Genomic DNA, 43,216 nt, shown 5'->3' with positions numbered 1-43,216 from the left:
ATCGGCGCCGCGCCGCGGCAGCCAGCGGCCCTCGGCCTCGGGCTGCAGCTCGAAGCTGGCCCCCCATTGCTGGGCCATCAGCCGCCCGCCCTGCAGGCTCAGCTCGAAGAGCTGGCCCTGCTCGGCGTTCAGCCATGTGCCGAGCAGGGCCGCTGCGGCATCCGGGCGGGGCGCCGGCGCCGGCCGGTCCAGCACCAGCCGGGCGATGTCGCGGGCGATCTTGTAGGGGTTCTGCGCCCCGTCATTGCTGATCACGACCACGGCCAGCTGCGCCTCGGGCAGCAGCAGGAACTCGGTGCGGTAGCCGGGCCACAGGCCGCCATGGCCCAGCGCCGCGAACTCGTCCAGGCGGCTGTGCTCCAGGCCATAGGCATAGGGCGAGTCCGCGCCCTGGTTCAGCGGCACCCGCGCGCCCAGCGCCTCGGCCAGATCGGCCACGCCCGGCGTCGGCTGCAGCAGATGGGCCGCCCACAGCAGCAGGTCCGGCACGCTGGAGACCAGACCGCCTTCGCCGCCATGCTCGAAGCCGTGCTGGGCGCGCCGCCAGCCGCCTTGACCATCCGGCAGATAGGGCGAGGCCAGGCCCGGCAGCGGCACATCGCTTTCGACCAGCATCGCGGTCGAGCCCATGCCCAGCGGGCCGAAGAACTCGGCCTGCAGCAAGGCATCCAGACTCTGGCCGGAGACCCGCTCGACAATCAGGCCCAGCAGCGCGAAGCCGCTATTGCAATAGAGAAAGCGGCTGCCGGGCGCGAAGTTCAGATGGCTGTTGCGCGCCATCGCGGCCAGCAGGCCGGCCCGGTCGACCCGCTGGTCCAGATTGACGCCGCCCAGGCGCAGCAGCTCCAGCACATCCGGCAGGCCGCTGGTGTTGCGCATCAGATGGCCTATCGTCACGCGCTCGGGCAGGGCCGCCAGCTCGGGCACATGGCTGCGCACATCGTCGTCCTGGCTCAGCAGGCCGCGCCGCTCCAGCAGCAGGGCTGCGGCCACGGTGAACTGCTTGGACACCGAGGCGATGCGAAAGCGCGTGTCGCCGCGGATCGGCGTGAGCTGGCTCAGGCTGGCCAGGCCGTAGCCCTGGTTCAGCAGCACCTCGCCCTTGCGCAGCACGCCGACGGCAAGACCTGGCACCGCACGACCGGCCAGGTCGGCAAACAGGGCATCGACTTTGCTGTGCAGATCGGTCTTCATCGCGGGCATCTCCTGTGTCGAGCCAGTGTCGCATGCGGTTCGGGCAGCGCCGTGCGAGCGCCGCACCGCTCATCCCTCACCTCGCTTCGAGCGTATGTGCGCATGCGCCGCCCGCCCGCGCGCCTTCCACTCACTGAGCCGGGCGCGCCGTTCCAGCGGCCCCATGCTGTCGCGGCCGGCCTCGCGCTGCAGCTTCTGATAGCTCTTCAGCCGCGCCGGCGGCAGCGCGGCACGCACCGCGCAGCCGGGCTCGTCGCCATGCGTGCAGTTGCGGAAGCGGCATTCGCGGGCCAGGCCGAGCACATCGTCGAAGGCCTGATCCAGCTCGGCCGCGCTGGCATCGATCTGCAGGCCGCGCAGGCCCGGCGTGTCGATGATGCAGGCGCCGTCGGCCGTGCGGTGCAGGCTGCGCACCGTGGTCGTGTGGCGGCCGCGGCTGTCGTCCTGGCGCACGCCGCCGGTGTCCTGCAGCGCCACCTCGCACAGCGTGTTGGTCAGGGTCGACTTGCCGGCGCCGCTGGAGCCCAGCAGCACCAGGGTCTGGCCCAGGCCCAGCCAGGGTGCCAGTTGCGCGCGCGTGCCGGCCTGCGTGCCGTCTACCGCCAGCACGTCCATCACCGCATTGCGGCTCAGCGCCAGATGCTCGCGCAGCTCGGCCACCCGGGCCGCCACATCGCGGCACAGATCGGCCTTGCTGAGCACGACGACGGCCGGCACGCCCGAGCCGCGCACCAGCACCAGATAGCGGTCCAGCCGGGCCAGGTTGAAGTCATGGTCCAGCCCCATGAGCAGCAGCGCGGTGTCGACATTGCTGACCAGGGCCTGGCGCTGGCCGTTCGGGTCGCGGCGGCTCAGGCTGTTGAGCGGCGGCAGCAACTCGTGCACCCAGGTCTCGCCCAGCGCGTTGCGGCGCGCCAGCACCCAGTCGCCGACGGCCAGCTGGCGCGAGTCGGCGAACAAGGCCTGTTGCAGCGCCGGCAGTGCGCGGGCGCGGCAGGCGCCCTGTTCGGATTGCAGGCCCAGCTGGTCGCGCTGGACTTCGGTGATGCGCCACAGCGTGGCGTCCTGGCGCCAGTCAAGCTGGGCGAGTTGAGGAAGCAGGGACAGGTTCAGGCCCAGCGGACGCAGGGCCTCGATAAGGGTGGTGGTGAGCATGGTGATGGAATGACAAACAGGCGAACGAAGGAAACCCTGGCCGATGCACGCAGCATCGGGCGGGAAGGTCGTCGTGTTGTCGGCCGCTCACCAGCGGCGGGGCGCTCGCAAACTCAGGCGTTCGCGCAGCCCAGAGCCAGCAGGATGTCGGCCGACAGCGGCAGGGCAAGATCATGTGCAGCCATAGCGGACTCCTGTGTGGGTGGATGAAGGAGCGCAGTGTGCGGCGCTCGGACGGGCAGCGTCAAGCATCGGCGTGGGTCTGTCGCCACAGCCCCATAAGCAAAGGGCCACCACCTTGCGGTGTGGCCCTCGTGGCTTCCGGACATGCCACCGATGTGGCAAGACGGTGTTACTGAGTGACGCTGGTGACGGGTTCCAGAGCTCTGCCCAATCTGCAGCCGGTTTTGTTTGTCTCAGTGCTTCGCATTGTGCACGCGCTTTGTGACGGTGATTTGACGAGAAGCAAGGGAATGGCGATCCAGTCTTGGTCCGCAGTTCTTTACACAGGCTTCAAGGGACCGGTACATGGCTCTGCCATCATGGCCCTGTCTTCACAAAGGCGATGCCCATGCGCTTGTTCTCCCCCCGATGGCTGCTGCCGGCCCTGGTTTCGCTGGCCGGCTGTGCCGATCTGGCCCCGCCCTATGCAAGACCCGACCCCGCCGTGCCTTATGCAGACCAGGCCGCTCAACCGGCGGCGAGTGAGGCTGCCGAGCTGGGTTGGCGCGCCTTCTTCAGCGATCCGCGCCTGCGCGCGGTGGTGGGCTTGGCCCTGACCCATAACCGCGATCTGCGCGTCGCGGCGCTGAATGTCGAGCGGGCCCGCGCCCAGTCCCGTATCAGCGATGCGGCCCGCTTGCCCAGTGTCAATCTCGGCGCCGGCGCCAGCCGCTCCGACAACGGAACAAGCCTGTCGGCCAGCGTTGGCCTGGCCGGCTTCGAGCTGGACCTGTTCGGCCGTGTCAAGAACCTCGGCGAGGCGGCGCTGCAGAGCTATCTGGCCACGGACGAATCACGCCGCAGCGTGCAGATCAGCCTGGTGGCCGAGACGGCCAATGCCTGGCTGAGCCTGGCGGCCGATCTGGAGCGGCAGCGCCTGGCTCAGCAGACCCTGGACACACGCCAGCGCAGCTATGCGCTGACCCAGCGCATGCACGAGCTCGGTGCGATCACCGGGCTGGCGCTGGCCCAGGCGCAGAGCTCGGTCGATGCGGCCCGGGTCGAGATCGCCAACTACGCGACGCTGATCGCGCAGGACCGCAACGCGCTGGAACTGCTGCTCGGCGCGGCCGTGCCGGCCGAGCTGCTGCCGCGCGCCGACGAGGCCCTAGGCGCCGTCAGCGCCCTGGTCGAGCTGCCTGCCGGTGTGCCGTCCAGCCTGCTGCAGCGCCGCCCCGATGTGCTGGCGGCCGAGCACGCATTGCGCGCCAGCCTGGCCGATATCGGTGTGGCCCGCGCCGAGCGTTTTCCGCGCATCTCGCTGACCGCCTCGGCCGGCAGCGCCAGCCGAGAGCTGTCGGGCCTGTTCAAGTCGGGCAGCGGCAGCTGGAGCTTCGGCCCCTCGCTGTCCCTGCCTATCTTCGATGGCGGTGCCAGCCGCGCCCAGGTGCAGGTGGCCGAGCTGAACCGCGAGATCGCGCTGGCCGGCTATGACAAGGCGGTGCAGACCGCCTTCCGCGAGGTGGCCGATGCGCTGGCCCAGCGCGCCACCCTGGCCGAGCGCCTGGCCGCCCAGCGCTCGCTCAACGAAGCCATCGAGCGCCAGCTGCGCCTGGCCGAAGCGCAGTTCCGCGCCGGCAGCACGACCCGGCTGGAGGTGCTCGACGCACAGCGCTCGCTCTACGCCTCGCAGCAGGCGCTGATCGCGCTGCGTCTGACCGAACAAAGCAACCGCATCACGCTCTACAAGGTGCTGGGCGGTGGCTGGAATGATGATGAGAGACGTTGATATGCCGCTGAAGAACCTGATGAAGTCCTGGGGCTGGCTGATCCTGCTCGCCGTGCTGCTGGCCGCCGGCTTCGCGGTCAAACATTTCTGGTTCACGCCGCCGCCCGCGCCCCAGGTGGCCACCGCCGCCGTGGCCCTGGGCGATATCGAGGACAGCGTGCTGGCCACCGGCACCATCGGCGCCTACAAGCTGGTCAGCGTCGGCGCGCAGGTGACCGGCGAGGTCAAGCGTCTGCATGTGGCTCTGGGCGATACCGTCAAGCAGGGCCAGCTGATCGCCGAGATCGACGCGCTGACCCAGCAGAACAATCTGCGCAATGCCCAGGCCGCGCTGCAAAGCGCCCAGGCCCAGCTGGCCGCACGCCAGGCCGCGCTGAAGCAGGCCACGCTGGCGGCCGCGCGGCTGCGCGAGCTGGTGGCCATCGATGCCGGCACCCGCGCCGACCTCGAGGCGGCCGAGGCCACGCTGAGCACCACGACGGCCGAGATCGCCGCCCAGCAGGCCCAGATCGCCCAGGCCCGCGTCGCCGAGGACACGGCCAAGGTCAATCTGGGCTACACCCGGGTGACCGCGCCTATGGACGGCGTGGTCGTGGCCGTGGTCACCGAGCAGGGTCAGACGGTCAATGCCAACCAGTCGGCCCCCACCATCATCAAGCTGGCGAGGCTGGACACCATGACGGTCAAGGCCCAGATCTCCGAGGCCGATGTGCCCAAGGTCAAGCCCGGCATGCCGGTCTACTTCAGCCTGCTGGGCGAGCCGGACCGGCGCATCGAGGTCAAGCTGCGAGCGGTCGAGCCGGGGCCGACGACCCTGGCCAGCGAGACCAGCGCCACCAGTTCGGCCTCTACCAGCACCACGAGCGCGATCTACTACAACGGCATCTTCGACGTGCCCAACGCCGAGGGCAAGCTGCGCATCAATATGACGGCCCAGACCACCATCGTGCTGGCCCGGGCCCAGCAAGTCCTGACCCTGCCCAGCGCAGCGCGGGGCCAACGCGCGCGTGACGGCAGCTACCGCGTGAAGGTGCTGGAGGGTGAGGGCAAGATCGTCGAGAAGACCGTGCGCATCGGTCTGAACAACCGTGTGCAGGCCCAGGTGCTGGACGGGCTGAAGGCCGGTGAGCAGGTCATCACCAGCGAGGCGGGTGCGGCTGGCGCCTCGGCGATGCCGCGCTCGCGCGGCGTGCGGATGTTCTGAGCATGAGCACAGCGCTTCTGGAGGTGCGCGGCCTGACGCGCGAGTTCCCGGCCGGCGAGGGCGTCGTCGCGGTGCTGCGCAATGTCGATCTAGAGATCCAGGCCGGCGAGATGGTGGCCATCATGGGGCCCTCGGGCTCGGGCAAGTCCACCTTGATGAATATCCTCGGCTGCCTGGACCGGCCGACCCGCGGCAGCTACAAGGTGGCCGGCCAGGAGACCGGCGAAATGGCGCCCGACGCGCTGGCGCGGCTGCGCCGCGAGCATTTCGGCTTCATCTTCCAGCGCTACCAGCTGCTGGGCGATCTCAGCGCGGTCGGCAATGTCGAGATCCCGTCCATCTATGCCGGCACCGCCGCAGCCCAGCGCCACGAGCGCGCCCAGCGCCTGCTGGCCCGGCTGGGCCTGGCCGAGCGCACCCAGCACCGACCCGGCCAGCTCTCGGGCGGCCAGCAGCAGCGGGTCTCGATCGCGCGGGCGCTGATGAATGGCGGCGATGTGATCCTGGCCGACGAGCCCACCGGTGCGCTGGACCGGGCCAGCGGCCAGGAGGTCATGAAGATCCTCGAGGAGCTGCATGCCGACGGCCACACCATCATCCTGGTGACCCACGACGCCCAGGTCGCCGCCCATGCACAGCGCGTCATCGAGATCAGCGACGGCGAGATCGTCGCCGACCGGCGCAAATCAGACGCGCCAGCGCCGGCGCGCTTGCAGCGCGAGGCGCTGGCCAAGCCGGGCAGCGCCCTGGGCGCCCTGGTCGGCCGCATCGGCGAGGCCACGCGCATGGCCTTGCGTGCGATGGTCAACCACCGGCTGCGCACCCTCCTGACGATGCTGGGCATCATCATCGGCATCGCCTCGGTGGTGTCGGTGGTGGCACTGGGCGAGGGCTCGCGCCAGCGCATCCTGTCCGACATCAGCGCGATGGGCACCAACACCATAGACATCATGCCCGGCAGCGGCTTCGGCGACCGGCGCGCCGGCGCGATCCGCACGCTGCGCTCGGGCGACGCGCAGGCGCTGGCCCAGCTCGGCTATGTGGACAGCGTGACGCCGACCGTCAGCGTCAACGCTGGCCTGCGCTACCGCAATGTCGATGTCTCGGCCAGCATCAGCGGGGTCGGCGAGCAGTTCTTCCGCGTGCGCGGCTACAGCTTCGCGGCCGGCCAGGCCTTCGACGCGGACGCGGTGCGCCTGCAGGCCCAGGAGGCGGTGATCGACGACAACACGCGCAAGACCTTGTTCCCCAATGGCGAGCCTGCACTGGGCGAGGTGATCCTGCTGGGCAGCGTGCCGCTGCGCATCGTCGGCGTGACCGAGAAGAAGAGCAGCGCCTTCGGCAACGCCGACGCGCTCAATGTCTGGCTGCCCTACACCACCGCGATGAGCCGCATGACCGGCCAGGACTATCTGCGCAGCATCACGGTGCGGGTCAGCGACGCGGTGGCCAGCACGGTGGCCGAGCAGGGCATCACCCGGCTGCTCGCTCAGCGCCATGGCAAGGAAGACTTCTTCCTGATGAATACCGACAGCATCCGCCAGACCATCGAGCAGACCACGCAGACCATCACGCTGCTGATCTCGTCGATTGCCTTGATCTCGCTGCTGGTGGGCGGCATCGGCGTGATGAACATCATGCTGGTCTCGGTGACCGAGCGCACCCAGGAGATCGGTGTGCGCATGGCGGTGGGCGCACGCCAGGGCGACATCCTGCGCCAGTTCCTGATCGAGGCGGTGCTGGTCTGCGTGCTCGGCGGCGCGATGGGCGTGGCGCTGGCGCTGGGCACCGGCGCGCTGTTCGATCACTTCGTCAAGGATTTCCGCATGGTGTTCTCCAGCAGCGCCATCATCGGCGCCTTCGCGGTCTCGACCCTGATCGGCGTGGTCTTCGGCTTCCTGCCAGCGCGCAGCGCGGCAAGACTTGACCCTGTGGAAGCGCTGGCCCGGCCCTGAGGCTTGCAGAAGCAAGGGCCTGCGAGCCGCTGCCGCTGTCCCCTGTCGGGTGGAGGTGGCGGCCCTTGCTGGCCGGCCGTGGTCTTGCTTGCCTATACTCGACCGGCCTTTTCAGCCTATGCCATGGAGAACGTCATGAACAAGCTGTCGCTGTCGCTGCTGGCCCTGATCCCCGCCCTGGTCGGCGCGCAACCGCGCCCCACCATCGATGCCAAGGTGGTGCAGGTGGTGCCCATCCTGTCGCAGGAGATGCGGCCGCGCAATGTGGAACAGTGTCGCGATGTCGAGGTCGTGACCCACCATCGCGACACGCTGGGCCCCTCGGTGGCCGGCGCCATCATCGGCGGCCTGATCGGCAGCGGCTTCGGTCATGGCCACGGCCGGGCCGCCGCCACCGGCATCGGGGCGGCGGTGGGCATGGGGGTGGCACAGAACGCCGCCCAGGCGCGCGACCATGTGGTGGTCAAGGAGCGCTGCGACCCGGTGGTCCATTACGAGCAGGTCGAGGTGCAGCGCTACCAGGTCACCTATGAGCTGGACGGTCAGCGCTTTGTCACGACGCTGGATCGCCAGCCCGGCGCGACGATCACGGTGCGTCTGGCGCCTTGATGAGCAGGCCGCAGCGATGATGCACAAGAAAATAGCACTGATGCTGCTGGCCTTGCTGCCCTCATGGGGCTGGGCCCAGAGCAACGAGGCTTTCGCCGTCGCTGGCACCAGCGAGCCCGAGGTGCGGCAGCTGTTGTCGGCGTTGCAGAGCGCTGTACAGCGCGACGCGCGTCCCGCCGTCGCGGCGCTGTTCGCCTGCCCCTGCCGGGTCTGGGACGGCAAGAAGGTCTTGCGATTGAAGAAGGCCGAGGAGCTGCTGCCCCATTACGAGGCGGTGTTCGGGCCCGAGCTGAAGAAGACCATTGCCGAGGCTCGCGTCGACGGCCTGTTCTCGAACTGGCAGGGCGTGATGCTGGGCGACGGCCGGGTCTGGTTCACCGCAGCGGGCAAGCCCCCGAAACTCGCGATCAGCACGATCAACGCGCCGCCCTGAGCGGGCGGCCTGTTCAGGGCTGGTAGAAGTAGTAGCAGCCCAGCAGTGTCGGCTGGCGGCTGTCGCCTTGCAGCGGCGCGATCAGCATCGCGGTCTTCTTCTCGCCGAGCTTGAGCTCGCAGGCCATCGCGCCCTCGCTGCGCTCGCACTGCATGGCCCGGCCCAGCTGCTGCTCCATCGCCTGGCGCGCCTCGGCAAAGCCGGCGCGCACGCTCAGCGAGAAGCCCAGGCCCATGCCGACGCTGCCCGGGAAGGCCTGCAGCACCGGCAGCCCCAGCACCGTCAGCGGCGCCTTCGGGTCGAAGGCCGGCTCCTTGGGCACCTGGGTGAAGCGCGCCTGGAAGGCCTGGGCGAATCCGCGCATGCGCTGCGGCTCCTGTTGATTCCATTCGTACCAGGAGTCGGCGCAAACGGCCAGCCGGGCCAGCTGTGCGTCATCGGCCTTGATCTCGGCGGCGGCTGCACTTGCCAGTCCGGCGAGCGTGGCGGCCAGCGCGAGGGCGCATCGTGAAGTGAAGGAGGGCATCGGAGGTCTCGGAGTTTGGCGGTGAACCGAACTCTGAGCTGATGCGGTATCAGCGCGGCTTCGCCTGTGGCGACGCTGTGGTTTCAGTTGTTGCGCGGCGCTCCTTGCCGAGTTCAGCGGCCAGCTTCTCGATATGGGTCTTCGCCAGCGCGCTGCGTCCTCGGGACAGCCATTTGATGCAATCGACCAGTTCCCAGATCAGCCCGTCGTCGCCGTACTCGTAGGCGGCGAAGTCTTCGGGGCGAATCGGCTCGCCGTCGGCAACGTAGGCCGCCAGCAGGTTCTGCGGATCCCAGACCGACAGATAGGGGCGCTTCAGCCGGAATGTCGTGCCGGGCTCGAAGACATGGCACTCGACGCTGGAGAAGTCCAGATAGACCAGCTTGTGAAACGCGCCGCCGCCGGCATGCCTGCCGCCGAACTGGTTCAGGACTTCCGAGCGGCCGAGCCACTGATGGGCGGCCTGGAGCACCGCGGCGCCTTGCCCCGGGGCGGCTATGGCCACCAGGTCCAGGTCCGACACCCGGTCGCCACAGCCTTTGGCATAGGAGCCGACCAGGACGATGGCCAGCCAACGGGAGTCACCCTCGGCCAGGGCGGTCAGGCCGTACAGGCGCTCGATGTGCGACCGCGGCGCGCCCTGCGCCTGCAGCCTGCTCAGCACGGATTCGGAGATCGGCATGCCCGGGCTCCCGGTTTCAGGCTTTGCCCGGCTCTTCCTGCCGCGCCCGCCAGGCCCGCATGGCCTGCCGGTACTGGTCCATCGCCAGGTCATGCAGGTCGAAGATGCAGGGCTCGCAGCCATTGCCGCAGCAGGCATCGAGGTCGGGCGGCACCGGCGGCTGGGGCATGGGGTCGGGATCGGTGGCGGCGGGGGACGTCATGGGCGGGATTGTCGCTGCTGCGGCTAGCGATCAGCCCGCGCCTGCACCGTGCGGCCGCATTGGTCGCGTTTTCTGGATAGTCCATCCAGCGGGGCTGGGCTGATCTTCGCGGCAGCGCTGCCTAGACTGCGCTGTCCTTCGACGCCACCACCCAGGAGATCCTCATGGCAGACCATTCCATCAAGGGCAAGACCGTTCTCATCGCCGGCGGCGCCAAGAATCTTGGCGGCCTGATTGCGCGCGACCTCGCCGGCCACGGCGCGAAGGCGGTCGCGATCCATTACAACAGCGCCGCCAGCCAGGCCGAGGCCGAGCAGACCGTGGCGGCCGTCGAGGCGCTGGGCGCCAGGGCCGTGGCTTTCCAGGCCGACCTGACCCGCGCCCAGGCGGTGGAGCAGCTCTTCGCCGATGCGAGCGCGGCGCTGGGTCGCCCCGACATCGCGATCAACACGGTCGGCAAGGTGCTGAAGAAGGCCATGGCCGAGGTGTCCGAGGCCGAGTACGACGAGATGAGCGCCGTCAACGCCAAGACGGCCTTTTTCTTCCTGAAGGAGGCCGGCCGGCAACTGAATGACAACGGCAAGGTCTGCACCATCGTCACCTCGCTGCTGGGCGCCTACACCCCGTTCTACTCGGCTTATGAAGGCCTGAAGGCGCCGGTCGAGCATTTCACCCGTGCGGCCTCCAAGGAGTTCGGCGAGCGCGGCATTTCGGTGACGGCCGTCGGCCCCGGCCCGATGGACACGCCCTTCTTCTATCCGGCCGAAGGTGCGGATGCGGTCGCCTATCACAAGACCGCCGCGGCCCTCTCCAAGTTCTCCAAGACCGGCCTGACCGATATCGAGGATGTCGTGCCCTTCATCCGTTTCCTGGTGTCCGAGGGCTGGTGGATCACCGGCCAGACCCTGCTGATCAACGGCGGCTACACGACCAAGTAGCGAAGGGAGGGGGCCCCGGCCGGCTTCTCAGGGTCAAATGCGGGCATGGACAAGCTCGATCAGTACCGCGTCTTTGTGCAGGTGGCCGAGATGGGCAGCTTCATCAAGGCGGCCCATGCGCTCGATCTGCCCCGCGCCACCGTGTCGGCCGCCGTCCAGCAGTTGGAGGAGAAGGTCGGTGCCCGCCTGCTGAACCGCACGACGCGGCAGGTCCACCTGACGACCGACGGCACGCAGCTGCTCGAACGCCTGCGTCCCTTGCTGGCCGAGGCCGAGGAGGTCGAGCAGCTTTTCCAGAGCAGCCAGCGCCAGGTCGGCGGCCTGCTGCGGATCGATGTGCCCAGCCGCATCGCCCGGCGCCTGATCGCCCCGGCGCTGCCGGGTCTGCTGCGGCGCTATCCCCGGCTGCAGCTGATGCTGGGCTCCACCGACCGCGCCATCGACCTGGTCCAGGAGGGCGTGGACTGTGCCGTGCGTGTCGGGGCGCTGCATGACAGCAGCCTGGTGGCGCGGCCGCTGGGCCGTGTTGCCTTGGTCAACTGTGCCAGCGCGGCCTATCTGCGCGAACACGGCCAGCCGCAGACGCCTGAAGACCTGATGACGGGCGGGCACTGGGCGGTGGGCTATGCCTCGCCGACCAGCGGCCGGGAGCTGCCCTGGGAGGTTCTGGACGCTGCACAGGGCCTGCAGCTGCTGGCGCCGCCCAGCCGTGTCATCGTCAACAATGCCGAGAGCTATATCGCCGCCTGCCGGGCCGGCATGGGGCTGATACAGATCCCGCGTTTTGATGTGCCGCAGCTGCTCGACCGGGGCGAGCTGGTCGAGCTGCTGCCGGCGCATCGGGCGCCGGCCATGCCGGTCTCCTTGCTCTACCCGCACCGGCGCCAGCGCTCGCGCCGCCTGCTCGCCTTCGTCGAGTGGTTTTCCGCCTTGATGGCGCCACATCTGGAAGGGGGATGAGACAGAATCGGGGCCTGACCCACCGAGTCATGACCGTCAGGAGCTTGCCGTGGAGCGCCGCCAATTCCTGTCCTCGGCCCTGTTGCTTGCGGGCCCGGCCAAGGCCGCTGCCCCCGGCAAGGCGGCCGATAGCCGGGCGATCTTCGTCGGCAACACCGCGCCTTACTCCCATCGGGGCGCCGACGGTGCGCCGGCCGGCGTGGCCTACGAGATGGTCAGCGAGATCGCCAGGGATCTGCCTTTCACGCTCGATCCCGTCCTTGCTCCGCTGGTGCGGGCGTTTCGGGAGCTGGCGTCCCAGGGGCCGGCCCTGATCATTCCTCCGGCCCGCCTGCCCTCGCGAGAGCATCTGCTGCGCTGGGTGGTGCCGCTGATTCCGGTGCGGCTGATGCTGTTCGCGCGCAGCGGCAGCGGGCACGACATTGCCTCGATCGAGAGCGCCAGAGCGCTGGAGATCGGCATTCTCAACGCCCCGGGCCTGGAGGAGACCTATCGCTCGGCGGGTTTCCAGCGCATCAAGCACCTGGCGAGCACTGAGGTCGCGATCCGCATGCTGATGCACGAGCGTCTGCCGGCCGTGCTGACGGCCGATTGCTCGGTGTATGCCGCGCTGAAGGAGGCCGGCATCGCGCGCAGCCGGATCCGCGAGGGCGCGGTGCTCGCCGATGTCACGCTCTGGCTGGCCGCTTCCCGGAACTACCCCGATGCTGAACTCCGGCTGTGGCAGGCCGCTGCCGAGAAGCGCCGCCCCGAGCTGGCGAAGATACTGGCCAGGCATGTGTGAAGGGCTTGCCGGCCACGGTGAGGCAGCCTCAGCGCAGTGCCTGCTCGATGTCGGCGAACAGTGGTCGGTCTGTCGCCACCTCGCTCAGGCAGGCCTGTCGCAGGGCCTCCAGCTTGTCGAGCCGGGATCGGCTCGCCGGCTCGATGTGCGCCAGCAACTCTTCGAGCAGGCAGCCGAAGGCGCGCACTTCCAGTCCTTGCAAGGCGAGGGCCATCGGCATGTCGTCGGGGTCGAACAGCGAGGCCGCGCCGAAGTCGCCCAGCAAGGCCTGACCCCGGCCGTCGTGCAGGATGTTGTGGCCGTACAGATCGCCGTGGCTGACGCCGCGCTGGTGCAGCTGGCGCGCCGCCGAGGCGATGCCCCGGGCCAGCGCCAGCGCGCTGTCGAGCTCGAAACGGCTGCCGTCCGGGTAGATGTCGCGGGTGCAGGAGTCCAGGCTGGGCGGTTGGGCCAGGCTGCGGAATTCGGGCGGGATCAGCTGCATCACCAGGCCCTGGGCCTGGACCGGATGGCCGCTGATACGACCCAGCAGCGGAATCAGATTCGGATGCTCGCCGGCCAGCATCGCCGCCGCCATCTCGCTGCGCGGCAGACCGTCGCTGGTGACCTCGCCCTTGAAGATCTTGACGGCAAGCGGCGTGCCGCAGCCCACTCGCTCGGCACGATGGATCACGCCCGAGGCGCCCTCGCCAAGTTGCTCGTGCAGGCGCAGCTCGCGCCAGGCTATGGTGGCCAGCGGTGCCTGCGCCAAGGTGGCCTGTTCCAGGACCTCGCAAAAAGGATTGCCCGCATAGGCCAGCCAGCTGAGCCTGGGCAGTGTCAGCAGCCAGTCGGGCAGGGCCGCCAGCCGGTTGGCCGAGATGCGCAAGAGTTCGAGTCGCGTGCAGGCAGCCATGTCGGCCGGCAGCCCGCGCAGGCGATTGCCGGCCAGCGCCAGTTTCTGCAGCCGGCCGCAGCGGCCGATCGCGGCGGGCAGGGCCTCGATTTCGTTGTCGGTCAGGATCAGCCAGCGCAGCCGCTCGGGCAGGGCCTCGGCCGGCACCTGTCGGATCCGGTTCGCCTTGAAGCCCACCATCTCCAGCTGGGCGCAGCGGCCCAGCACGGCGGGCAGCGTGGTGAAGCGGTTGTTCGAGCAGAAGATGATGCGCAGGCGCTGCAGGCGGGGCAGATCGTCCGGCAGGCTGGCCAACTCATTGCCTGACAGATCGAGCACCTCCAGCGTCTCGGCCAGCTCAAAGATCTCGCGGGGAAATTCGCTGAGGCCCTCGCGCAGCGTCAGCCGGCGCGCGCCGGCGAGGGCGCCGGAGCGCAGATGCTCGAGAGTGTTCATGCTCATCTGCTGCCGCTCATGCCGCAAAGCGCCCGCGCAGATAGGCAATGATGGCGCCCGATTCGCTCAGCCATTGCACGCTGCCGCTGGCGTCGTCGGTGATCTTCAGGCAGGGCACCTTGCTTGCCCCCGAGCCTTGCTGCAGGGCGGTGCGATGCTGGGCTTCATGCTGGGCGTCGAGGCGCTGGATAGGCAGGGCCAGGCGATGCATCTCCTGGCGGACCTTGATGCAGAAGGGGCAGGTCGTGAACTGATAGAGCGCCAGGTTGTCGCACTGCCGATCGACCTCGGCCTGTTGCTCGGCGGGGCGCTGCAAGGCCGCCGGACGGGACAGACGCTCCTTGAGCAGCATGACCGGGCCGAGCAGGGTGCGCAGGGTTCTGAAGAAGAGTCGGATGAGGGGCTTCATGGCGGCGAGTGACTGGGCAAGAAAAAAGCCCCACACGCTTTCACATGCAGGGCTTCAATATTTGGCTCCTCGACCTGGGCTCGAACCAGGGACCTACGGATTAACAGTCCGGCGCTCTACCGACTGAGCTATCGAGGAATTGTTCGGTATGTTTTTTACTTCTTGTTTGCGGCAGCGGATCCGTACCACTGCCACTGAAATTCTGGCTCCTCGACCTGGGCTCGAACCAGGGACCTACGGATTAACAGTCCGGCGCTCTACCGACTGAGCTATCGAGGAATTGTTCGGTATGTTTTTTACTTCTTGTTTGCGGCAGCGGATCCGTACCACTGCCACTGAAATTCTGGCTCCTCGACCTGGGCTCGAACCAGGGACCTACGGATTAACAGTCCGGCGCTCTACCGACTGAGCTATCGAGGAACAGAGCCTTGCATTATAGACCGGATTTTTTAGGCTTTACAAGCTGAGTTCCAAACTTGCGCGCCAGGTGCGGGGCGCGAGTGGGTACAAGTACACATGGCCGTACTGGAAGGGGGACTCCTTCCAGGCCCGGCGATTGCTGGCGTTGTCGACGCCGACTCGCCAGATCAGCAGCTGATTGCCCAGGCTGTGCTCGTAGCGCGCCCCCAGATCCAGACGGGTCCAGCTGGGGATGCTGAGGCTGTTGTCGGGCAGCACGGCGCGCGCCCCTTCATACACCAGGCCGGCTTGCAGCTGCAGACCGGGCAGGCCGATGTTCTGCCGCGCCTGCAGCTTCAGCGAGCGCTCGGCCACATTGGCGGGCTTCAGGCCGTTGAGGCTGGGGTCGGCGCTGCCCTGGCGGCGCGCGCGCAGCTTCATCGCGCTGGCCAGCAGACCGCCGCCGCGCCATTTCAGATCGGCTTGCGCCTCGACGCCGCGATGGCGGGCTTCTCCATCGGCGACGCGCGTGCAGCTGTTGTCGTTGTCATCGCAGGCGCCGACATCGCGCCAGGCCGGGCGCTGGGTGTCGAAGACATTGATGCCCCAATCCACCGTGTTGCTGCCGGCCTTGAAACCGATCTCGAACTGCTCGCTCTTCAGCGCCGGCAGGGCCTGACCGGCATTGGTGTAGCGGCTGCGGTTGGGCGTGACTTCGGATTCGACGCCTTCACCCCAGCTGGCATAGACCATGTGCTGGCTGGAGAGCGCATAGCTCAGACCCAGCCAGGGCGTGGTGAAGCTCTGGCTGTAGTGGGTGGGGCGCGAGCCATCGGTGCGCACGCTGTCGCGCGTCAGCCGGGTGTGGCGCAGACCCAGCCAGGCCTGCCACTGGGCGCCGAGCTGTATCGAGTCGCGCAGATAGAACTCGCGGCTGCGCTCGTCGCGCTTGGTGTTCTCGTCGGTGCCCGCCGGGAGGTCCTTGGCGGGCAATTGGCCGCTGATGTTGCCGGTTCCTGGTCCGCTATAAATCTGGCGCTGGAAGTGGCTCTCGAAGCGGCTGAACAGCAGCCCGGTGCTCAGCTCATGACGCAGGCCGGCCGCGACGAAATTGCCGGCCACCGACAGGTCCAGCGCGTCACTGTCACGGCGTTCGTTCTCGCTGCGGAAGTCGTACTGGTCGAAGTCTCCATTGGGGCAATAGCGGTCGGCGTAATACGTCCCGTCTGCTGCACTGCAGCCGAAGGGGTAGGCCAGCCGGTCATCCGTTTTGAGCCGCTGCAGCCCCAGATGAGCCTGCGCCTTCCAGTCCGCGTTCAGGCGCTGCTGCAGCCGCAGCGACGCATGGTGGTTGTCGAACACCACCGGCTGGCTCCAGGCCTGGTTGTTCAGATTGATGCGTGGATCTATGGACTTCGCATCGGGCAGGCGCTCGCCGAGCAGGCTGAAGCCCGCCTGGCTGGGCTGGCTCTGGCGGTTCCATTCGAACTCGGCCTCCAGCAGCGTGTCGGGTGCCAGACGCCAGTCGCCGGCAAGCGCAACAGCCCGGCGCTCGCCCTTGGCGTCGCGCAGCTGCGGGCGCAGCTCGGCGGCGCTGGCATTGAGGCGCAGGCCGAAGACCTGGGCCTCGCCGAAGCGGCGGCTCAGGTCGACACCGGCCTCGACCGTGCCACGCTCGCTGACGCTCAGCAGCAGGCTGCTCAGCGGCGCGGCGGTGGGCCGCTTGACGACCAGGTTCACCAGCCCGCCCGGCGCGCTGGTGCCGGCCTGGATGCCGGAGCTGCCCTTGAGCACCTCGATGCTGCTCTTGTTGGCCAGGCTCAGCGCGGTCTCGGCATTGATGGGCAGCCCATCGCGGCGGTAGTTGAAGCGGTTGTCGAGATCGAAGCCGCGGATCTTCAGATAAGAGACATAGCCCTGCGAGTTGTAGGCGTCGCCGATGCTGGCGTCCAGCGCCGTGATGCCGGCCAGCGAGCTCAGGCCCAGGTCCAGCAGGCGCTCGCTGCCCAGCAAGGTGGCCTGGATCGGCAGCTTGGCGATGGGCGTGTCGCCAAAGCCGCCGACGCTGACGGGTGTGTCGGCCGAGCGGCCGCTGACCGAGACGGCGGGCAGGGCGTTGGAGGCGTGTTGGGCATGGGTCAGCGTGCTGCACAGCAGCGCGGCGGCCAGAAGGGTCAGGTGTTGATGTGCCATCGGGACTGCAAGCGATGGCAGGTCGGCGTCACAGGAACGCGCACGTCAGCAGGAGAAAGGAATGGTGGTCGACGGCGGCTCTTGCTTGCTTCCCTGCGCGAGGATTACCTCAAGTCTCCCGAAGGAGACTTTGATGCGCGCCTTGCGGCACGCATCAACAGGTTCAAAGGGACTTTCTCAGTCGGCTCATCAGATGAGCCGACACCCCTAGCGAAGAGCTCCACAGCAAAGCCGTGAAGCGTGGCCGGATTGTAGCGGCGCCGCGTTCTCAGTCGAACACGGGGGATTCGACCCCCAGCACCTTGTGCAGCTTCGGGCTGGTGGTCGTGTACTGCAGATGGATGCGCTTGTCGGGGAAGACATAGGGCGCAGCGCCGAAGGCGGCCAGCGCGGCCTCGTGGAAGCCCGACAGGATCAGCTTCTTCTTGCCCGGGTAGGTGTTGACATCGCCGACCGCGAAGATGCCCGGCACGCTGGTCTCGAACTTCTCGGTGTCAACGACGATCTGCTTGCGCTCCAGCGCCAGGCCCCATTCGGCGATCGGGCCGAGCTTGGGGCTCAGGCCGAAGAAGGCCAGTACCTGGTCGCAGGGCACGATGCGGGTGACGCCGTCGGCGCCGGTGACCCGGGCGCCGGTCAGCGCGCCGCCTTCCTCGACAAGGCCGCTCACCTGGCCGACCAGGAACTGCATCTCCTGCGCCTCGCACAGCGCGCGCATCTTGGCCACGCTGGCCGGCGCAGCCTTGAAGCCGTCGCGCCGGTGCAAGAGGATCACGCTCTCGGCCTTGTGCGGGTTGCCGTCGGCGTTGCCGGCGCAGAAGTTCAGCGCCCAGTCCAGCGCCGAATCACCGCCGCCGACCACGAGCAGGTTCTTGCCGGCAAACTGCTCCGGGCCGCGCACGCGGTAATGCAGCTGCGAGCCCTCGAAGGCCTCGGCGCCCTCGACCTTCAAGGTGCGCGGCTGGAAGCTGCCGACGCCGCCGGCGATGAAGAGGGTCTTGCTCAGGAACTGCGTGCCCTTGGCGGTCGCGACGAAGAAGCGGCCGTCTTCCTGCTTCTGCACCATCGTGACTTCCTGGCCCAGATGGAAGCTCGCACCGAAAGGTTCGATTTGCCTGAGCAGGCTGTCCGTCAGCTCCTTGCCGGTGCACACCGGCACGGCCGGGATGTCATAGATGGGCTTGTCGGGATAGAGCTCGATGCACTGGCCGCCGGGGTAGGCCAACGAGTCGATGATGTGGGCCTTGATCTCCAGCAAGCCCAGCTCGAAGACCTGAAACAGGCCCACCGGGCCAGCACCGACGATGACGGCATCGGTTTCGATCACGGGCAGCGCTGTCGTCACGGCGGCGTGCGGGCTCAACGGGTTCAGCGGATCAGCTCGGACAGCTTGTCCGTGCGATCTTTCCAGTCATCGGCATCGGGCAGGGCCGGCTTGCGCTTGGTGATGCTGGGCCAGTTCTTGGCCAGATCGGCGTTGATCTTGATCATGTGCTGCTGATTGCCCGGCACATCTTCCTCCGGCAGGATGGCATTGACCGGGCACTCCGGGATGCACACGGCGCAGTCGATGCACTCATCGGGGTCGATGGTCAGGAAGTTCGGGCCTTCGCGGAAGCAATCGACGGGGCAGACATCCACGCAATCGGTGTATTTGCAGCGGATGCAGGCTTCGGTAACGACGTGTGTCATGGGAAAACTCGGGTTTTTGAGGGCCTGGTGCCGGTCGGGCCTGGACGGCCCGGCGGTGGCAAGAGGCGGATTTTAATCACTGAGGGTCTTGGCCCGGCTTTGTGGCCGCTCAAGCTCAGGGGCTTTGGGCAAGGTTTTCACCACCACCCGGGCGCCGGCGCCCACGGTGACGACGGTCGGCCGGCCCTTGTGCAGCAAGGCGGCGGCCGCAAGACCTGACACCGGGTGCTCGCTGGCCAGCGCGTCGACGCAGCCGGCCCGCGAGACCACGCTGGTCGGCGTGTCGGCCGGCCAGCCGGCCTCGACCAGTTTGCGCGACAGCGCGGCGAGCTGGCGCCCGGCCATATAGAAGACCTCGGTGTCGGCCGAGCGGAGCGCGCGCAGATCGCCCTCCTGCGTCATCGCGGTCGTCAGGCTGACGCTGCGGCCCTGGCCGCGCCGGGTCAGCGGGCGCTGGGTATGGGCGGCGGCGGCGAGGGCGGCGGTGACACCGGGCACGACTTCGCTCGCAATGCCCGCCTCGGCCAGGGCCTGCAGCTCTTCCTCCAGCCGACCGAAGATGCTGGCGTCGCCGCCCTTCAAACGCACGACCACCGCATGGCTGCGCGCCTGCTTGACCAGCAGCGCGTTGATCGCCGTCTGCGCCGTGCTGTTGGTAAAGCCGCGCTTGCCGACGTCCAACCACCGGGCCTGGGGCGCCAGTGCGCGCAGCGCCGGGTCGGTCAAGGCGTCGAACAGCACGACATCGGCCTGTGCGAGCGCGCGCGCGCCGCGCAAGGTGATCAGGTCGGCAGCCCCTGGTCCGGCGCTGACGAAGATGACGCGGCCGTGGCTCATGATCAACGCACCAGCAGCGCGCCGCTGGTGCGGTTGCTCGTCGGGTCGACCACGATCAGCGCGCCGCCGACGCGGTTGCTGGCATAGGGCTCGACCGGCAGGGCCTGCTGCACCTCGATGCGCACATGGCCGATCTCGTTGACCGCCAGCTCATGGGCTTCGGTCTCGGCCAGGCTGTTGACGTCGAGCTTGTGCTCGATCGCGCTGATGCGGGCCTGGACCCAGCGGTTGCCGTGGCGCACCCAGTACTTGCGGCCGATCTGCGCCGGCTCGGTGTCCAGCCAAGCAAGAGTTGCCTCGAAGCTCTGCACGGGCTTGGCCGAGCCCGGCGTGACGATCCAGTCGCCGCGGCTGACGTCCAACTGACGGTCCAGCACGACGCCGGCCGACTCGCCGGCCACGCTGTGGGCCACGGTCTCGCCGGCGCGGCGCACCTCCGCCACGACCGCCGTCTCGCCGCTGGGCAGGATCTGCACGGTGTCGCCAGCTTTGACCTGGCCGTGGGCGATGCGGCCCCACAGGGTGCGCGGCTGGTGCCCGGTGCCCTCGCCCTCCTTGGCTACGTACTGGACGGGGATCAGGAGCTGGCCCTCGACCTTCTCTTGCGCGGCCGGCAGGCCCTCGAGCACCTGCAAGAGCGAGGGGCCGTCATACCAGGCGGCGTCCAGCGGCTGGGTCACGTTGTCGCCGCGCAGCGCCGAGACCGGCACGATGGCGGTGACTTCGATGCCGGCCTGGGCGGCAAAAGCCCGCAAGGCCTTGCTGACGGCGGCGAACGCGGCGCCCGGATCTTCGGCCGCATCGATCTTGTTGATCGCGAACACGATGCTTGGCACGCGCAGCAGATGGGCCAAGAGGCTGTGGCGGCGGGTCTGGGGTAGCAGCTGCACCTGGTCCTGACTCACATCGAGCTTGGTGATGTCGACCAGCACGACGGCGGCGTCCGAGCCGGCGGCGGCCGTGACCATATTGCGGGTGTACTGCTCATGACCGGGCGCGTCGGCAATGATGAACTTGCGCGTCTTGGTCGCGAAATAGCGGTAGGCCACATCGATCGTGATGCCTTGCTCGCGCTCGGCTTCCAGGCCGTCGGTCAACAAGCTCAAATCGATCGGTTGGCCGGCGGCGCGTTTTTCCAAGGTGTCGAGCTGGTCGGCCAGGATGGCGCGGCTGTCGAACAGCAGGCGGCCGATCAAGGTGCTCTTGCCATCATCAACGCTGCCGGCGGTCAGGAAGCGCAACGCGCGGTGATGGGTATCGACCTCAGCGTCGTGGACGAGGGTGTTCAGTAATGCGCTCATGATCAGAAATACCCTTCCTTCTTGCGGCGCTCCATCGAGGCCTCGGATGTGCGGTCGTCCATGCGGGTCGCACCGCGCTCGCTGACCGTGACGGTCAGCGTTTCGGCGACGATGTCGGTAGCGCTGGCGGCGTCGCTCTCGACCGGGCAGGTGCAGGTCATGTCGCCGACGGTGCGAAAGCGCACGGTGGCGGTCTCGACCCGCTCGCCAGCCTCGGGTGGCGTGACCTCGGTCAGCGGCACCAGCAGGCCCTTGCGGCGGATCACCTGGCGCGGGTGCGCGTAGTAGAGGCTGGGCAGCGGGATGTTCTCGCGCGCCAGGTAGAGCCACACATCCAGCTCGGTCCAGTTGCTGATCGGGAAGGCGCGGAAATGCTCGCCCGGACGGATGCGGGTGTTGAACAGACTCCACAGCTCGGGGCGCTGTTCCTTGGGCTGCCATTGGCCGAAGGAATCGCGGTGGCTGAAGATGCGTTCCTTGGCGCGGGCCTTTTCCTCGTCGCGGCGGGCGCCACCGATCAGCACATCGAAGCGGTGCTCCTCGATCGCTTCCAGCAGGGTCACGGTCTGGTGGCCGTTGCGCGATTCCAGCGGATGAGCCAGGCGCACTGTGCCTTTTTTGATCGACTCGTCCATGTGCGCGACGATCAGGCGCTCGCCCATCTCGGCAGCGCGGCGGTCGCGGAACTCAATCACCTCGGGGAAGTTGTGGCCGGTGTCCACATGGACCAGCGGGAAAGGCAGCTTGCCCTTGAACTCGTTGCCTGCCACGCGTTGCTTGAAGGCCTTCTCGGCCAGGCGCAGCACGACGCAGGAGTCCTTGCCGCCCGAGAACAGCAGGGCGGGGCGCTCGAAGGCGGCCGCCACCTCGCGCAGGATGAAAATGGCTTCTTCTTCCAAATGGTCGAGGTGGCGCTGGTCCACCGTGGCGGCCAGCTGTTGCAGAGTGATCGGGGCATTCATGCCTGGGCTCCTGATTTCAGTTTGCTGTGGGCTTTGTGCAAGCCGCACTCTTTGGCGTTCTCATCCTCCCACCACCAGCGACCCGAGCGGAAGTCCTCTCCCACCGAGATCGCACGGGTGCAGGGCGCACAGCCGATGCTGGGCATGAACTGGTCATGCAGGGCGTTGAATGGCACGTTGTTCTGGGCGATGTAGTGCCACACGTCCGCCCAGCTCCATTCGGCCAGCAGGTTCAGCTTGGTCCGGCCCTGACCATCGGGTTCTGAGAACGGCACCTCGGCGCGGTTGCTGCTCTGCTCGCGGCGCAGGCCGGTGATCCAGGCTGTGCGGCCGGCCAGCATGCGGCCCAGCGGCTCCAGCTTGCGGATGCCGCAGCAGGCCTTTCGCAGGGCCAGGCTCTCGTACATCGCGCGCTCGCCATTGCTCTTGACGAAGTGGATCACCGCCTCCTGCACCGGGCTGAAGACCTCGACCTTCAGTGCGTAGCGATCCTCGATGGCCGGGATCAGCGCCAGGGTCTCGTCGTGCAGCTGGCCGGTGTTCAGCGTTGCGATGCAGATCGGCAGCGCATGGCGGGCGATCAGGTCGGTGATCACCATGTCCTCGGCGCCCAGGCTGGTCGACTGGATCAGGCCGTCGCCGTAGTCGGCATGGGCCTGCTTCAGCAATGCGACCGTCCTGACCAGGCGTTCCTCGAAGCCGGCCGTCTCGCGGGCATAGAGGGCAATGGCCGAGGCACTGGCCGCCGGGAACAGGGAAGAGACTTCGCCGCTCATGATCAGGTCCTGGCGAAGGCCGGCTTGGTGACGGCCTGGCCTTCTTGCAGGGCGCCTTGGTAGTGGGCCGGGAAGAAGCTCAGCGCGCGCTTGGCCGCCTCGACGCTCTCGCCGGCACGCAGCTGCACCGCATCAAAACCGGTGCGTGCCAGCAGCGGCAGCATATCGACCAGCACCTCGCCGCAGGCGCGCACTTCGCCGGCGTAGCGGTAGCGCGAGCGCAGCAGATGGGCCTGGCTGTAGGCGCGGCCGTCCACCCACTTCGGGAACTTCAAGACGATCATCGCCAGGCGCGGCAGATCGCCGGCCAGGTCCTCGATCGCATGGTCATTGGGCACTTCGACGGCGGTCGGCAGGCCGGCCGGCCAGTGATCGCGCACGGCATGCCATTGCTCCAGCGTCAGCAGCAGATGGGGCGCCGGATCGGGATCGGGCTTGGGGCCGTCCTCGCCGACAACGCGGTGCCAGGGCTCCTGGGGGTGGTGGTCAACAAACTTCATGGTCATCGTTCTCAGTGAGCGGCGGCGGTCAGCGTGCGCTGGGCGTTGGCAGGGGCCTTGAAGGGCTCGATGCCGACACGGCGCACCGTGTCGATGAAGCGCTCGCCGGCCTGGCGCTGCGCGCGATAGGTCTGCACGACGGACTCGATCACATCGGGCACCTCGTCGGCCGCGAAGGAAGGGCCGATCACCTTGCCCACCTGGGCGTTGCCGGAGATGGTCGAACCGTCGGAGCCGGCCAGGGTGATCTGATACCACTCGCTGCCGTCCTTGTCGACGCCGAGGATGCCGATATGGCCGCTGTGGTGGTGGCCGCAGCTGTTGATGCAACCGCTGATGTGCAGGTCGATGTCGCCGATGTCGTAGAGCTCGTCCAGATCCTGGAAGCGCTCGGTGATGGCCTCGGCCACCGGGATGGAGCGGGCATTGGCCAGCGCGCAGAAATCGCCGCCGGGGCAGGCGATCATGTCGGTCAGCAGGCCGATATTGGGCGTCGCGAAGCCATTGGCCTTGGCGGCCTCGAACAGCGCCGGCAGCTCGCTTTCGAGCACCCAGGGCAGCAGCAGGTTCTGGTCATGGGTCACGCGCAGCTCGCCGTGGCTGAACCGGTCGGCCAGGTCGGCCGCGGCCTCCATCTGCGCATCGGTCGCGTCGCCCGGCGGGATGCCCAGGCGCTTCAGCGACAGGGTCACGCCGCGATAGCCGGCGAGCTTGTGGGCGTGGACATTGCGCTCCAGCCAGCGCTGGTAGGCGCTCTTGGCCGGCACACCCTGGAAGATGTCGAGGGCGGGCGCGGCGGCGACGCCGGCCGGCACGACGAAGCTGGCTGCGACACGGTCCAGCTCGGACTGCGGAATGATGTGCTCGCGGCCGCCCTCGTCCAGCGCCAGGATCTCCTGGAACTCCTTGTTGACCGCATCAAAGAAGGTCTGACCCTCGGCCTTGACCAGGATCTTGATGCGGGCCTTGTACATATTGTCGCGGCGCCCGTAGCGGTTGTAGACCCGCACGATGGCCTCGATATAGACCAGGATCTGCTGCCAGGGCAGGAACTCGTTGATGACCTGGCCGATGATGGGCGTGCGGCCCATGCCACCGCCGACCAGCACCTGGAAGCCGACCTCGCCGGCCTCGTTCTTCTTCAGCTGCAGGCCGATGTCGTGCCAGGCGATCGCGGCGCGGTCTTCCAGAGCGCCCGAGATCGCGATCTTGAACTTGCGCGGCAGGAAGGCGAACTCGGGATGCAGGGTGCTCCACTGGCGCAGCACCTCGGCGTAAGGCCGCGGGTCGACGATCTCGTCGGCCGCGACGCCGGCCATGCCGTCGCTGGTGATATTGCGGATGCAGTTGCCGCTGGTCTGGATGCCGTGCATGTCGACATCGGCCAGCAGGTCCATCACATCGGCCGACTGGACCAGCGGGATCCAGTTGTACTGCAGGTTCTGGCGCGTCGTGAAATGGCCGTAGCCGCGGTCATGCGTGCGCGCGATATGGGCCAGCTGGCGCAGCTGCTTGGCGGACAGCACGCCGTAAGGCACGGCCACGCGCAGCATCGGCGCATGGCGCTGCACATACCAGCCGTTCTGCAGGCGCAGCGGGCGGAACTCGTCGTCGGACAGGCTGCCGGCGAGGTTGCGCTCCAGCTGGTCGCGGAACTGCGCGGCGCGGGCGCGGACGAACTGGCGGTCGAAGTCGGTGTAGGCGTACATAGCGAGATCAGTGAATGACTTTCCAGCCCGCCATCAGGAGCGAGCCGCACAAGAGCGTGCGCACGACACCGTCGGGCAGGCGGCGGGTCAGCTGGGCGCCCAGCCAGATGCCGGGCATCGAGCCTATCAACAGCGGCACCAGCAGCGCCCAGTTGACATGACCCAGGGTGGCGTGGCCGATGCCGGCCACGAGGGTGAGGGGGACGGCGTGCGCGATATCGCTGCCGACGATGTAGCGCGCCTCCAGGCGCGGGTAGATCAGCAGGATCAGGGTCGCGCCGATGGCGCCGGCGCCGATCGAGGACAGCGAGACCAGCACGCCCAGGATCACGCCCGAGATCACGGTCAGCGCCGGCTTGCGCGACGCGGGGATGACACGCTCCAGCCGCAGGCCCAGGGCCTGCCAGGACTTCTTGAAGGCCACGACCACGGCGGTCAGCAGCAGCGCGATGCCCAGCGAGAAGGTCAGCGCCTCGGCCCAGCCCTTGGTGACGCCGGTGCTGTGCATCAGCGCGACGGTGGCGATGGAGGCCGGGATCGAGCCGGCCAGCAGCAGCGCGGTGATGCCCCATTTGACATGGCCGTGGCGCGCATGGGCCACCGAACCGCTGACCTTGGTCAGCCCGGCAAACCACAGATCGGTGCCTATGGCCACGGCCGGGTTCAGCTTGAAGACCGAGAGCAGCAGCGGCGTCATCAGCGAGCCGCCGCCGACGCCGGTGATCCCGACGATGACGCCGACGCCAAAACCGCTCGCAATTGCTATCCAGTCGAACAAATCCGCTCCCAGGCAGTCTAGGTGGCGGACTGTATGGAAGCTTTATATATATAGGAACTACAAATTCGTAGATTGCTTATTCGTGAATAAGCATATGAGCGGATGTGGAAAGCCGGCTCAGAGCCTGCACCTGCTCGGCAATGCGCGGCGGCAGCGGCGCGCGGCCGTCCAGCATGGCCTGGACCCGTGCGGCATTGGCGGCCGCCTCGCAGTCGGGCGACAAGGGCCAGTCGATGTCCGCGGTGTCGGCCGGGTGCAGATCGAAGCGTCGGCCCTCGGCAAAGCCGTAGAGCTGGGCACGCCGGCGCAGATGGGCATAGGCCTCGCCCTCGCTGGCCCGCATCAGCAGGGCCCGGCCATCCCCAAGGCTCAGCGGCAGCAGGGCCTGGCCCATGCTGTCCAGATACTCGGGGTGGGTCACCGCGACGACCCGCACGCTGCGGCCCGGCGCGGCATCCAGCAGCTTGGCCACGCTGTGGCCGCTGTTACGCAGGCCCAGGCGCGGGCGCAGCGCCATTAGCGCGTCGAGCCCGGGGTTCAGCGTGGCCAGTGGCAGGCAGGCCAGACGGCGCTCGCTCAGCTGGGTATTGGCCTCGGCGAGGCTGCTAGCCCGTGGCAGGCCCAGCGCGTCCAGCAGCGCGAACGGACTCTCGCGGCTGTCGAAGTCATGGCGGCCGAAGATCAGCACCGGCACGCCCTCGCGCGCCAGCAGCAGGGCCACCAAGGGCATCAGATTGGCCTGCTTGCGCGCGCCGTTGAAGGTCGGCAGCAGCACGCAGCGCGGCCCGGCCGGCACCTCGACGCAGTCCGTGCGTGCCTGCATCGCCCGCACAAAGCCGGCAAGCTCGGCTTGGCTTTCGCCCTTGATGCGCATCGCGATCAGGATGGCGCCGAGCTCCATCTCGGGCACCTGGCCATCGAGGATGGCGCCGAACAGCGCCTCGGCCTGGGCCTCGTCGAGGTCGCGCGCGCCGCGCGCGCCGCGGCCGATTTCCTTGATGATGGGGGCAAGTGGCAGAGGCAATGACATGGCCACAGTTTAGAGGGCCGCCTCGCGGAGCCTCCTATGATCGCGACTTTGTCATTGAGTGAGTCCACGCCATGTCCGCCCTGATCTACCAAGCTTCCGCCCCAGTCTTCAAGCAAATGCTGGGCGGCCTGGCCGATGTCCTTGCCAAGGCCGAGGCCCATGCCGCAGCACGCACCATCGAGCCCGCAGCCCTGCTGCAGGCGCGCCTGTTCCCCGATATGTTCGCGCTGACCCGCCAGGTGCAGATTGCCTGTGATTTCGCGGCCGGTGTCTGCGCGCGCCTGGCCGGCGTCGAGGTGCCCAGCTACGAGGCCAGCGAGCAGAGCTTTGCCGAGCTGCAGGCCCGCATCGCCAAGACCCAGGACTTCATCGGCGGCGTGTCGCCGGGTCAGTTCGCCGAGGCGGCCGGCCGCGAGATCGTGCTGCGCCCGGGCACGCCCAAGGAGCGCCGCTTCACGGGCCAGCACTATCTGCTGCACTACGGCCTTCCGCAGTTCTTCTTCCACGTCACGACGGCCTACGACATCCTGCGCCACAACGGGGTCGAGGTCGGCAAGAAAGACTATATGGGCGCGTACTGAGCCGCGTCCTTACACTGAACCCATCCATCACAGAACGAGGAGCGCCCCATGGCCAAAGGTCAGCAGAAAAGCAATAAGGAAAGCAAGAAGCCGAAGAAGGACAGTTCGCCGCCCAAGCCAATCTCGCCCGGCGCGGTGATGCCCAGCGTCACCACCGTGGTGCCCGATCGCAGCAAGAAAAAGAAGTAGGCCGCAAGGCTTGTGGCGCGCAGGTTGCGGCCTGCAAGAGTTAGCAGCTTGACCGCTGCGGGTGGCTTCGGCCTGATCGGGCGCAGGAGGAGTTCATGAAGCTTTTGTCCCCGCAGCCGCGCTCGATCTATCTGACCCTGTCGATCATCATGATCGGCATGGTGCTGCTGCTCTACGCGGCCCTGGCCAGCTATCAGCTGCGTGCCAGCGAACAGCGCATGCTGGCCTTTGCGGCCGACACCTCGGCGCGGGTCGGCCGCGAGACGCTGGCTGTCATCGAAGGCGAGCTGCGGCCCGCCCGCACGACGGCGGCCCTGCTGGCCCGCAGCGGCCTGCTGACGGCGCCCGACCACGCGGGCCGCCTGGCCCAGCTGCCGCTGCTGGCGGCGGCGCTGCAGCAGAACCCTTCGCTGTCCGCCGTCTATGGTGGCACCCCCAATGGCTCTTTCGTGCTGCTGCGCCGCATCGCCGGCGCGGAGCTGCGTGCGCTGCTGCGTGCGCCGGCGCAGGCCGCCTTCGTGCTGCAGTCGGTCAACCGCGACGGCGCTGCCGTCCAGGGCGCCTATCTCTTCTACGACACCGGACTGGCCATGCTGGAGCGGCGCGAGCAGGCCGACTATGACTTCGACCCGCGCCGCCGGCCCTGGTTTGCGCAGGCGCAGAACCCGGACCGCGCCGTGCTGCAGACGCTGCCCTATCTGTTCTTCACGACCCGCGAGGTCGGCCTGACGCTGGCCAGCGCCGGCGTTAGCGGTGACTCAGGTGCCGGCATGCGGCCGGTGGCCGGTGTCGATGTCAGCCTGGCTTCGCTGTCGGCGATGCTGGCGCGTCAGCAGATCACGCCGTCGGCCGAGCTGATGGTGCTCGACGCCCAGGGTGCGGTGCTGGCCTACCCGCGGCCGGAGCGGCTCAGTGTGCGTCCCCAGGACGGTTCGCCCAAGCTGCTGCAGGTCGAGCAGCTGGGTGTGCCGGTGCTGACGGCCTTGTGGCAGCGCCTGCATGCCGGTGGCGCGCCGGCGGGCGGCCTGCTGGAGTTGGACGGGCGCGAATGGGTGACCCGCGTCGAGGCGCTGGACCACGGTGCCGGCGCGCCGCTGAGCCTGTTGATCGCCGCGCCGCGCGATGAGCTGCAGGCCGACGCGATCCAGGCCCGGCGCCTGTCGGTGCTGATCACCGCCGGCATCGTGCTGCTGATGCTGCCCCTGGTGCACTGGTCCGCCAATCTGGTGGCCAAGCCGCTGGAGCAACTGGCCCGCGAGGCCGAGGCGATCCGGCGCTTCGATTTCAGCGGCCCCGATCCGGCGCGCAGCCGCATCCGCGAGGTCGACCGGCTGGCCATCGCGATGACGGGCATGAAGCAGGCGCTGCGGCGCTTCCTGGAGATCTCCAGCGCGCTGTCGGCCGAGCGCAATTTCGATCGCCTGCTCGAGCGCATCCTGACCGAGACCATTTCGGTGGCCGAAGCCACCGGCGGCGCGGTGCACCTGCTGAGTGCCGACGGTCTGCGCCTGGAGCCGGCCGCCGCGCGGGTGTTCGATGCGCCCGGTGACAGCGCGGCGCTGCTGCCGTGGTCGCTCGACGATGGCGCCAGCCCCTCGGCCGCCGTGCAGGCGGTGCGGCAGGGCCGCACGGTGTTTGTCGACATCAGCTGGGACAACCCGGCCCATGCGCAGGTCTATGCGGGCCTGTTCCAGCGCCTGAACAGCTCGCGCTTTCGGCTGATGGCCCTGCCGCTGAAGAACCGGCAGGGCGAGACCGTCGGCGCGCTGTCGCTGAGCTTTGTGCCGGGCGAGGACCGCGACACGCTGTCGCCGTCGCGGGTGGCCTTCATCGAGGCGCTGTCGGGCACGGCCGCTGCGGCGTTGGACAACCAGCAGCTGCTGCGTGCCCGCAAGGAGCTGCTGGAGAGCTTCATCCAGCTGGTGGCGGGCGCCATCGATGCCAAGAGCCCCTACACCGGCGCGCATTGCCAGCGCGTGCCCGAGCTGACCAAGATGCTGGCGCGGGCCGCCTGCGAGGCCAGCGACGGCCCTTTCGCCGACTTCAGGCTCGACGAGGAACAGTGGGAGGCCCTGCATATCGCCGCCTGGCTGCATGACTGCGGCAAGGTCACGACGCCGGAGTTCGTCGTCGACAAGGCCACCAAGCTGGAGACCCTGCACGACCGCATCCACGAGATCCGCACCCGCTTCGAGGTGCTCAAGCGCGATGCCCAGATCGCGCTGTGCGAGCGCGCGCTGACGCCCGAGCAACTGGCCCGCGTGCGGCAAGACCTGGCCCCGATACACACCCTGCTCGATGCCGAGTTCGCCTTTGTCGCGGCCTGCAACGAGGGCGGCGAGTACCTGTCGCCCGATAAGCAGGCCCGGCTGCGCGAGATCGGCGCACGCAGCTGGTGGCGCACGCTGGACGACCGGCTGGGTGTCTCCACCGGCGAGCGGCTGCGCCAGTCCGCCACGCCGGCCGCCGCGCTGCCGGTGCAGGAGCGGCTGCTGGCCGACAAGCCCGAGCATGTGCTGCCCCGGCCGGCCGCCGAGCAAATGCCCGAGGCGAACCGCTGGGGCTTCAAGCTCAGGCAGCCCGAGCATCTGTACAACCGCGGCGAGCTCCACAACCTCAGCATCTCGCGCGGCACGCTGACCGAGGAGGAGCGCTACAAGATCAACGACCACATCGTGCAGAGCATCCGCATGCTGGAGGCCTTGCCCTTCCCGCGCCATCTGCGGCGCGTGCCCGAGATCGCCGGCGGCCATCACGAGAAGATGGACGGCAGCGGCTACCCGCGCGGGCTGCGGCGCGAGCAGATGAGCACCGAGGCCCGCATGATGGCGATCGCCGATGTGTTCGAGGCGCTGACCGCCGACGACCGGCCCTACAAAAAGGGCAAGAGCCTGTCGCAGGCCCTGGACATCATGGCCAGGATGCGGCGCGAACAGCATATCGATGCCGAGCTGTTCGAGCTGTTCCTGCGTTCGGGCGTCTATCTGGACTATGCCCGGCGCTTCATGCACCCGGAGCAGATCGACGCGGTGGACCTGGAGGCCGCGCTGGCCTGAGCGCGTCCGCTCAGCGCTCCTGACGACTCACCGTGACGCGCAGCGGCGCGGCCTTCAGCAAGACCTGGCCCTCGGCGTCCAGAAAGCGCGCCTCGATCTCGTAGTCGCCCTTGGGCAGGTCCAGCGTTGCTTCGGTGCGGCCGTCGCCCAGCGCCAGGCGCTGCACCGCGCTGCCGCCGCGCAGCACGGTCAGCGCGAAATGGCCGGTGTTGGCGATCTTTTGCCCGGCCGGTGCGACGCCGGGCCCGATGACGCCCAGGCTCAGCATGAAGGGGCTGGTGACCGGCTCCTGGTCGCGCAGGTTCTTGATGTAGACCGCCGGCGTGCTCGGACGCGGCGCGCTGATCTGGTCTTGGTACCAGGCGGCACAGGTCTCCTCGAAACGGTTCGGGTCGATGCTCAGCGGCGCGGCCGTGCGGGCACCGCTGACCTCCACCGTGATCTCGCGGCTGTAGACGAAGTAGGGCCGGTGCTCATGGTCGGCAAACAGCAGGCGCAGCCGGTGCTTGCCGGCAGGCAGGCTGACTTCGGCGCCGGTCTGGCCCTTGCCGAAGTGCTTGTGCGTGTCGGAGAAGGGGATGGCGGCCTGATGGTCGCGCGGCAGCGGCGTGTTGATCAGTAGATGATGGTGGCCGGCGCGTTCGTTCTTGTTGCCGGCCGGGATCACGCCCATGCCGCGGATGCCGAAATCAACCCAGAAGGGCGAACGCAGCACATAGCCGTCGCGCAGATTGCTGAAACGCACCGCCATCGGCTCGCGCAGATCGACGGCGGTGCGCTCGGCCGTGTGAGACAGCCAGCAGCGCTTGGCCAGCGCGTCGGCCGGCAAGGCCTGACCCCAGGCGGCATGGGCCAGCGTCCAGCCCAGGGCGGTGAGGGCCAGACGATGAAGGGCGGGGCGTTGCGACATGCCGGCAAGACGTGGTTGCGATGGCCGTCATTGTGGCCGAGCCTTGGGCCTGGCCGTCCTACACTCTGTCCCATGTGCTCGTCTCCTGATCTCTACGCCGCCTCGGTGCCGGTGCTGGCCCGCTATCTGCGCCGCGCGCAGGCCTGGCTGGACAAGGCGGCTGCGCAGCTCGATGCCGCTGGCGGCAGCGAGGCCGCGCTGCTGCAGACCCGGCTGGCACCCGGCATGTTCACGCTGGCCCAGCAGATCCACACGGCGGCCGGTTTCGCCCAGCGTGCCTGCGCGCCGCTGGCCGAGGTCGAGATGCCGGCGCTGGGGCAGGGCGATGCGGCAAGCCTGGCCGAGCTGCAGGCACGTCTGGCGCGCGCGCTGGCTTTTGTCGAGAGTCTGGATGCGGCGGCGATGCGCGCCGCGGCCGGTCGGCGCCTGCGGACCCAGGCCGGCGAGGCCTGGCTGGAGCTGGAGTCGGCGGAGTTCCTGCAGCTCTATGCGCTGCCGAACTTCTTCTTCCATCTGGGCATGGCCTATGCGCTGCTGCGCCAGGCCGGCGTGCCGCTGGGCAAACCGGACTTCGACGGCTGGCACCGCTATCCGGACGGTTTCAGCTTCTAGTCAGTGTTTGAGCACCAGCGTGACCAGCAGGCAGCAGTCCTGCTCGGCCACCAGCGCGTGGGGCTCGCCGGCACTCAGCACGATCAGCTGGCCGGCCGTCAGCGGCGTCGTGATGCCCGGCGTGCGCAGCTGCACCCGCCCGGCCAGGCACTGGATGCTGATCTCGCCGGCCACCTTGTGCTCGGGCAGCTGCTGGCCGGCGTGCAGCACCACATGCATCAGCTGCAGCTGCGCGGTCTTGATCAGGCTGGTGCTGGGGCTGTCGGTGCGCTCATCGGCCAGCGGCTTGAGGTCGATCAGTTGACCGTGCTTGGCGTGGGTCAGGGCCATGACCGTCTCCGGTGGACAGGGTGTGGCCATTGTGATCCCTAGAATCGCGCCATGTCTTCCTTTCATCGCCGCAGCCTGCTGCTGTCCGCCCTGGCCCTGGCCGGCTGCTCGAGCTTCCAGGCATCCCCGCCCCCAGCCCCCGCACCGATCGACTCGACCCCGCCCGGCCCCAAGCCGCCCCCCAAGCCTCCTCGCATCGGTCTGGCCCTGGGCGGCGGTGCGGCGCGCGGCTTTGCCCATATCGGGGTGATCCAGGTGCTGGAGGAGGCCGGCATCAAGGTGGATCTGGTGGCCGGCACCTCGGCCGGCTCGCTGGTGGCCGCGCTCTACGCCTCGGGCATGAACGGCAAGCAGATGGCTGCTCTGGCCGAGGCCATGGACGAGGGCGCGATCACCGACTGGGCCTTTCCCGGCCGTGGCCTGATACGTGGCGAGGCGCTGGCGCGCTTCATGCGCGAGAAGACCGGCAACCGGACGATCGAGCAGATGGCGATGCCCTTGGGCATCGTCGCCACCGATCTGGCCGACGGCTCGGGCGTGCTGTTTCGCAGCGGCGATACCGGCACGGCGGTGCGCGCTTCCAGCGCGGTGCCGGCGCTGTTTCAGCCGGTCAAGATCGCCGGGCGCGAGTATGTGGACGGGGGGCTGGTGGCGCCGGTGCCGGTGCGCTATGCGCGCCAGATGGGGGCGGACCTGGTGATCGCGGTGGACATCAGCTCGCCGCCCGAGGACAAGCCGCTGGGCGATGCGATGCGCATGCTGCTGCAGACCTTTGCCATCATGAGCCGCAGCATCAACAGCTACGAGCTGCGCGAGGCCGACCTGGTGCTGCAGCCCCGGCTCTTGGGCATAGGCAGTGCCGACTTCACTGCGCGCCGGCGCGCCATCCAGGTCGGGCGCGAGGCGGCGCAGGCCCTGCTGCCGCAGCTGCGCCAGCGCATCGAGTCCAAGACCCGCTGACAGAACCGACTCAGCGCAAGCCCAGCTCGCGCCTGAATTCGGCCTGCATGCGCTGGTAGCTGCCGTTGCGGCGCAGCGCCTGCAGGCCCTGGCCGAACTGTCGCGCCAGCTGCTCGCCCTGTGGATGGGCTTTTGAGAAGGCGATCCAGAAGCCATCCAGCGAGACGCGGCCGACGCGCCTGACTTTGCCGTCGAACTCCGGGCTGGCGCGGATGCGCAGCAGGCCGGGCATGGTGTTGAGCAGGATGTAGTCGACCCGTTTGCTGAGCAGCATGCGCAGCAGCAGCTGGTCCGAGGTGGCGGTCTGGCGCTTGATCAAGGGGTCGCGCATGAACTCGGTCGGGTAGGTGTAGCCATGGGTGTAGCCGACGCTGGCACCGCGCAGATCGGCCAGACCCAGCTCGGTGTCCGGCGCATCGGCGCGGGCGAAGATGGCCAGCTCCTCCTCGAACATCGCCGGTTCGTGCCAGTGGTAGAGCGAGCGGTTCTCGGTGGTGATGGTGGCGTTGAAGCAGCCGGCCGCCCGGCCGTCGCTGGCGTAGCGCATGCAACGCGCGAAGGGCACGGCCTGCAGGCGCACCGCGATACCCTGGGTCGCGAACGCGGCCTGCACCAGCCGGACCGCGAAGCCCTGCGGTTCGCCGTCCGGCCCCTGGGAGGCATAGGGCGGCCAGTCGTCCTCGACGGCGATCAGCGGGTCGGCGCCCAGCGCGGCGCCGCACAGCAGCGACAACAACAGCGCCGAGAGACGCGGGCCAAGCCGGCGAGCGGCGAGCAAAGACGGGCACATGGTGGACCTGGGAACGGTTGTTTCTTGTTCTCCCCTGTCGACGCCTTCGATGATGCGTCAGCTCGCGCCGGCCTTGGCCGCTCTCTTGTCCCCGGAATGGGTGGCGCCGCACGCGGGTCTGCCTGGCCGGCTATGCTCGCGCCACCATGCAAATTCCGCTGTTTCCCCTGCAGTCCCTGCTGTTCCCGGACGGACGGCTGGGCCTGCGCATCTTCGAGCCGCGTTATCTGGACATGGTCAAGCGCTGCCATGAGCGAGGCGAGCCCTTCGGCGTCGTGGCGCTGATCGACGGGGCCGAGGTGCGCCAGCGCGCCAGCGGGTCGGACGACGGCGGTTTCGTGCGCGAACGCTTCCAGGAGATTGGCACGCTGGCCCATATCGGCCTGTTCGAGCGTCCGCAGCCCGGGCTGATGCAGATCCTGTGCCGCGGCGGCCAGCGCTTCAGGCTGCACAGCAGCGAGTGCCTGCCGCATGGCTTGTGGATGGGTGAGGCCGAGCTGATCGATGAGGACGGCGCGGTGCCGGTGCCGGCCGATCTGAGGCCGGCGGCGCGCCTGCTGCAGGGCCTGCTGCACCGGCTGGAGCTGGGCGCGGCGGCGGCCGAGCTGCCGATCCAGCCGCCCTATCTATGGAACGACTGCGGCTGGCTGGCCAATCGCTGGTGCGAGCTGCTGCCGCTGCCGGCCGACGAGAAGCAGCGCCTGATGCAGCTGGAGAACCCGCTGCTGCGCCTGGAACTGGTGGCCGACCAGCTGGAGGGGCTGGGCATCACGCCGGACTGAGGGGAAGCCCCTCCGGACGTAAAAAAACCCGGTGCGGACACCGGGTTTGAAGGGCACTTGGCAAGCCGCGCTTGCGATGGGTGCCGAGGAGACAACTGAAGAAATCAGGAGGCGCGCTTGGCGCTGCGGGCCGCCGTTTGCGTGGCCTTGACTGCCGAGTTGGTGACGGTCTGGAAGTTGGCTTCGGCGACGTCAGCGGCTTGCTTGGCGGCCTTCTGGACCGACTCGAAAGCGTTGCTGGCGGCGGCCACGGCCGACTTCACCAGAGCGACGGCGCTCTCGGTGCCGGCGGGGGCGTTCTTGGCGGCGCTGTCGACGACGGCGGCGAACTTCTTCTGCACATCGGCCAGCTGGGCTTCGGCCACCTTGGCGACTTCGGCATTGGTGGCGGCAGCGATGTCATACAGATGACGGCTGTAGGAAGCGGCCTTCTCGGCGCTGGGCTGCAGCAGCGTGGATTGCAGGGCCAGCAGCTCCTGAGCGTCCTTGACCGACAGCGCGGCGGTGGTGGTCTCGGCGGCTTCGCCCAGCGCGGTCTTGGCGACTTGCAAATTCAGTTCCACCAACTTCTCAACGCCTTCGAAGGCCTTGTTGGTGAGACCGAACAGGGTCTCGACATTGGCTTTGTGGGCGGCGAAAACTTGTTCTGCGGTCAGCATGGATTGGCTCCTAAAGACGGGTTGATGTCAGGTGGATACGAACTTGCATCCGGTGTTGCCGTGTACTTTTGCTGCACCGCAACATGAAACGAAGTATAGGGCGGCGGCGGATGATTGCAAGCGTTATTTGCTGCAGTGCAGCAAAGTAGAGGGCTATTCCTAAATCCGCTGTCCGGCACAGCATCGGGCCGGCGCATGACCGCAGCATGACGCCCGGGCGACGCGGTGAGGCCAAAACCGCTATCGTCGCTGCCGATGCAAGCCTTTCATTCCGACGCCCACAGCCTGGCCCTGCCGCCGGGCCACCGCTTCCCGCAGTCCAAGTACCGGATGCTGCGCGAGCGGCTGGAGCGCGACCCGGGCCCGCTGCGGCTGATCCCCGCCGAGGCCGCCACCGAGGGCGAGCTGGCCCTGGTCCACACGCCCGACTACCGGGACGCGGTACTGCTGGGCCGGCTCTCGGCCGCCCAGCAGCGCGAGATCGGCTTTCCCTGGTCGCCCACGATGGCCGAGCGCTCGCGCCGCTCGGTGGGCGCCACCATCATGGCCGCGCGCGCCGCACTGGCCGAGGGCGTGGCGGCCAATCTGGCCGGCGGCACCCACCATGCCTATGCCGACAAGGGCAGCGGCTACTGCGTGTTCAATGATGTGGCCATCGCCGCGCGGCTGATGCAGGCCGAGTGGCATGTCAGCCATCGCCAGCTGCTGCGCGTGCTGGTGATCGATCTGGATGTGCACCAGGGCAATGGCACGGCGGCGATCTTCCGCGACGACGAGTCGGTGTTCACCTTCTCGATGCACGGGGCCAAGAACTTCCCGTTCCGCAAGGAGGCCAGCGATCTGGATGTCGAGCTGCCCGATGGTTGCAGCGACGAGCCCTATCTGGCCGCGCTGGACCAGGCCCTGGACCAGGTCTGGCGCCGCTGCACGCCACAGCTGGCCTTCTATCTTGCCGGCGCCGACCCTCACGAGGGCGACCGCCTGGGCCGGCTCAAGCTGAGCGAGGCGGGGTTGCGCGAGCGCGACCGTCGCGTGCTGCAGCAGCTGCGCGAGCGCGGCATTCCGGTGGCGCTGAGCATGGCCGGTGGCTACGGCCATGACCTGAACACCACGGTGGCCGTGCAGGTGAATACCCTGAGCGAGGCGGCGCACAGCTGGGCGCAGTGGCGCTCCGGCAGATGAAAGAATGCGGGCCATGAGCGAGAACCGACTTAAGGCCGAGGGCCGCCAGGCCTATGCCCAGTTCGTCCGTCTGGGCACCCGCTGGATGGACAACGACATCTACGGCCATCTCAACAACGTCGTCTACTACAGCCTGTTCGACACTGCGGTGAACCAGTACCTGATCGAGCAGGGCGCGCTGGACATCCACGGCGGTGCGGTGATCGGCCTGGTGGTCGAGACCCACTGCAATTTCTTCGACTCGCTGGCCTTTCCGCAGGCGGTCGACGCCGGCCTGCGCGTGAGCCAGCGCGGCCGCTCCAGCGTGCGCTACGAGATCGGCCTGTTCGCCGAGGGCGCCGAGCTCTGCGCGGCACGCGGCCATTTTGTCCATGTCTATGTGGACCGCGAGACACGTCGCCCGGTAGCCGAGCTGCCGGCCCCCTACCTTCAAGCCCTGCAAGGACTGCGTCCATGAGCCTGTTTGACAAACCCTCGCCCGAGGCCGCCGCTGCGGTCGATGCGGCCATCGAGAGCCGCCATTCGATGCGCGCCTTCCTGCCGACCCCGGTGCCGCGCGAGGTCATCGAGGACATCCTGCGGGTGGCCTCGCGGGCACCGTCGGGCACCAACACCCAGCCCTGGCAGGTCCATGTGCTGACCGGCGCGGCGCGGCAGCGCCTGTCCGAACGCATCCTGGCCGTCTATGACGACCCGGAAGAGCTGGCCACCCACAGCGAGGAGTACGCCTACTACCCGCGCGAATGGGCCTCGCCCTATATCGACCGGCGCCGCAAGGTCGGCTGGGATCTGTACGGCCTCTTGAACATCGCCAAGGGCGACAAGGTCCGCATGCATGAGCAGCATGGCCGCAACTACAGCTTCTTCGACGCGCCGGTGGCCCTGATGTTCACGATAGACCGGGTGATGCAGCAGGGCAGCTGGCTGGACTACGGCATGTTTCTGCAGAACATCATGATCGCCGCGCGCGGGCGCGGCCTGCACACCTGCCCGCAGGCGGCTTTCACGCAGTTCCACCGCGTCATCGCCGAAGAGCTGCAGCTCAAGCCGACCCAGATGCTGGTCTGCGGCATGTCGCTGGGCCATGCCGACCCGGCCGCCACCGAGAACAGCCTGATCACCGAGCGCGAGCCGGTGGCCGGCTTCACCCGCTTCATTGAAGACTGAGACGCATGAGACTGCTTGCTGCACTGGGCCTGGCCCTGCTGACCCCGCTGGCCCAGGCGGCCGATCTTGACGGCCGTGCCTTCGGCGCGCTGTGGGGCATCCCCTTCGCCGGCATGCTGCTGTCGATCGCCATCATGCCGCTGGCCCTGCCCAAGATCTGGCACCACCACTACGGCAAGATCGCTGCCGCCTGGGCGCTGGCCTTTCTGGTGCCCTTTGCCTTGAGCCAGGGCCTGGGCGCCACGGCCGGCGTGCTGGCGCACACCCTGGTGGCCGAGTACCTGCCCTTCATCATCCTGCTGTGTGCGCTGTTCACCACCGCCGGCGGCATCTTTGTGCGCGGCAATCTGCACGGCAGCCCGGGCCTGAATGTGGGGCTGATGCTGATCGGTGCGGCGTTGGCCAGCGTGATGGGCACGACCGGCGCCTCGATGCTGATGGTGCGGCCGCTGATACGGGCCAATGACAACCGCCGCCATGTCGCCCATGTGCTGGTGTTCTTCATCTTCATCGTCAGCAATGCCGGCGGCTCGCTGACGCCGCTGGGCGATCCGCCGCTGTTCCTGGGCTTTCTGAAGGGGGTGGACTTCTTCTGGACCGCCCGCCACATCTTCCCCGAGACCCTGTCGCTGATCGCCGCGCTGCTGCTGATCTTCTATCTGATCGACAGCTACTGGTACCGCCGTGAAGGCGTGACCAAGCAAGACCCGACCCCGGACACTCCCGGCTTCGGCATCGAGGGTGGCATCAACTTCCTGCCGCTGGCGCTCGTCGTTGCGCTGGTGCTGATGAGCGGCCTGTGGAAGCCCGGCATCGCCTTCGACATCCTCGGCACCGAACTGGAGCTGCAGGCCCTGCTGCGCGATGTGGGCCTGCTGGCCGTGACGGCCTGGTCGCTGGCGATCACGCCCCGGGCCTTGCGCGAGAAGAACCAGTTCTCCTGGGCCCCGATGCAGGAGGTGGCCAAGCTCTTCATCGGCATCTTCCTGACGATGATTCCGGTGCTGGCGATGCTGAAGGCCGGCGAGCAGGGCGCGTTCGCGGCCGTGGCGCGGGCGGTGACCGGCCCCGACGGCCAGCCGCTGCCCTGGGCCTATTTCTGGTTCAGCGGGGTGCTGTCGTCCTTCCTCGACAATGCGCCCACCTATCTGGTGTTCTTCAACCTGGCCGGCGGCGACCCGCAGGTCCTGATGACGACGCTGGCACCGACCCTGGCCGCGATCTCGGCCGGCTCGGTCTTCATGGGTGCCAACAGCTATATCGGCAACGCCCCCAACTTCATGGTCAAGGCCATTGCCGAGGATCGCGGCATCAAGATGCCCAGCTTCTTCGGCTATATGGCCTGGTCCGGCGCGGTGCTGATCCCGCTGTTCGTGCTGATGACCTTCATCTGGTTCCGTTGACGCGGGCCTATCCACAGGAGACAAGACGATGAATGACAAGCCCAAGGTGCTGGTGGCGCGCAAGACCTTCGATGACGTCGTCGAGCGGCTGCGTGCGCATTTCGAGGTCGAGAGCAACGAGGCCGACGAGGTCTGGTCGCAGGACCAGCTGATCGAGCGCCTGCAGGGCATGAGCGGCGTCTACATCACCGGCTCCGAGAAGATCGACGCGCGGCTGCTGGATGCCTGCCCGGGCCTGCGCGCGGTCTGCACGATGGCGGTGGGCTACAACAATATCGATGTGCCGGCCTGCAGCGCACGCGGCGTGCTGGTCAGCAATGCGCCCGATGTGCTTACCGAGACCACGGCCGACTTCGGCTTCGCGCTGATGATGGCCACGGCCCGCCGCATCACCGAGAGCGAGCATTTCCTGCGCCGCGGCGAGTGGCGCAAATGGAGCTATGACATGTTCGCCGGCAGCGATGTGCATGGCGCCACGCTGGCCATCCTGGGCATGGGCCGCATCGGCCAGGCGATCGCACGGCGCGGCCATCTGGGCTTCGGCATGCCGGTGATCTATCACAACCGCTCGCAGCTGGCCCCCGAGATCGCCGCGCCGCTGGGCGCGCAATGGGTCGAGAAGGACGAGCTGCTGCGGCGCGCCGATCATCTGCTCATCGTCGTGCCCTACAGCCCGGCAGCCCACCATATGGTCGGCGAGCGCGAGCTGGCGCTGATGAAGCCGAGCGCGACCTTGACCAATATCGCCCGCGGCGGTGTGGTCGACGATGCCGCGCTGGCGCGCGCGCTGGCGGCCGGCACCATCGCCGCAGCGGGCCTGGATGTGTTCGAGGGCGAGCCCCAGGTGCATGCCGGCCTGCTGGCCGCGCGCCATGTGGTGCTGACCCCGCATATCGCCAGCGCCTCGATCCCGACCCGGCGCGCGATGAGCCATCTGGCCGTCGACAATCTGATCGCGGCGCTCAGCGGCGGCACGCCGCCGACCGCGCTGAATCCCGAAGTGCTGAACAGGTCGCCCGCTTGAGCCTCCCAAAAACCGCCCGCTTTGTCACCCAGGCCTTCGCGCCGACCGAGGAGCAGCTGCGCATCCAGACCTCGGCCCAGCCGACCCTGCTGATCGAGGCGGCCGCCGGTGCGGCCAAGACCAGCACGCTGGCGCTGCGTATCGCCGAGTCGCTGGCGCTGGGCACCGACCCGCGCTCCATGCTGGCGCTGACCTTCACGCCCACGGCGGTGCTGGCGCTGCGCCAGACCCTGCGCCTGATCGGTGTGGCGCCCGAGCCGCTGGCCGCCCTGCGCATCGAGAGCTGCGATGCCTATGCCACGGCCGTGCTGAAGCGGCTGGAGGGCCGCGATGCGCGCCGGCCGGTGCAGTCGCTGAGCCGGCCCGAGCAGCTCAAGCCCCATGTCTGGCAGGCCGTCGCCGACGCCGCCGACAACCCCGCCGAGCGCTACCCCGAGGAGCTCAACCCCCCCACCTATGGCAGCGATGCCTATGTCGGCCAGTTCCTGCGCCGCATCGAGGGCATCAAGGGCCGGCTCTTGCTCGAGCTGCACCCGGCCGACAGCGGCGACAGCCCCGACTACGCCGCCGACGAACTGGGCCTGGACTATGGCCTGCTGCGCATGCTGCGCAGCTACGAGGCGCTGCGCTGGCCGGCCGGCGAGGACCATCCCTTGTTCCGCGGCCCGCTGGACGCCAGCTACGACCTGGCCCGGCTGCTGCTCGATCCCGACACGGCGGCGCTGCCGCTGGGCGATTTCGACGAGCTCTTCGTCGACGAGATGCATGACTGCAACGAGGCCATGTTCACGATCCTGAAGGCCTTGCTCAGGCGCGAGCCGGCGCCGCTGTTCTGCGCCGTCGGCGACCGCCACCAGGTCATCCACCAGCACAGCGGTGCCGATGCCCGCTTCATGGGCCAGGCGCTGGACCAGGAGACCGGCCGCAGCGTGCAGCGCCTGCCGCTGAGCCAGAGCTTCCGTTACGGCGCCAGCGTGGCCGGCTGGATGAGCCGGCACACCGGCAAGCCGGTGCGCGCGGCCGCCGAGCGCAGCACCGAGCTGCAGACCCTGAGCTATGGCGGCCCCGGCGAGTCCGACCAGCCCAGTTGCGAGGAGGTGCTGGTGGCCGCGCTGCAGCGCTGGCGCCGCGAGCAGCGCCGCGAGGCGGTGTACGCCAGCTGCGCGGTGCTGCTGCGCCACGAGTCGCAATCGGTGCTGATCGAGAACGCGCTGCATGCCCACGGCATCACCCACCGCTTCATGGGCTTCGGCAGCTATCTGCAGCGCCCCGAGGTGCTGTTCGTGCGCAGCGTCTACGCGATCGCCAGCGGCCGGCTCGATACGCTGGGCGGCGCCGCGACGCGCGCGCTGATTCCGGCCGCGCTGTTCGAGATGACACAGGCCCGTATCGTCGACGAGGACGACCCCGACCACGAATCGGCCGATGCCTTTGTGCGCGAGGCCGCCGGCCACGCGGCCGAGAGCGAGCAGGTGATAGCGAGCCTGTTCAGCGACCATGTGATGGCGCGCTCGCCGGCGCCGGTGCGTCGCCGCCTGGAGCTGGCCCTGGCCAGCGTGCGCCAGGGCGAGGGCTTCGAGGCTTTTCTGGCCGCGCTGGACATGCCGGCCTTTGCCCGCGCGGTGTTCGTCGAGCAGCAGCGCCGCGACGAGGTGCAGCGCCATATGCAGGGCTTGCTGGCGGCGGCGCGGCAGCAGGACTCGGTGCTCGAGTTCTTCCGCCGGCTGCAGGCGCTGGACGAGGCCAATGCCCAGCGTCTGGCCGATCATGCGGCCGGCAAGGTGCGCTCCAACAAGCTGGCGCTGCCGGCAATCACCTTGGCCAGCGCCGCCCATGTCAAGGGCCTGGAGTTCGAGCATGTGCTGCTGCCCTATCTGGAGCAGGGCGTGTTTCCGCAGGCCCGCGCCGAGCTGGCCGACGAGCGCAATCTCTTCTATGTGGCGGTGACCCGGGCCCGCCAGCGCCTGAGCCTGATGGTGCCGGCCGCCCGGCCCAGCGCTTTCCTCGCGGCGCTGCCCTGAGACCACAGCCCCCGAGCGCGGGGTGCCGCCGAGGGTCGGGTCTTGATATATTGGCGTCAATGACACCGTTGTCAGCAACAGAACACATACCGAATTGATCGGGAGGGCCGCGCGAGGGGCCAGGTCTTGACAGGGCCTGGTCGTGGTGTCCCCGATGCACCCTATGACCGCTGCGAGCTCCTGGATCCTGTTGTTGGCAGGGCGCCTGCGCGCCTGGGTGATGGCTGAGCCGGCGCCCGGCCGTGCCGGCCCGGCCGATGTGCAGCTCAGCGCGCTGCGCGTGATGCTGCTGGCCTGCGCGGTGCTGGGCGCCGGGGTCGGGCTGCACAGCGCGGTGCTGGCGCTGCGTCTGGGCAAGCCCTGGGCGGTGGTGATCGTGCTGCTGGTGCTGGGTCTGCTGGGCGCATCGATCGGCCGCGCGCGCCAGCGCAGCCGGGGCGGGGTGCTGCTGCTGCTGGCGGCCATCTATATGGCCGGGCTGGGCATCACCGTCTCCACCGGCAGCCAGCCCGAGCTCTCGCGCCTGGGCTATGTGGTCAGTTATATGACGCCGATGGTGGCGGGCCTGCTGCTGAGCTGGCGGCTCGGGCTGGCGCTGATGCTGTTCAACAGCCTGTTCTTCCTGTTGGCGGTCAGCGGCTTCCAGGCGCCGCAGCTGCCGCAGCAGCAGGTGCGGCTGCCGGGCTCGCTGTTCTATGTGCATGCGGCGCTGTTCATGTTCTTCAATCTGTGCCTGCCGCTGGCGGTGTTCCGCCTGGTGGACGGCATGCGGCGCACCGAGGCCCAGCTGCGCGGCTCGGTGCGCCGCGAGGCCTGGGCCACCTGGCATGACCCGCTGACCGGCCTGCCCAACCGCGCCTATTGCATCCGCAGGCTTCAGGCCAGCTGCGCGGCCGGCGCGCCGCCGCTGGCGCTGCTGACGCTGCGCCTGTGCAATCTGCGCCAGCTCAATGCGCGCTACGGCGTCGCCGCGGGCGACGAGCTGCTGCGGCATTTCGTGCGCCAGCTGCGGGCCGTGCTGCCGGCCGGGGCCCGGGCGGC

General features: G+C 68.5%; 43 protein-coding genes and 3 tRNA genes. 21 read left to right on the top strand and 25 right to left on the bottom strand.

What is annotated here, in order from left to right:
• Together PO768_RS07875 and rsgA are read right to left on the bottom strand one after the other, a co-directional pair.
• The coding region (locus PO768_RS07875; protein ID WP_272645609.1) for a serine hydrolase domain-containing protein at window positions 1-1,194 on the bottom strand (1,194 nt) is incomplete at its 3' end.
• Window positions 1,195-1,263: 69 nt separating this feature from the next.
• A complete protein-coding gene (gene rsgA, locus PO768_RS07870; protein WP_272645608.1) occupies window positions 1,264-2,349 on the bottom strand; it encodes a ribosome small subunit-dependent GTPase A in 1,086 nt (361 codons plus the stop codon).
• Between the two features lie 571 nt (window positions 2,350-2,920).
• Here rsgA and PO768_RS07865 point away from each other — a divergent pair.
• The 5 genes from PO768_RS07865 (at window position 2,921) to PO768_RS07845 (ending at window position 8,501) form a co-directional block, all read left to right on the top strand.
• Entirely contained in the window at window positions 2,921-4,300 is a 1,380-nt protein-coding gene (locus PO768_RS07865; protein ID WP_272645607.1) for an efflux transporter outer membrane subunit, read from the top strand.
• The gene (locus PO768_RS07860; protein ID WP_272645606.1) at window positions 4,287-5,504 is read left to right on the top strand and encodes an efflux RND transporter periplasmic adaptor subunit; all 1,218 of its coding nucleotides are present in this window, start codon (window positions 4,287-4,289) and stop codon (window positions 5,502-5,504) included. Before PO768_RS07865 ends, PO768_RS07860 begins: the two co-directional genes overlap by 14 nt.
• A gap of 2 nt (window positions 5,505-5,506) precedes the next feature.
• Window positions 5,507-7,459: a MacB family efflux pump subunit gene (locus tag PO768_RS07855; RefSeq protein WP_272645605.1), complete on the top strand. Its 1,953-nt coding sequence runs from the start codon at window positions 5,507-5,509 to the stop codon at window positions 7,457-7,459.
• A gap of 135 nt (window positions 7,460-7,594) precedes the next feature.
• Window positions 7,595-8,068, top strand: coding sequence for a glycine zipper 2TM domain-containing protein (locus PO768_RS07850; protein ID WP_272645604.1), 474 nt, complete (start codon window positions 7,595-7,597; stop codon window positions 8,066-8,068).
• Between the two features lie 16 nt (window positions 8,069-8,084).
• Complete coding sequence (locus tag PO768_RS07845; protein WP_272645603.1) at window positions 8,085-8,501, top strand: hypothetical protein; 417 nt, start codon at window positions 8,085-8,087, stop codon at window positions 8,499-8,501.
• A gap of 13 nt (window positions 8,502-8,514) precedes the next feature.
• Here the strand turns inward: PO768_RS07845 and PO768_RS07840 are convergent, their stop codons facing one another.
• The 3 genes from PO768_RS07840 to PO768_RS07830 are packed head-to-tail and all read right to left on the bottom strand — an operon-like array spanning window position 8,515 to window position 9,911.
• Window positions 8,515-9,027, bottom strand: coding sequence for a hypothetical protein (locus PO768_RS07840; protein ID WP_272645602.1), 513 nt, complete (start codon window positions 9,025-9,027; stop codon window positions 8,515-8,517).
• Between the two features lie 49 nt (window positions 9,028-9,076).
• The gene (locus PO768_RS07835) at window positions 9,077-9,709 is read right to left on the bottom strand and encodes a hypothetical protein (protein WP_272645601.1); all 633 of its coding nucleotides are present in this window, start codon (window positions 9,707-9,709) and stop codon (window positions 9,077-9,079) included.
• Between the two features lie 16 nt (window positions 9,710-9,725).
• Window positions 9,726-9,911, bottom strand: coding sequence for an oxidoreductase-like domain-containing protein (locus PO768_RS07830; protein WP_262969862.1), 186 nt, complete (start codon window positions 9,909-9,911; stop codon window positions 9,726-9,728).
• A gap of 164 nt (window positions 9,912-10,075) precedes the next feature.
• On the opposite strand from PO768_RS07830, the gene PO768_RS07825 reads away from it, so the two are divergent.
• From PO768_RS07825 to PO768_RS07815, 3 genes are read left to right on the top strand one after another with little or no spacing between them, the layout of a single operon-like run.
• On the top strand, window positions 10,076-10,849 hold the full coding sequence (locus tag PO768_RS07825) for an SDR family oxidoreductase (protein ID WP_272645600.1): 774 nt from the start codon (window positions 10,076-10,078) through the stop codon (window positions 10,847-10,849).
• Window positions 10,850-10,894: 45 nt separating this feature from the next.
• The gene (locus PO768_RS07820) at window positions 10,895-11,809 is read left to right on the top strand and encodes a LysR family transcriptional regulator (protein WP_272645599.1); all 915 of its coding nucleotides are present in this window, start codon (window positions 10,895-10,897) and stop codon (window positions 11,807-11,809) included.
• 49 nt (window positions 11,810-11,858) lie between these two features.
• Window positions 11,859-12,593 carry a substrate-binding periplasmic protein gene (locus PO768_RS07815; protein WP_272645598.1) on the top strand — a complete coding sequence of 245 codons (735 nt, stop codon included), beginning with the start codon at window positions 11,859-11,861 and terminating at the stop codon, window positions 12,591-12,593.
• Window positions 12,594-12,621: 28 nt separating this feature from the next.
• Here the strand turns inward: PO768_RS07815 and PO768_RS07810 are convergent, their stop codons facing one another.
• The 16 genes from PO768_RS07810 to ybiB form a co-directional block, all read right to left on the bottom strand.
• Window positions 12,622-13,923: a leucine-rich repeat-containing protein kinase family protein gene (locus tag PO768_RS07810; protein WP_272645597.1), complete on the bottom strand. Its 1,302-nt coding sequence runs from the start codon at window positions 13,921-13,923 to the stop codon at window positions 12,622-12,624.
• Window positions 13,924-13,939: 16 nt separating this feature from the next.
• A complete protein-coding gene (locus tag PO768_RS07805; protein WP_272645596.1) occupies window positions 13,940-14,332 on the bottom strand; it encodes a glutaredoxin family protein in 393 nt (130 codons plus the stop codon).
• Between the two features lie 62 nt (window positions 14,333-14,394).
• A tRNA-Asn gene (locus PO768_RS07800) sits at window positions 14,395-14,470 on the bottom strand.
• A gap of 65 nt (window positions 14,471-14,535) precedes the next feature.
• Window positions 14,536-14,611 (bottom strand) — tRNA-Asn (locus PO768_RS07795).
• Window positions 14,612-14,676: 65 nt separating this feature from the next.
• Window positions 14,677-14,752 (bottom strand) — tRNA-Asn (locus PO768_RS07790).
• A gap of 36 nt (window positions 14,753-14,788) precedes the next feature.
• Complete coding sequence (locus PO768_RS07785; RefSeq protein ID WP_272645595.1) at window positions 14,789-16,924, bottom strand: TonB-dependent siderophore receptor; 2,136 nt, start codon at window positions 16,922-16,924, stop codon at window positions 14,789-14,791.
• Window positions 16,925-17,192: 268 nt separating this feature from the next.
• On the bottom strand, window positions 17,193-18,296 hold the full coding sequence (locus PO768_RS07780) for an NAD(P)/FAD-dependent oxidoreductase (RefSeq protein WP_442953200.1): 1,104 nt from the start codon (window positions 18,294-18,296) through the stop codon (window positions 17,193-17,195).
• Entirely contained in the window at window positions 18,293-18,616 is a 324-nt protein-coding gene (fdxA, locus tag PO768_RS07775; protein WP_137940938.1) for a ferredoxin FdxA, read from the bottom strand. Before fdxA ends, PO768_RS07780 begins: the two co-directional genes overlap by 4 nt.
• 72 nt (window positions 18,617-18,688) lie before the next feature.
• The gene (gene cobA, locus PO768_RS07770; RefSeq protein ID WP_272645593.1) at window positions 18,689-19,453 is read right to left on the bottom strand and encodes a uroporphyrinogen-III C-methyltransferase; all 765 of its coding nucleotides are present in this window, start codon (window positions 19,451-19,453) and stop codon (window positions 18,689-18,691) included.
• 2 nt (window positions 19,454-19,455) lie between these two features.
• Window positions 19,456-20,754 (bottom strand): sulfate adenylyltransferase subunit 1, encoded by a 1,299-nt coding sequence (locus PO768_RS07765; protein WP_272645592.1) that lies wholly within the window; start codon window positions 20,752-20,754, stop codon window positions 19,456-19,458.
• Window positions 20,755-20,756: 2 nt separating this feature from the next.
• The gene (gene cysD, locus PO768_RS07760) at window positions 20,757-21,716 is read right to left on the bottom strand and encodes a sulfate adenylyltransferase subunit CysD (protein ID WP_272645591.1); all 960 of its coding nucleotides are present in this window, start codon (window positions 21,714-21,716) and stop codon (window positions 20,757-20,759) included.
• Window positions 21,713-22,492 (bottom strand): phosphoadenylyl-sulfate reductase, encoded by a 780-nt coding sequence (locus PO768_RS07755; protein ID WP_272645590.1) that lies wholly within the window; start codon window positions 22,490-22,492, stop codon window positions 21,713-21,715. Before PO768_RS07755 ends, cysD begins: the two co-directional genes overlap by 4 nt.
• A gap of 2 nt (window positions 22,493-22,494) precedes the next feature.
• On the bottom strand, window positions 22,495-22,992 hold the full coding sequence (locus PO768_RS07750; protein WP_137940933.1) for a DUF934 domain-containing protein: 498 nt from the start codon (window positions 22,990-22,992) through the stop codon (window positions 22,495-22,497).
• 11 nt (window positions 22,993-23,003) lie between these two features.
• The gene (locus PO768_RS07745; RefSeq protein ID WP_272645589.1) at window positions 23,004-24,701 is read right to left on the bottom strand and encodes a nitrite/sulfite reductase; all 1,698 of its coding nucleotides are present in this window, start codon (window positions 24,699-24,701) and stop codon (window positions 23,004-23,006) included.
• A 7-nt stretch (window positions 24,702-24,708) separates the two neighbouring features.
• Window positions 24,709-25,479, bottom strand: a complete 771-nt coding sequence (locus tag PO768_RS07740) for a sulfite exporter TauE/SafE family protein (protein WP_137940931.1) — start codon at window positions 25,477-25,479, stop codon at window positions 24,709-24,711.
• 76 nt (window positions 25,480-25,555) lie between these two features.
• Window positions 25,556-26,509 (bottom strand): DNA-binding protein YbiB, encoded by a 954-nt coding sequence (gene ybiB, locus PO768_RS07735; RefSeq protein WP_272645588.1) that lies wholly within the window; start codon window positions 26,507-26,509, stop codon window positions 25,556-25,558.
• Window positions 26,510-26,580: 71 nt separating this feature from the next.
• Between ybiB and PO768_RS07730 the strand changes: the two genes are divergently transcribed.
• From PO768_RS07730 to PO768_RS07720, 3 genes are all read left to right on the top strand, one after another.
• Window positions 26,581-27,090, top strand: a complete 510-nt coding sequence (locus PO768_RS07730) for a DUF1993 domain-containing protein (protein ID WP_272645587.1) — start codon at window positions 26,581-26,583, stop codon at window positions 27,088-27,090.
• Window positions 27,091-27,138: 48 nt separating this feature from the next.
• Window positions 27,139-27,279 carry a hypothetical protein gene (locus PO768_RS07725; RefSeq protein ID WP_272645586.1) on the top strand — a complete coding sequence of 47 codons (141 nt, stop codon included), beginning with the start codon at window positions 27,139-27,141 and terminating at the stop codon, window positions 27,277-27,279.
• Between the two features lie 95 nt (window positions 27,280-27,374).
• Window positions 27,375-30,335, top strand: coding sequence for an HD domain-containing phosphohydrolase (locus tag PO768_RS07720; protein ID WP_272645585.1), 2,961 nt, complete (start codon window positions 27,375-27,377; stop codon window positions 30,333-30,335).
• A 10-nt stretch (window positions 30,336-30,345) separates the two neighbouring features.
• Here the strand turns inward: PO768_RS07720 and PO768_RS07715 are convergent, their stop codons facing one another.
• On the bottom strand, window positions 30,346-31,245 hold the full coding sequence (locus tag PO768_RS07715) for a DUF4399 domain-containing protein (RefSeq protein WP_272645584.1): 900 nt from the start codon (window positions 31,243-31,245) through the stop codon (window positions 30,346-30,348).
• A gap of 72 nt (window positions 31,246-31,317) precedes the next feature.
• Here PO768_RS07715 and PO768_RS07710 point away from each other — a divergent pair, with 72 nt between their 5' ends.
• Window positions 31,318-31,857: a DUF1993 domain-containing protein gene (locus PO768_RS07710; protein WP_272645583.1), complete on the top strand. Its 540-nt coding sequence runs from the start codon at window positions 31,318-31,320 to the stop codon at window positions 31,855-31,857.
• Here PO768_RS07710 and PO768_RS07705 read toward each other — a convergent pair whose 3' ends face one another.
• Entirely contained in the window at window positions 31,858-32,187 is a 330-nt protein-coding gene (locus tag PO768_RS07705; protein WP_137940925.1) for a cupin domain-containing protein, read from the bottom strand.
• A 51-nt stretch (window positions 32,188-32,238) separates the two neighbouring features.
• On the opposite strand from PO768_RS07705, the gene PO768_RS07700 reads away from it, so the two are divergent.
• A complete protein-coding gene (locus PO768_RS07700; RefSeq protein ID WP_269838806.1) occupies window positions 32,239-33,147 on the top strand; it encodes a patatin-like phospholipase family protein in 909 nt (302 codons plus the stop codon).
• A 10-nt stretch (window positions 33,148-33,157) separates the two neighbouring features.
• Here PO768_RS07700 and PO768_RS07695 read toward each other — a convergent pair whose 3' ends face one another.
• Window positions 33,158-33,937 carry a substrate-binding periplasmic protein gene (locus PO768_RS07695; protein WP_272645582.1) on the bottom strand — a complete coding sequence of 260 codons (780 nt, stop codon included), beginning with the start codon at window positions 33,935-33,937 and terminating at the stop codon, window positions 33,158-33,160.
• A 146-nt stretch (window positions 33,938-34,083) separates the two neighbouring features.
• Between PO768_RS07695 and PO768_RS07690 the strand changes: the two genes are divergently transcribed.
• A complete protein-coding gene (locus PO768_RS07690) occupies window positions 34,084-34,719 on the top strand; it encodes an LON peptidase substrate-binding domain-containing protein (protein WP_137944514.1) in 636 nt (211 codons plus the stop codon).
• Between the two features lie 104 nt (window positions 34,720-34,823).
• Here PO768_RS07690 and PO768_RS07685 read toward each other — a convergent pair whose 3' ends face one another.
• The gene (locus PO768_RS07685; protein WP_137944515.1) at window positions 34,824-35,378 is read right to left on the bottom strand and encodes a phasin family protein; all 555 of its coding nucleotides are present in this window, start codon (window positions 35,376-35,378) and stop codon (window positions 34,824-34,826) included.
• A 255-nt stretch (window positions 35,379-35,633) separates the two neighbouring features.
• Between PO768_RS07685 and PO768_RS07680 the strand changes: the two genes are divergently transcribed.
• The 7 genes from PO768_RS07680 to PO768_RS07650 form a co-directional block, all read left to right on the top strand.
• Complete coding sequence (locus tag PO768_RS07680; protein WP_272645581.1) at window positions 35,634-36,560, top strand: histone deacetylase family protein; 927 nt, start codon at window positions 35,634-35,636, stop codon at window positions 36,558-36,560.
• A 4-nt stretch (window positions 36,561-36,564) separates the two neighbouring features.
• Window positions 36,565-37,017, top strand: a complete 453-nt coding sequence (locus PO768_RS07675) for an acyl-CoA thioesterase (protein WP_272645580.1) — start codon at window positions 36,565-36,567, stop codon at window positions 37,015-37,017.
• On the top strand, window positions 37,014-37,727 hold the full coding sequence (locus PO768_RS07670) for a nitroreductase (RefSeq protein WP_137944518.1): 714 nt from the start codon (window positions 37,014-37,016) through the stop codon (window positions 37,725-37,727). Before PO768_RS07675 ends, PO768_RS07670 begins: the two co-directional genes overlap by 4 nt.
• Window positions 37,728-37,732: 5 nt before the next feature.
• Window positions 37,733-39,130, top strand: a complete 1,398-nt coding sequence (locus PO768_RS07665) for a sodium:proton antiporter (RefSeq protein ID WP_269838809.1) — start codon at window positions 37,733-37,735, stop codon at window positions 39,128-39,130.
• A gap of 28 nt (window positions 39,131-39,158) precedes the next feature.
• On the top strand, window positions 39,159-40,154 hold the full coding sequence (locus PO768_RS07660; protein WP_272645579.1) for a 2-hydroxyacid dehydrogenase: 996 nt from the start codon (window positions 39,159-39,161) through the stop codon (window positions 40,152-40,154).
• Complete coding sequence (locus PO768_RS07655; protein ID WP_272645578.1) at window positions 40,151-42,175, top strand: 3'-5' exonuclease; 2,025 nt, start codon at window positions 40,151-40,153, stop codon at window positions 42,173-42,175. Before PO768_RS07660 ends, PO768_RS07655 begins: the two co-directional genes overlap by 4 nt.
• A 163-nt stretch (window positions 42,176-42,338) precedes the next feature.
• The coding region (locus tag PO768_RS07650) for a GGDEF domain-containing protein (RefSeq protein ID WP_272645577.1) at window positions 42,339-43,216 on the top strand (878 nt) is incomplete at its 3' end.

Origin of the sequence: Paucibacter sp. XJ19-41, assembly GCF_028462495.1 — a bacterium.
Taxonomy (GTDB): domain Bacteria; phylum Pseudomonadota; class Gammaproteobacteria; order Burkholderiales; family Burkholderiaceae_C; genus Roseateles_E.
Note: the sequence above shows the minus strand (reverse complement) of the source record. Positions and strands in the feature narration are given on the sequence as shown.

What these genes read in the sequence shown, in the direction of transcription:
- rsgA (WP_272645608.1), bottom strand. Translation starts at nt 2,349, where the DNA reads ATGCTCACCACCACCCTTATCGAGGCCCTGCGTCCGCTGGGCCTGAAC.
- PO768_RS07865 (WP_272645607.1), top strand. Translation starts at nt 2,921, where the DNA reads ATGCGCTTGTTCTCCCCCCGATGGCTGCTGCCGGCCCTGGTTTCGCTG.
- PO768_RS07860 (WP_272645606.1), top strand. Translation starts at nt 4,287, where the DNA reads ATGAGAGACGTTGATATGCCGCTGAAGAACCTGATGAAGTCCTGGGGC.
- PO768_RS07855 (WP_272645605.1), top strand. Translation starts at nt 5,507, where the DNA reads ATGAGCACAGCGCTTCTGGAGGTGCGCGGCCTGACGCGCGAGTTCCCG.
- PO768_RS07850 (WP_272645604.1), top strand. Translation starts at nt 7,595, where the DNA reads ATGAACAAGCTGTCGCTGTCGCTGCTGGCCCTGATCCCCGCCCTGGTC.
- PO768_RS07845 (WP_272645603.1), top strand. Translation starts at nt 8,085, where the DNA reads ATGATGCACAAGAAAATAGCACTGATGCTGCTGGCCTTGCTGCCCTCA.
- PO768_RS07840 (WP_272645602.1), bottom strand. Translation starts at nt 9,027, where the DNA reads ATGCCCTCCTTCACTTCACGATGCGCCCTCGCGCTGGCCGCCACGCTC.
- PO768_RS07835 (WP_272645601.1), bottom strand. Translation starts at nt 9,709, where the DNA reads ATGCCGATCTCCGAATCCGTGCTGAGCAGGCTGCAGGCGCAGGGCGCG.
- PO768_RS07830 (WP_262969862.1), bottom strand. Translation starts at nt 9,911, where the DNA reads ATGACGTCCCCCGCCGCCACCGATCCCGACCCCATGCCCCAGCCGCCG.
- PO768_RS07825 (WP_272645600.1), top strand. Translation starts at nt 10,076, where the DNA reads ATGGCAGACCATTCCATCAAGGGCAAGACCGTTCTCATCGCCGGCGGC.
- PO768_RS07820 (WP_272645599.1), top strand. Translation starts at nt 10,895, where the DNA reads ATGGACAAGCTCGATCAGTACCGCGTCTTTGTGCAGGTGGCCGAGATG.
- PO768_RS07810 (WP_272645597.1), bottom strand. Translation starts at nt 13,923, where the DNA reads ATGAACACTCTCGAGCATCTGCGCTCCGGCGCCCTCGCCGGCGCGCGC.
- PO768_RS07805 (WP_272645596.1), bottom strand. Translation starts at nt 14,332, where the DNA reads ATGAAGCCCCTCATCCGACTCTTCTTCAGAACCCTGCGCACCCTGCTC.
- PO768_RS07785 (WP_272645595.1), bottom strand. Translation starts at nt 16,924, where the DNA reads ATGGCACATCAACACCTGACCCTTCTGGCCGCCGCGCTGCTGTGCAGC.
- fdxA (WP_137940938.1), bottom strand. Translation starts at nt 18,616, where the DNA reads ATGACACACGTCGTTACCGAAGCCTGCATCCGCTGCAAATACACCGAT.
- cobA (WP_272645593.1), bottom strand. Translation starts at nt 19,453, where the DNA reads ATGAGCCACGGCCGCGTCATCTTCGTCAGCGCCGGACCAGGGGCTGCC.
- PO768_RS07765 (WP_272645592.1), bottom strand. Translation starts at nt 20,754, where the DNA reads ATGAGCGCATTACTGAACACCCTCGTCCACGACGCTGAGGTCGATACC.
- cysD (WP_272645591.1), bottom strand. Translation starts at nt 21,716, where the DNA reads ATGAATGCCCCGATCACTCTGCAACAGCTGGCCGCCACGGTGGACCAG.
- PO768_RS07755 (WP_272645590.1), bottom strand. Translation starts at nt 22,492, where the DNA reads ATGAGCGGCGAAGTCTCTTCCCTGTTCCCGGCGGCCAGTGCCTCGGCC.
- PO768_RS07750 (WP_137940933.1), bottom strand. Translation starts at nt 22,992, where the DNA reads ATGAAGTTTGTTGACCACCACCCCCAGGAGCCCTGGCACCGCGTTGTC.
- PO768_RS07745 (WP_272645589.1), bottom strand. Translation starts at nt 24,701, where the DNA reads ATGTACGCCTACACCGACTTCGACCGCCAGTTCGTCCGCGCCCGCGCC.
- ybiB (WP_272645588.1), bottom strand. Translation starts at nt 26,509, where the DNA reads ATGTCATTGCCTCTGCCACTTGCCCCCATCATCAAGGAAATCGGCCGC.
- PO768_RS07730 (WP_272645587.1), top strand. Translation starts at nt 26,581, where the DNA reads ATGTCCGCCCTGATCTACCAAGCTTCCGCCCCAGTCTTCAAGCAAATG.
- PO768_RS07725 (WP_272645586.1), top strand. Translation starts at nt 27,139, where the DNA reads ATGGCCAAAGGTCAGCAGAAAAGCAATAAGGAAAGCAAGAAGCCGAAG.
- PO768_RS07720 (WP_272645585.1), top strand. Translation starts at nt 27,375, where the DNA reads ATGAAGCTTTTGTCCCCGCAGCCGCGCTCGATCTATCTGACCCTGTCG.
- PO768_RS07715 (WP_272645584.1), bottom strand. Translation starts at nt 31,245, where the DNA reads ATGTCGCAACGCCCCGCCCTTCATCGTCTGGCCCTCACCGCCCTGGGC.
- PO768_RS07710 (WP_272645583.1), top strand. Translation starts at nt 31,318, where the DNA reads ATGTGCTCGTCTCCTGATCTCTACGCCGCCTCGGTGCCGGTGCTGGCC.
- PO768_RS07705 (WP_137940925.1), bottom strand. Translation starts at nt 32,187, where the DNA reads ATGGCCCTGACCCACGCCAAGCACGGTCAACTGATCGACCTCAAGCCG.
- PO768_RS07700 (WP_269838806.1), top strand. Translation starts at nt 32,239, where the DNA reads ATGTCTTCCTTTCATCGCCGCAGCCTGCTGCTGTCCGCCCTGGCCCTG.
- PO768_RS07695 (WP_272645582.1), bottom strand. Translation starts at nt 33,937, where the DNA reads ATGTGCCCGTCTTTGCTCGCCGCTCGCCGGCTTGGCCCGCGTCTCTCG.
- PO768_RS07690 (WP_137944514.1), top strand. Translation starts at nt 34,084, where the DNA reads ATGCAAATTCCGCTGTTTCCCCTGCAGTCCCTGCTGTTCCCGGACGGA.
- PO768_RS07685 (WP_137944515.1), bottom strand. Translation starts at nt 35,378, where the DNA reads ATGCTGACCGCAGAACAAGTTTTCGCCGCCCACAAAGCCAATGTCGAG.
- PO768_RS07680 (WP_272645581.1), top strand. Translation starts at nt 35,634, where the DNA reads ATGCAAGCCTTTCATTCCGACGCCCACAGCCTGGCCCTGCCGCCGGGC.
- PO768_RS07675 (WP_272645580.1), top strand. Translation starts at nt 36,565, where the DNA reads ATGCGGGCCATGAGCGAGAACCGACTTAAGGCCGAGGGCCGCCAGGCC.
- PO768_RS07670 (WP_137944518.1), top strand. Translation starts at nt 37,014, where the DNA reads ATGAGCCTGTTTGACAAACCCTCGCCCGAGGCCGCCGCTGCGGTCGAT.
- PO768_RS07665 (WP_269838809.1), top strand. Translation starts at nt 37,733, where the DNA reads ATGAGACTGCTTGCTGCACTGGGCCTGGCCCTGCTGACCCCGCTGGCC.
- PO768_RS07660 (WP_272645579.1), top strand. Translation starts at nt 39,159, where the DNA reads ATGAATGACAAGCCCAAGGTGCTGGTGGCGCGCAAGACCTTCGATGAC.